We start from the raw sequence: 56939 nt of genomic DNA on the forward strand, positions 1-56939 counted from the left end.
CACCGGCTACCCGGTCGCCTTCGGTCACACGCCCGACGGCGGCCAGTACTGGAACATCATCGGCGGCACCAGCGGCGCCGCCCCGGTGTGGTCCGCGCTGATCGCGCAGGCCGACCAGGACCTCGCCTGCCAGGCCAACGGCACCGTCGGCTACGCGCACAACGCGCTGTACCGCCTGCCCGCCACCGCGTTCCGTGACGTCACCACCGGCAACAACAACCTGACGGCGTCCGGCAACTACAGCGGCCAGTACCAGGCGGGCGCGGGCTACGACCTCGCGACCGGCCTCGGCACGCCGAACGGCCGCGCGATCGTCCAGGGCCTGTGCGCCGCCGTGCCGCGCTCCCCGGCCGCCACGTTCAACGCGCTGACCCCGGCCCGCATCCTGGACACCCGCTACGCCATCGGCCGCTCCGGCACCTCCCCGGTCGCCGCGAACGGCACGGTCAAGCTGAAGGTGACGGGCGCCGGCGGCGTCCCGGCCACCGGTGTCACCTCCGTGGTCCTGAACGTCACGGCCGCCTCGCCCACCGCGACCGGCCACCTGATCGCCTACCCGAGCGGCACCACCCGCCCGGAGTCGTCCAACAGCAACTGGCTCAAGGGCGAGATCATCCCGAACCTGGTGACCGTCCCGGTCGGCCAGGACGGCTCGGTCAACCTGTTCAACGCCTCCAGCGGCACCGTCCACTTCATCGCGGACGTCGCCGGCTACTACTCCACGGAGGCCGGCGGCAGCACCTACCTGCCCATCGGCCCGTCGCGCATCCTCGACACCCGCGCCGCCAACGGCGTGACGACGAAGACGCCGGTCCCGGGCAAGGGCACCGTGTCCCTGCAGGTCGCCGGCCGGGGCGGCGTGCCCGCCACCGGCGCCACCGCCGTGGTCATGAACGTCACCGCGACCGCGCCGACCTCGACCGGTCACCTGATCGCCTACCCGAACGGCAAGCCGCAGCCGACCGCGTCGAACATCAACTGGCTCGCGGGCCAGACCCGTCCGAACATGGTCGTCCTGCCCCTCGGCACCGACGGCAAGGTCAACCTGTTCAACGCGGGCACCGGCACCGTCCACTTCATCGCGGACGTCGCCGGCTACTTCACCGCCGACACCACCGGCTCGTCGTTCCACACCGCGGGGCCGAGCCGGCTGCTCGACACCCGCTACGCCCTCGGCACCGCCCGCAACACCCCGGTGCCCGGCGGCGCCACGCTGGTGCTGAGCCTCAACGACGGTCACACGCTGGCCAAGGCCAAGGCCGTGGTCCTCAACGTCACCGTCACCGCCCCGACGTCCGGCGGCTTCCTGACCGTCTGGCCCGACGGAACGACCCTGCCCAACGCCTCCAGCGTCAACTGGGTCAAGGGCCAGACCGTGGCCAACCTGGTGACCGTGCCGGTCGTCAACGGAAAGATCGACTTCCGTCCGAACGCCGGCAGCGTGCACGTGATCGCCGACCTGTTCGGCTACTACATGTGACGCGACGCGCGGAGCGCCACTGAAGAACGGGCCCTGCCCCCACCGCCGTACCGTGCGGTGGGGGCAGGGCCCTTTCGCGTCCCGGCGGCCGCCCCCTGCCGGGGTGGTGCACCCCGGCCGGCCGGTCCGTGGTGCCGGACCCGGATCCCTCCCCCGGGCCTCCCTCGGCGTTCGCCCGGGTGACTAACCTTCGGGGGTGACCACCGAGTTGACCCTGCTGACCCGTGTCGCCTGCCGGGGCCGGGAGATCACCGCGCCCCGGCTGCGCGGCCTGCTGGCCCTGCTCGCCGACGACCTGCGCACCGGGTGCGGCACCGGCCGGCTGGCGGAGGGACTGTGGCCCGACGAGCAGCCCGAGCGGCCCGCCAAGGCCGTCCAGGTGCTGGTGTCCCGGCTGCGGACGCAGCTCGGCGCCGACCTGGTGGAGAGCACCCCGGCCGGCTACCGGCTGACGCTCCCGGAGACCCACGTCGACAGCTCCGCGCTGCTGCTGCACGAGGCGGCCGCCACCGCCCGCGCCCGGGCCGGGGACCACCAGGGCGCCCTGGAGGAGGCCGAGGCCGGGCTCGCCCTGTGGGACGGCACCGTGGACGCCGCCGCCGGGGACGACCTCCACGACCCGGTGGCGGCCCTGCGCGCCGCCCGGGCCCCCGCACACCGCTCGCTGGCCCGCACCCGGGCGCTCGCGCTGGCCCGGCTGGGACGGCGGGAGGAGGCCGCCACGCCCCTGGCCGAGCTGGCCCGGGAACTGCCGCAGGACGAGGAGGTGCTGGCGGAGCTGCTGCGCTGCGAGGCCGCCACCGCCGGCCGGGCCGCCGCCCTCACCCGCTACGACGCCTACCGCCGCCGGCTGCGCGACACCCTCGGCACCGATCCCGGGCCCGCCCTCAAGGCCGTCCACCTGGAGCTGCTGAGCGCGGACGCGGCGCCGGTGCGCCACGGCGTGCCGCACGACGCGAATCCGCTGCTGGGCCGGGACGCCGACATCGCCGCCGTGACCGGGCTGCTGCGCGAGGCCCGCGTGGTCACCGTCGTCGGCCCCGGCGGGCTGGGCAAGACCCGGCTGTCGCACGCGGTGAGCCGGGCCGCTGAGCAGCCCGTGGTGCACTTCGTGCCGCTCGCCGGTGTCACCGCCGACGACGACGTTCCCGGCGAAGTGGCCTCGGCGGTCGGCGCCGCGGAGGGACGGCAGTTCGCCGGCGGCACGGACGTGGTCAGCGGCATCGCCGCGGCGCTCGGCGCCGGGCCTGTGCTGCTCGTCCTGGACAACTGCGAGCAGGTCGTCGCCGGTGCGGCCGCCCTCGTCCAGGCACTGGTCTCCCGCGCGCCCCGGCTGCGAGTGCTGGCCACCAGCCGCGCCCCACTCGGGCTCAGCTCGGAGTCGGTGTACGCCCTGCCGGAGCTGTCCCAGGAGACCTCGGTGGAGCTGTTCGTCCAGCGGGCCCGCGCCGCCCGGCCCGGCGTGGAGCTGCCGCCGGGGCCGGTCGCCGAGATCTGCCGGCACCTGGACGGGCTGCCGCTCGCCGTGGAACTCGCCGCGGCCCGGGTGCGGGTGCTGTCCGTGGCCGACATCTCCGCCCGCCTGAGGGACCGCTTCGCGCTGCTGCGCGGCGGCGCCCGCGACGCGCCCGAACGGCACCGCACCCTGCGCGCCGTGGTCGACTGGAGCTGGAACCTCCTGGAGAGCGACGGCCGGGCCGCGCTGCGCGCCCTGTCCGTGTTCCCCGGCGGCTTCACCGAGGACGCGGCGCAGTACGTCCTCGGCGAGCGCGCGGACGCGCTGACCCTGCTGGAGCAGCTGGCCGGACAGTCCCTGATCAAGGTCGACGACAGCCCCTCCGGGGTGCGCTTCCGGATGCTGGAGACACTGCGGGAGTTCGGCGCCGCCCAGCGCGCCGAGGCCGGCGAGGAGGAGACGGTCACCGGCCGGTTCCTCGCCTGGGCGCGGGATTTCGGACGCGCCCACCACGACCAGCTGTTCGGCTCCGACCCGGTGCCCGCCTGGTCGGGCATCCGCGCGGAGCAGGACAACCTGGTCCTCGCCCTGCGGCACGCGCTGGCCCGCGGCGACGGGCCCACCACCGCGGCCGTCACCGCCGTGCTGTCCTCCCTGTGGTCCACCGGCTCCAGCTACGCGCGGCTCGCCGCGCTGGCCGCCGACACCGCGGCCCCCCTCTCCCACTTCCGGCCCGAGGACCCCGCGGACGTGGAACCGGCCCGCAGCGCGGCCGCGGTGTGCGCGGCGAGCCTCTTCATGGGCCACGGCCCTCATGCCGTACGCCAGTTGGTGACCCTGCGGCGGCTGCCGCCCGCCCCGCCGGACACCGTGCTGCGCGCCCTGTCCGTGGTGCTGTGCGCCGTACCGGAGATGCGGCCGCCCGGCTACGACCGGCTCCAGCAGCTGTGCGAGGCGGACGAGCCGCTGCTCGCGGGCATCGCCGCGGGGGTCGCCAGCTACGTCTGGGAGGCGGGGCACGACGTGGAGCGGGCGCTGGCGAGCGCCCGCTCGATGGTCGGCGCGCTCACCCCGCTGAACAACCCGGCGATGCACCTGCTCAGCCACGGCCGGGTCGGCGAGCTGTGCCTGCAGACCGAGCGGGGCACGGAGGCGTACGAGCATCTGCGGGCCGCCCTCGGCGCGCTGGACGCGTTCGGCGACCGGTCGGACTCGCTCGGCGTGCGCTGGGGGCTCGTGCTGGCCTGTCTGCACCGGGGCGAGATCGAGGAGGCCGAGTACTGGCTGGACCACGCCGTCGTGGACCAGCCGCCGGACGCCGACGGGACGTACAGCCCCGAACTGGCGGCCCGCGCGGAGATCGCGCTGGCCCGCGGGCTGAGCGAGCTGGGGCTCGGGCTGTGGCGCCGGGCGGCGGAGCGGGTGCGGCAGGTCGGCGCCCGGTACGCCGAGGGCGATCCGTTCGTCGACCCGTGGGTGCTGCAGCTGCAGGCGGCGGCCGTCGCCGCGCACGCGCTGCACGGCCGGCCCGAGCCGGTCGCCGGGCTCACCGAGGAGCTGCGGGAGCGGCTGCTCGGGCTGCTGTCCGCCACCCTGCCCGACGGCTCGCCGGCCGACGGGGCGCCGGTGGAGCTGCCGGTGTACGGCACGCTGCTGCTGGCCCTCGGACACGCCCGGCTGGCACGCGGCGAGCCGAACGCCGTACGGCTGCTGGCGCTGGCCGAGGGCATGCCGGTGGTCCGGGAGTTCCCCACCCTGTCGCTGAACCGGGCCCGCGAGGCGGCCCGGAACGCCGACAGGGCGGCGTACACCGACGCGAGGTCGAGGTACGCCGCCCTGGGGCGGGAGGAGCTGCGGGTGGAGGCCCTGAGGGAACTGGCGGGGTGACGGGGATCCCGTCGGGGTGGTGGGTGTCCCCGACCGGGCGGTGGCGGTGCCCCGACGGGGCGGTGGGTGGCCCCGAGGGGGCGGTGGCGGTGTCCCGACGGGGGCGGTGGGTGTCCACGACCGGGGTGGCGGCGGGTCCCCCGCCGGCCGGTGTCCCGTCGGCCGGGCGGTGGGACTCACCTGCGGGGCTCGCGGGTGAACTGCGCCTTGGACCACAGGTAGCCCAGCACGGTCAGCGCCACGAACCAGGCGACGGTCAGCACGGCGTTCTTGGTGCCGATCCCGTCGCCGAGCAGCAGCCCCCGCAGGGTCTCGATGGCCGGCGAGAAGGGCTGGTACTCGGCGAACCAGCGGAACCAGCCCGGCATGGCGTCCACCGGCACGAACGCGCTGGACAGGAACGGCAGCATGACCAGCGGGTAGCCCATGTTGCTGGCGCCCTCGGGGTTGGGGCTCACCAGGCCGAGGCCCACCGCGATCCAGGTGAGCGCGAGGCTGACCAGCGCCATCAGCCCGATCGCCGCGATCCACTCCAGCGGGCTCGCGTCCGGCCGGAAGCCGATGGCCAGTCCGATGGCCAGGACGAGCACCAGGGACATCAGCGTCTGGATCACACTGCCGACCACGTGCCCGATCAGCACGGAGGTGCGGGAGATCGCCATGGTGCGGAACCGGGCCATGATGCCCTCGGTCATGTCGGTGCACACCGACACCGCGGTGCCGAGCGAGGTCATGGCCACCGTCAGGAAGAGGATGCCGGGGACCAGGTAGGCGACGTAGTCGGCCCGGTCCGCGTGGCCGCCGTTGATGCCGGCGCTCATCACGTTGCCGAAGACGTAGACGAACAGCAGCAGCAGGACGACCGGGGTGAGCAGCAGGTTCAGGGTCAGGGAGGGGTAGCGGCGCGCGTGCAGGAGGTTGCGCCGCAGCATGGTCAGGTTGTCGCGGAGGGCGTGGCCGGCGGTGCTCATCGGGTGGTCTCCTTGTCGGCGGAACGGGTGCCGCTGCTCGTGGTGGGCTGTGCGGGGACGGAGCTGCCGGTCAGGGCGAAGAACACGTCGTCCAGGTCCGGGGTGTGCACGGACAGTTCGTCGGCCTCGATGCCGGCGGCGTCGAGCCAGTCGAGGACGGCGCGCAGCTCGCGCTGGCTGCCGTCGCTGGGGATCTGCAGGCTGAGCGCCTCGTCGTCGCGGGTGGTCTCGCGCAGCGCGGTCGCCGCCCGCTCGTAGGTCGCCGGGTCGGAGAAGCGCAGCCGCACATGGCCGCCGGGCACGAGCCGCTTGAGCTCGGCGGCGCTGCCCTCGGCGACGATCCGGCCGCCGTTGAGCACCGCGATGCGGTCGGCGAGCTGGTCGGCCTCCTCCAGGTACTGGGTGGTGAGGAAGACGGTCGTGCCGCCGGCGACCAGTTCGCGGATGATCTGCCACATGGTGTGCCGGGAGCGCGGGTCGAGGCCGGTGGTCGGCTCGTCGAGGAAGATGATCCGCGGGCTGCCGACCAGGGTCATGGCGATGTCCAGGCGGCGCTTCATGCCGCCGGAGTAGGTGGAGGCGGGCTTCTTCGCGGCGTCCACCAGGTCGAAGCGCTCCAGCAGACCGGCGACGACCTGCCGTCCCTCGCTGCGGGAGAGGTGGTGCAGGTCCGCCATGAGGAGCATGTTCTCCTCGCCGGTGATCAGGCCGTCCACGGCGGAGAACTGCCCGGTGACCCCGATCGCGGCCCGGACCGCCTGGGCCCCGGCGGTGAGGTCGTGCCCGGCGATCCGGGCGGTGCCGGCGTCGGCGGAGATCAGCGTGGACAGGATGTTGACCATCGTGGTCTTGCCCGCGCCGTTCGGCCCCAGCAGGGAGAAGATCGTGCCGGCGGGCACCTGGAGGTCGATGCCGTCGAGGACGGTCTTGTCCCCGTAGGCCTTGCGCAGCCCGGTGGCCGCGATAGCGAGATCGTGCTCGGTCGTCGTCATGTCCCGTAGCCTGCGACCCGGCGCATTCAGCGCGGCTTCAGCGCGGTTTCAACGGCCCGTGCCGGCCACCGGGGGCTGAAACCGGCAGGCCGGCGGGGCGGCGTGGGCCACGAAGGGTGGTGGCCTCCGCCCGACGCCGGTGCCCACGCCCCGGCGAGCCCGCGACTTCTCGCCGTCGAGGACGGCGGCCCGCCCAGCCCTCCCGGCACCCACCGGAGTGCCCACGCCCGGCGAGTGCGCGGCCTGTCACCGTCGGGGGACGGCGGCCTGCCCAGCCTCCCGGCACCCGCCGGAGTGCCCACGCCCCGCGGGTTCGCGGCCTGTCACCGTCGGGGGGCCGCGGCCTGCCCGGCCTCCAGGGTGGCGGCCCGACCAGCCTCCCGGCACCCGCGGGCGTGCCGCGCCCGGCGGGTGCGCGACCTTTCGCCGCCCAGGACGGCGGCCTGCCGAACCTCCCGGACGGCAGCCTGCCGGCCTCCCGGCATCCGCCCGAGGTTCCGCGCCCGGCGGGTGCGCGGCCTGCCGCCGTCGGGGGCGGCGGCCTGCCGGGCCTCCCGGGTGGCGGCCTGCCCGGGTGGCCGGGAGGCCGGCCTCCCGGCGGATGCCGGCCGGGACTCGCGGGGGGCAGCTCGTACCCGTTCGCCCGGCGTCACCGGGTGAGGTGGGCAGGGGAGTTGAGCGGGGAAGATCCGTCCGCCAGTACGCTGTGCTCGCTGCGGCCCTCCCCCCACCGTCACCGCCGGCCTCGGCGGTGCGCACGGTCTGCGGCGGTCAGGTTGGCGTGCGAGGCGAGGTTGAGTCACAGGTGCTGATAGCGGGCCGGTACCGGCTGCTCGAACCGATCGGGCGAGGCGCGATGGGTGAGGTCTGGCGCGGGCACGACGAGCTGCTCGGCAGACCCGTGGCGGTCAAACTCCTGCTGGAGCAGGCCAGTACGGACGCCACCGCCGCCGCCCGGTTCCGGCTGGAGGCGCAGACGGCGGGAGCGCTGAACCACCCGCACGTGGTCGGCGTACTCGACTTCGGGCAGCACGAGGAACGGCTGTACCTCGTCATGGAACTGGTCGAGGGCCACAGTCTCGCGCGCCTCTCCCGGCAGCCCGCCGACCGGGTGGCGCACATCGCCGCGCAGGCCGCCGCCGGTCTGGCCGCCGCCCACCAGCAGGGCATCGTGCACCGCGACATCAAGCCCGCCAACCTCCTCCTCGACGCCGACGGCACCGTGAAGATCGGCGACTTCGGCATCGCCCGCTTCCTCGACGACCCCGGCGCCGCGCTCACCGCGACCGGGCAGATCGTCGGCACGGGTCTCTACCTCGCCCCGGAACGCGCCCTCGGCCGCCCCGCCGGACCGGCCTCCGACGTGTACGCGCTGGGCTGCGTGCTCTTCCAACTCCTCACCGGGCGGCCCCCCTTCCACGCCGACACCGCCCTCGGCGTGCTGCACCAGCACCTGGACGCCTCCCCGCCGCTGCCCCGCGACCTCGGCGTGGACCTGCCGCCCGCCTACGAGACCTTCCTGCTCGACCTGCTCGCCAAGGAGCCGGACGACCGCCCCACCGCGCAGCAGATCGCCGACTGGTTCAACAGCGGCGCCTGGCGGAGCCGGGCCGAACCGCTACCGCCGAGCCAGGTGCCGGTGGCCCCGCTGCCGCCGCCCCCGGCACCGGCCGCCGTGACCACCTACCGCCTCCCCGAACGCGACCAGCGCCACCGCGGCCCGTCCCGCGCCTCCCACCAGCGCCGCCCCGGCGCCACCGGCAGGACCGCCGCCGTGGCACGGCCCGGCGGCACCGCAAGACCGGGCGCCACCGCGAGACTCGGCGGTACGGGCAGGCTCGGCGGTACGGGCAGGCTCGGCGGTACGGGCAGGCTCGGCGGTACGGGCGGGAAGGTGGCCGCCGCGCTCGCCTGCGCGCTGCTGTTCGTCGGCGCCCTGCTGGCCGGCATGACCTGGTTCGCCCCCGACCGCAGCTCCGCCGAGACCCCGAAGGTCCCCGCGACCGGCGCGCCCGCGCCCACCGACGGCACCGATCCGGCGGCCGTCACGGCCGACGAGTCCGCGGCGGTCCCGCAGAACGACGCCCCGGCGGCCCCGCAGCCCGACCCCACGGCCACGAAGAAGAAGAAGAAACACCACGACGACGAGGAGTGACGCAAGGACGAGGGCCCCGGCCGGTGCGTGCGGCGGGGCCCTCGTCGGTTCAGCGGCAGGTCACCTCAGGGGGTCACTTGAGGTAGACCAGCCCGTCGGTGGTGACGGTCGGCCGGCCCGTCGTGCCGACGACCACGATCTTGACGGTGTGCTTGGCGCTGCCGGACCAGTTCTTCGTCCAGATCGCCTGCCGGTACAGCGTCGTGGCGGACTTCAGGTCGACCGTCGCCACCTTGACGCCGTCCACGTACACGTACGCCTGCCCCGAGCTGGAGGCCCGGGAGACCACCCAGGCGGCGGACCGCCCGGTGAAGGTCCAGGTCAGGCTCGCCCCCTTGGTACCGCTGGAGTACGAGGCGCCACCGAGGTAGCTGCTGGAGGAGCGGCTGCTCCAGCTGCCGGACCGCACGGCCGCCGACTCCTGGAGGATCACCGGGGTGTAGGCGGCGGAGACGGTGCGGGTGTTGCCGGCGTAGTCGGCGGCGCGCAGCGACCAGGTGGCGGCGGTGCCGGACGCGGCGGTGCGGGCGGCGCTGTAGGTGGTGGCGCCGTAGGTGGCGGTGCCCGGCGAGAGCAGGCTCACCGAGCGCAGGGCGGCGTTGTCGGTGGCCTTCCAGCCGAGGGTGACCGGGACGGCGGTGGTGTTGACGGTGCCGGTGCGCAGGGACAGCGCCGGGTTGCCGGTGAAGGCGGGCGCGGTCGTCTCGGCGACGGCGTTGAGCGTGGCGGTGGTGGCGGTGCGGCCGGACTGGTGGACGGCGCGGACGGCGAGGGTGTGGCTGCCGAGGGCGAGCGTGGTGCTCGCGGAGGAGGCGGTGCCGGCGGTCGTGGCCGCGACCTTGCCGTCGACGAGCAGCTCGAACCGCTTGACCAGCGAACGGGGCGTGGTGGCCGACCAGTTCACCGTGACGGCGCCCTTGGTGTAGTACGTCGAGCCGGACAGGCTCGCGCCGCCGGCCACGGAGGTGACCTTCAGGCCCTGCACGGGTCCGGCCGCCCAGGCCCGGATGGTGGGCAGCTGCGCGTACAGCGAGCTGCCGGGGCACTGGGTGTTGTAGCCGTCGCGGTGACCGGAGACGCGCTGGAAGGTGTACTTGGTGCCGGCCGTGTAGGCGGTGCCGAAGTAGTTGGTCTGCGTGGCGCCGGCGTTGAGCTGCACGGTGGACGCCGGGTCGGCGCCGTACTGGCCGAGCTTCCAGGCGGCGACGCGGGCGACGGCCTCCAGCGCGGCGTTGCTCGCGCCGGTGGTGCTGTACTCGCCGAGTACCGCGATGCCCGCGGACTCACGGTTCCAGCCGTAGGTGTGCGCGCCGAGCACCGGCAGGTCGACGCCGCCCTTGCGGCCTTCGAAGACGGTGCCGCACTTGTCGACGAGGAAGTTGTAGCCGATGTCGTTCCAGCCGTTGACCTGCGTGTGGTACGCGTAGATGCCGCGCACGACGGATGCCGAGTCGGTGCAGGCGTAGGTGTTGTCGCCGTCGGTGTGGTGCACGAACACGGCCTTGACGTCCGCGTTGTACTCCGACGGGTCGGGGCTGAGCGACTCGTCGGCGCCCCAGCCGGCCCGGGAGGTGATCGGCGGACGCGGCACCGTGGACTGCGGGGCGGTGGGGGTCGCGGACGCGGTGGGGGTGGTCGCCGTGGGCGAGGGGGACGCCGTGGCGGTCGGGGCCGGGGAGACGGTGTCGGTCGGGGCCGGGGAGACCGTGTCGGTCGGCGTGGAGGACACGGAGTCCGTGGGCGAGGGGGAGGCCGTGCCGGTGGCCGTGTCCGTGGCCGTGTCGGTGGGCGTGGCCGTGTCGGTCGGGGACGTCTCGGCGGCGAACGCGGCGGGCGCGGGGTCGCTCACGCGGGTCTCGGCGTCGGTGACCACGCCCGGGTCGACCAGGTTGACCTGCAGGCCCTTCGGCAGGGCGGCCGAGGTGCCGTTCTTGCGCAGCACGCGGGCCTCGACGCCGTCGGAGGGGCCCACCCAGCGCGGCTCGGACGCGCCGCGGTCGCCCTGCTCCGGGTGCTCGACCGGGTCGGCGTCCACGTCCAGGTCCTGCCAGTCGCTCCAGGCGCCGGTCACGCTGCTGTGGGTGCGCACCTGGGCGGTGCCGCGCAGGCGTACGGCGGGGCCGGACCAGGAGACGCCGACCAGCGAGAACGGGTGGGTGTCCGTGCGGGGCAGCTCGCGCTTGTCGCTCGCGGTGCCGTTCAGCGCCAGGTCGTAGACCCGCACCGGGCGCTTCGCGCGGACGCCCGGGCCGTCGTGGGCGGGGCTCGCGACGGCGTACGTCACGATGCCTCCCCCTCCCAGCACGACGGCGCCGAGCGTCAGCCACGCGCGTCGTTTCAAGCTCAGCGGTTTGTACGCATGCGACGCACGCGTCGTACGACGGATCACGACGTGTCCCACCCCGAAGAAGGCCGCGACGGTGGCGGCGGCGAAGTCACAGGAGGCACACCGGTTACGGGGGTGTGCTGCTCCCTTCAGCGCGGGGGGCTCCGCCGGTATCACGGGTTACGGGGGTGGGGTGACGTAGATCACCTGTCCTCTCGGGTTTGGTGAACGCCGTGGGGTGGGCGGGCGACGTTGCGATGTCACCCGGGGGTGCGATCACCGCCGTCGGCTGCGCAACCCGGCGCTACGGGGCGCCGCCGCGCCCACCCGTGCCGCCCCAGGCGGCACGCATGCCCGCGGCTGGGGCGGACGAAGAACCGAGGCGCCCGCAGGGCACGCGGGGCGCGGACGGTGACCGCAACTCCCCAGGGGCGCGGGGAACTGCGCGACCAGCCACCCACGCACCCGCGGACGAAGACGCACCGCACCCGCAGACGAACGAACCGCCAAGCCGCCGGCAGGCGCTACGTGCGGATGGAGAGGATCTTGCCCAGGACCCGCCGCAGCTCGCGTTCCGCGTCCTGGACCGCGTGGGCCGTGCGCCAGGCCGTGAAGCCGTCGGGGCGGACCAGGACCGCGCCGCCGGGGGCCACGCCGTGGCGCGCGGACCAGGTGGGGGTGTCCTCCTCGGGCACGAGGTCGCCGCCGGGACCCACCCGGTGCGGCCGCAGCGGCAGGCGCAGTTCGTCGGCGAGCCGCAGCGCCGCGTCGTACCAGGCGTGCCCGGCCTGCGCGTCGCACAGCAGGACCAGGGACGTCTCGTACAGGTCGAGGGTGGAGACCCGGCTGCCGTCGGCCCGCCGCACCCACAGGTGCGGGGCGCGGCTGCCGGGCGCGCCGGACAGTTCCAGCCGGTCGGGGACGACGGGCCCGGACGGGTCGGCGCCGTCGATCGCGCCGGCCGGGTAGCGGTAGCCGAGCGCGACGTCGAGGATCCCACCCGGCCTGCGCCCCCCAGGCCCGCCGGGACCGCCGGGACCACCGGGCCCGCCGGAGCCACCGGGACCGCCCGAGGCACCCGGACCACCGGGCCCGCCGGAGGCGCCCGGACCACCAGGCCCGCCCGGACCGCCGGGACCACCGGGACCACCGGAGCCACCCGGACCGCCGGAGGCACCCCCGCCGGAGGCGCCCAGGTCGCCGCCCGGTGCGAAGCCGGGGTGGCTGTGCTCCACCGACCGCACCGCCGCCCGCGCGCTGGTCGCCTCGGCCACCGGGCGCCGTTCCGCGTCGTAGCTGTCGAGCAGCCCGTCCCCGGCCCAGCCGCCGAGCACCGCCGCGAGTTTCCACGCGAGGTTGTGGGCGTCCTGGATGCCGGTGTTGGACCCGAACGCGCCCGTCGGCGACATCTCGTGCGCGGAGTCCCCGGCGAGGAAGACCCGCCCGGAGCGGTAGGCCGTCGCGACCCGCTGGGCGGCGTGCCAGGGGGCCCGCCCGGTGATCTCGACGTCGAGGTCGTCCACGCCGACCGCGCGGCGGATGTGCGCGATGCACCGCTCGTCGGTGAACTCCTCGACGGTCTCGCCGTGTTCGGGGTGCCAAGGGGCGTGGAAGACCCAGTTCTCGCGGTTGTCGACGGGCAGCAGCGCCCCGTCGGCGTCGGGCCGGGTCAGGTAGCAGACGATGAACCGCCGGTCCCCCACCACGTCGGCCAGGCCGCGCGAGCGGAAGGTGATGCTGACGTTGTGGAACAGGTCGCCGGGGCCGCTCTGCCCGATGCCGAGCTGTTCCCGGATGGGGCTGCGCGGCCCGTCGGCGGCGACGAGGTAGTCCGCCCGCACGTGCAGGTGCTCGCCGGTCTCGCGGCTCTTGGCGACGGCGCTCACCCCGTCGCCGTCCACCTCGAAGGACATCAGCTCGGTGGAGAAGCGCAGGTCGCCGCCGAGGGTCACGGCGTGGTCCAGCAGCACCGGCTCCAGGTCGTTCTGGCTGCACAGGCACCAGGAGGTGGGGCTGAAGCGGGCCAGCCCGCCGCCCGGGTCGATCTCCCGGAACAGCCACTCCCCGGCGTCCCCGACCAGCGTCGGCGTCTGCAGGATGCCGTGGTTGTCGGCCAGCGTGGCCGCGGCCCGGTGGATGTCGCCCTCGACGCCCGCGACCCGGAACAGTTCCATCGTCCGGACGTTGTTGCCGCGCCCACGCGGGTGAATGGACGTCCCTGCGTGCCGCTCCACCAGGGTGTGCCGTACCCCCAGACGGCCCAGGAACACGGATGTCGACAGGCCCACGAGGGACCCTCCGACGATCAGGACAGGAACCCGGTGCACGGCCTCCTGACCGGCCTGTTGCTTCATCGCTTCGCCTCCAGCGCGTCGATCCCACGGGTTCACATCCATGCCCCGCACCGCCGCCGGCGGCTCACGCTTCACCCGCTCACCCCGCCCGGATCGCGCGCCGCTGCACCTCGGCTCAGGATCGTCCCTACGTGGCCGCGGTGGCCGCTCAGCGCGACCCCCTCCACAAACCCCGCCGGAAGAAACACAGGCTCCCCGCCCGAAGAAGAGGTGTGCAGGATGACGGTCTCCCCCGCCGTGTCGACGGTCCCGGACCGCGTCGCCACGGACGCGTTCGACGGGTCCCGGGTGCGGGTCGTGCTCATGGTGGACATCCACGACGGAACCCAGAAGGAGTTCCTGACCGCCTACGAGCACATGTGCGCGCAGGTGGCCGCCGTACCGGGGCACATCAGCGACCAGCTGTGCCAGTCCCTGGAGAACCCCACACAGTGGCTCATCACCAGCGAGTGGGAGAGCGCCGAGCCCTTCCTCGCCTGGGTCAACAGCGACCAGCATCTGCAGATGGTCGAGCCGATGAGCGGCTGCGTGCGCGACACCCGCTCGCTGCGCTACACCGTGCTGCGCGAGACGGGCGGCACCGGTGAGCCCACTCCCGTGGGCGCGCTGCAGCCGGCCCCCCGCACCGGCGGCAACGTCGTGCGGCACGCCCTGACCTTCACGGTCCGGCCCGGCAGCGAGGCGGTCGTCGCCGAGCTGCTGTCGAACTACGCCTCGCCGCAGGCCCGGGTGGACGACACCACCCGGCTGCTGCGGACCTCGCTGTTCCTGCACGGCAACCGGGTGGTGCGCGCCGTGGAGGTGCGCGGCGACCTGCAGGCCGCGCTGCGGCATGTGGCGCGCCAGCCGGAGGTGCGGGCCGTGGAGGAGGCGATCAACCCCTATCTGGAGCAGGACCGCGACCTGGACGACCCGAAGTCGGCGCGGGCCTTCTTCACCCGGGCCGCGCTGCCGGCCGTGCACCACGTCGACGCCGTCCACCCGGCCGGCGGCACGGAGCGGCTCGCGCTGTTCTACCCGGCCCGTCCGGGCGAGGGCCCGGCGCTGGCCCGGCTGCTGGCGCGGCAGGACGCGGCCGCCGCCGGCGACCCCGACAGCCCGGTCACGTCCTGCACGGTCTTCCACCGCGACGATCTCGTGGTGCGTCTGGTGGACGTGGCCGGCGACCCGCAGGACACGCCGGGGCGGGTGCTGGGCCTGTCCGGCTCCGAGGCCCGCGCGGCGGCCGCGCCGCTGCTGGACGGTGACGCGCTCGGCCTCGACGTCCCGCTGGCGGACGAGCGGGCGCTGCCCCGCCTCCTGACCCGGGCCCGGATGCGGCCCCTGACCGACCGCACGGCCCCGACCGCCTGACCGGGCGGCCGGCACCCCGATGTCCCGGGCCCCGACCGTCCGCTCGCGGCGGCCGGCACCCCGAATCCCTTTTCCCCTTCCGGAGTGAACCGCCATGACGCAACAGCAGGCACGAATCGTCGACCTCGGCTCGATCGCCCCCAACCGCCGCCGCGGCGGTGACGTCCGCGCGCTTCTGACGCCGACGACCGCGGGCTCGACCAGCGGTTTCATGGGCGTGGCCATCGTGCAGCCCGGGGAGCGCATCGCCGAGCACTACCACCCGTACTCCGAGGAGTTCGTCTTCGTCACGCAGGGCGTGTTCGAGGTGGACCTGGACGGTGAGCCGCAGCACCTGCGCACCGAGCAGGGGCTGCTGATCCCGCCGCACGTGCGGCACCGGTTCCGCAACGTCGGCGACACCGAGGCGCGGATCGTCTTCCACCTCGGCCCGCTGGCGCCGCGCCCCGACATGGGGCACGTCGACACCGAGGAGGGCGAACCCGCCGAGGTGCTCTCATGAGCCGGCGGGTCGCGGTCACCGGCATAGGCGTCGTCGCGCCCGGCGGCATCGGCGTCCCCGCCTTCTGGGACCTGCTGTCCCACGGCCGTACGGCCACGCGCAGGATCTCCCTGTTCGACCCGGAGGGCCTGCGCTCGCAGATGGCCGCCGAGTGCGACTTCGACCCCGAGGCGCACGGGCTGGACCTCGCCACGGTCCAGCGCTGCGACCGGTACATACAGTTCGCCCTGGTCGCGGCGGCCGAGGCGGTGCGCGACGCGGGACTGGACACGGCCCGCGAGGACCCGTGGCGCCTGGGCGCCTTCCTCGGCACCGCCGTCGGCGGCACCACCCGGCTGGAGCACGACTACGTCCTCGTCAGCGAGCGCGGTGCGCGCTGGGACGTGGACCACACCCAGGCGGGCCCGGATCTGCACCGGGCGTACTCGCCGAGCACCCTCGCCTCGGCCGTCGCCGAGGAGTTCGGGGCGCGCGGGGTGGTGCAGACGGTGTCCACCGGCTGCACCTCGGGCCTGGACGCGGTCGGCTACGCCGCGCAGGCGGTCGCCGACGGCCGGGCCGACGTGGTGATCGCCGGCGCGTCGGACTCGCCGATATCCCCGATCACCATGGCGTGCTTCGACGCGATCAAGGCGACCTCGCCCAGCAACGACGACCCGGAGCACGCCTCCCGGCCCTTCGACGCCCGCCGCAACGGGTTCGTGATGGGCGAGGGCGGCGCGGTCCTGGTCCTGGAGGAGCTGGAGCACGCCCGGGCGCGCGGCGCGCAGATCTACTGCGAGCTGGCCGGCTACGCCACGTACGGCAACGCGTACCACATGACCGGCCTGACCAAGGAGGGCCTGGAGATGGCACGGGCCATCGACGACGCCCTGGACCAGGCCCGGCTCGACCCGAGCACCGTGGACTACGTCAACGCGCACGGCTCGGGCACCCTGCAGAACGACCGGCACGAGACGGCCGCGGTCAAACGCGCCCTGGGCGCGCACGCCTTCGACACCCCGATGAGCTCCATCAAGTCGATGGTGGGCCACTCGCTCGGCGCGATCGGCTCCATCGAACTGGTGGCGTGCGTGCTGGCGCTGGCCCACCAGGTGGTGCCGCCCACCGCGAACTACGAGGTGCCGGACCCCGAGTGCGACCTGGACTACGTGCCGCGCACCGCGCGGGAGCGGGAGCTGTCCACGGTGCTGTCGGTGGGCAGCGGGTTCGGCGGGTTCCAGTCGGCGGTCGTGCTGACCGGACCGGAGAGGAGGCTGCGATGAGCGGACCGAGGGTCCGGAGGTGGCTGCGATGAGCGGACCGGACACCCGGCGGGCCGTCGTCACCGGAGTGGGTGTGGTGGCACCGCAGGGCATCGGCGCGGAGGGCTACTGGAAGGCGGTCGCCGACGGCCGCGCCTTCCTCGGCCCGATCACCCGGGAGGGCTGTGCGCACCTGCCGCTGAAGGTGGCCGGCGAGGTGCAGGGCTTCGACCCGGCCGCGCTGATCGAGACGACGTACCTCGTGCAGACGGACCGGTTCACGCACCACGCGATGGCCGCGGCCCAGCTGGCGCTGGACGACGCCAGGCTGGCGCCCGCCGACGTCGCCTCGCCGTACGCGGTGGGTGTGGTGACGGCGGCCGGTTCCGGCGGCGGCGAGTTCGGCCAGCGGGAGCTGCAGAAGCTGTGGGGCGACGGTCCCAAGCACGTCGGGCCGTACCAGTCGATCGCCTGGTTCTACGCGGCGAGCACCGGCCAGACCTCCATCCGCGGCGGGTTCAAGGGCCCGTGCGGGGTGGTGTGCGCGGACGAGCCCGGCGGCCTGGACGCGCTGGCGCACGCCGCCCGCGCGATCGGCCGGGGCACCGACGCGGTGGTGGTCGGCGCCACGGAGGCGCCGCTCGCGCCGTACTCGATGGTGTGCCAGCTCGGTTATCCGGAGCTGAGCACGAGTGACGACCCCGAGCGGGCGTACCGCCCCTTCACCTCCGGCGCGTGCGGTTTCGTGCCCGGCGAGGGCGGCGCCATGTTCGTCCTGGAGGACGAGCGGGCGGCGCGCGAGCGGGGCGCCCAGGCACGGGCGACGGTGGCCGGTCACGCGGCGACCTTCACCGGGGCCTCCCGCTGGGCCGACTCCCGTGAGGGGCTGGCCCGCGCGATCACCGGGGCGCTGGAGCAGGCGGGCTGCCGGCCCGAGGACGTGGACGTCGTCTTCGCCGACGCGCTCGGCGTGCCCGAGGCGGACGCGGCGGAGGTCCTCGCCCTCGCCGACGCGCTCGGGCCGCACGCCCGGGGCGTGCCGGTGACCGCGCCGAAGACCGGCGGGGGCCGGGCGCACTGCGCGGCGGCGGTGCTGGACGTGGCGACGGCGGTCCTCGCGATGGAGAACGGCCTGATCCCGCCCACGCCGAACGTCTTCGACCCCTGCCACGAACTGGACCTGGTGACCGGCCGGGCGCGGACCGCGGACGTCCGCACCGCCCTGGTCGTCAGCCGGGGCCTGATGGGCAACAACGCGGCGCTCGTCCTGCGCAAGGGCGCGCCGTGACCCCCACCCCCTCACCCAAGGAGCACCTCATGACGGATCAACTGGACCACCAGCTGACCTCCCGCGTCACCTACGCCGACCTGTCCGACCTGATGAAGCGCACGGCCGGGGTCCAGGTCGAGCCGCAGGAGCTGGAGCGGCAGTCCGCGTCCGGCTTCGACAGCCTCGGGCTGGACTCGCTGGGCCTGCTCGGCATCGTCGCCGAGCTGGAGAAGCGGTACGGCGCCGGCCTGCCGGAGAACGCGGAGAAGTGCAAGACGCCGGCCGAGTTCCTCGCGCTGGTCAACGACGCCCTCACGAGTGGAGCCTGACATGGCCGACGGCCACACCGAGAACGAGATCACCATCGCCGCCCCGTTCGACCTGGTCTGGGAGATGACCAACGACCTGGACAACTGGCCGAAGCTGTTCAGCGAGTACGCCTCGGTCGACGTCCTGGACCGCAAGGGCGACACCGTCACCTTCCGGCTCACCATGCACCCCGACGAGCAGGGCAAGGTGTGGAGCTGGGTCTCCGAGCGCACCGCCGACCGGGCGAGCCGCACGGTGCGCGCGCACCGCGTGGAGACCGGGCCCTTCCAGTACATGAACATCCGCTGGGAGTACCGCGAGACGCCCGAGGGCGTGCGCATGCGCTGGATCCAGGACTTCGCGATGAAGCCGGAGGCGCCGGTCGACGACGCGGGCATGACCGCGATGATCAACCGCAACTCCAAGACGCAGATGGCGCTGATCCGCGACCGCATCGAGCAGGCGGCCGGCGACGGGCGCCGTGAGCCCGCGCTGGCCACGGACTGAAGGGCGCACCCGATGCACCACACGCTGATCGTCGCCCGGATGAAGCCGGGCTCGGAGGACGACATCGCGCAGGTCTTCGCCGACTCCGACCGGGGCGAACTGCCGCACCTGGTGGGTGTCAGCCGGCGCAGCCTGTTCCAGTTCAACGACATCTACCTGCACCTCATCGAGGCGGAGCAGGACCCGGGTCCCGCGATCGCGCGGCTGGTCGACCACCCGGAGTTCCGTGACGTGAGCGAGCGTCTGACGCCGTTCGTCTCCGCGTACGACCCGGCGACCTGGCGCAGCCCGAAGGACGCGATGGCCCGCCGCTTCTACCACTGGGACGCGGCCACGGTCCGCTGACCACCGCCCGGGCCCGGCCACACCCTGGCCGGGCCCGCGGGCGTGCCCGCGCGGGCCCGCGGCCGGCTCACCCCGCCGCGCGGCTCACGCGGATCTTCGACTGGCCGTGCGGGCGGGACTCCCAGTCCTCCATGAAGCGGGCGTCCAGGCCGTGCCGGCGGGCCAGCGTCAGCAGGGTCTCCGTGCGGTAGTAGAAGTCCTCCCGCAGCACCTGGTGTTCGGTGCCCTCCGTGCGGTCGAAGGTGAAGTCGAAGAATCCGGTCGGCTTCAGCACCCGGCCGACGTGGGACAGGCACTCCTCGATGACGTCGAGCGGCGAGTGCGAGAACACGCTGTGGGCGTGGACGACGTCGAAGTGGCCGTCGGGCAGGAAGTCCAGCGTGAGGTCGCCGGTGATGGTCAGGTGCGGCACCTTCTCCTGCAGGCCCCGTTCGACGAGGGTCTTCTTCGCGGCGACCAGGATGTCCGGCGAGATGTCGATGCCGTAGTAGTGGCCGGGTTCGAGGTGCCGGATGAAGCGCCAGCCGCCGCGCAGGTTGCCGCAGCCTATGTCGAGCATCCGGTGCTCGGGCCGCAGCCCGTGCTCGATCAGGTAGTCGTACTGCATCTGCCCCAGCGCCAGCCAGCGGTCGTGCGTCCGGCTGCCGACCGCCGCCTCGGGGTTGCGCCGCGTGTCGGACGCCATCACGGCCCGGTAGTAGCCCACGTGGTCCGGGTGCTTGAGCCGCAGCCAGGCGTCCCGCCCGGCCCGCTTCAGATACGGCGCGACGCGCTCCGGGTGGCGCAGCGCGTACCCCACCTTGTGGGTCAGCGCGGCGCGGTTGCTGCGCAGTTTCCTCGGCGACTTGGCGTCTGCGGGCATGGCGGATCGACCTCCGTACGAGACAGCAACAGGTGAAGGGGGGAGGGGTGTTCAGACGCGGCGGCGCAGCAGCAGCACCGTGGCGAGGGTGAGCAGGACCGCGAGGCCGCCGAGCAGGGCGGTGTCGGTCCACTGGAACGCCCAGTAGTCACCGGCCGGGTTGGCCTCGTAGAAACGGGCCACGAAGTGGTGCTGCGCCATGCACTGCCGCAGCTCGCTCCCGGACGGGAACGGGCAGACGTCGACGTCCGAGCGCTGCCCGCCGGCGGTGATCAGGCCGTAGTGCCCGGTCGACCACTTGTCGCCCATCTCCGGCTTGGGCGCGCTGCCGGCGCTGGTGTAGGTGTGCGGGGCGACCAGCGCGCGCGTCTTGTGCAGCAGCTCCAGCAGCAGCGTGACGGCCCCGGTGACCAGCAGCGTCCACCCCATCGCCGCCAGCACCCGGCGGCACAGCAGTCCCAGCAGGGTGCCCGCCGCCAGCCCGAACAGCGCGGCCGCGACGACCCGCGGCCCGGAACCGCTGAGCGCGGACGTCTCGTACCAGAACAGCCCGTAGCTCCGGTCCTCGGCGGGCCGCCACCACCAGGTGAACAGCCAGGCCGTCAGCCCGGACAGGGCCGCCGCGCTCACCGCGGCGAGCGCGAACCGCGAGGTGAACCACTGCGCCCGGCTCACGCCCTGGGCCAGCACGGTGCGGTGCGTGCCCAGCTCGCGGTCCCGGCCCAGCAGCGGCGCGCCCCAGAAGACGCCGATCAGCACGGGCAGCGCGATGTTCAGCGCGCCCAGGTAGCGCAGCGGGTCGATGTCGAGGAAGAGGATCCGGCCGTCCGGGCCGGTGCAGTACAGCGGTCCCGGCTCGCACCGGTCGAACAGCCCGCTGCGCAGGTCGTCGAGCATCCCGGCCCGGGAGTACGCCGCGAGGGCGGCGACCGCGAGCAGGACGGCGACGCCCGCCACGACCGCGGTGCGCTGCTGGCGCCAGGCCAGCCACAGGGAACCCTTCATCACGCCGCCGCCTCCGTCCCGGCCGCGCCGGCCTGCAAGTAGCCGAGCAGGACGTCCTCCAGGCCGGCCCGCTCCACGTGCCAGTCCCCGGGCAGCGGCCCGCGGCGCCGCACCAGCGCGGTCACCTGCCGGCCGGCGGTGCGCCGGTGCACGACGGTGTGCCCGGCGAGTTCGCCCGCCCGGTCGGCATGCCCGGTGACCAGCGCGTGCGCCTCGCGCAGCGCGTCCGCGTCCTCGCTGAGCCGCACCTGCCCGTCCTGCAGGGCGACCACCCAGTCGCAGGTCTGCTCCAGCTCGGGCAGCACGTGCGAGGACAGCAGGATGCTGGTGCCGCGCTCGGCGGCCTCCGTCATCAGCACGGCCATGATCTCGCCGCGCACCACTGGGTCGAGGTCGGCCATCGGCTCGTCCAGCAGCAGCAGTCCGGGCCGCTTGCCGAGCGCGAGGGCGAGCGCGACGCGGGTGCGCTGGCCCGGGGACAGCTCGCCGACCCGCGCGGTGAGCGCGATACCCCCGGCGGTCACGACCGCCTCGGCGGCCGCGCGGTCCCACGTGGTGTTCAGCTTGTCGCCCATCAGCAGCGTGTCGGCGACCGTGAACCGCGGGTACAGCGGCTTGTCCTGGGTCAGCAGGGCGACCCGGGTCCGCGCCTCGGGTGTGCCCGGTACGGCGCCGAGCACCCGTATCTCCCCGGTACGGGGGCGCAGCAGGCCCCCGGCCAGGTGCAGCAGGGTGCTCTTGCCGGCGCCGTTGCGGCCGACGAGCGCGGTGATCCGGCCCTCGGGCACGGTGAACTCGCAGTCCCGCAGAGCCCAGCCGCCGCGCGCCCGGTACCGGAATCCGAGTCCGGTGGCGCGCAGTGCGGCCGGCGCGTCAGGCCGGGTCATGCGTCCTCCTGGTGGTGCTGTCGTTCGTGATGGTCCAGGGCGGCCGTGACCAGGGCGAGGATGTCCGCCCGCCCGAGTCCGGCGGCCCGCGCGCGGGCCGTCCAGTCGGACAGGTCCGCGCGCAGCGTGTCGTCCTCGGCGGCGGGCTGCGCCAGCGACCGGGTCACGAACGTGCCCAGCCCGCGGCGCAGTTCGACGAGTCCGGCCTGCTCCATGTCCCGGTACGCGCGCAGCACGGTGTTGGGGTTGATGGCACAGGCCGCGACGACCTCCTTGGCCGTCGGCAGCCGGTCCCCGACCTTCAACGTGCCCATGCGCAGGGCGCGTTCGGTCTGCTGGACGATCTGCACGTAGGCGGGAACGCCGCTGCTCCGGTCGATCCGGTACTCGACCACGTCACCTTCCATGGTTCCATTAATGAATTAGCACAAGCATGGAAGGCCCACGACGGGATGTCAAACGCCGAGGGCGGGCGGGAACGGCGGAAGGGGCAGGACGGGGCACGACGCGAGCACATGCGCTGAGGGGCCGCCCGGGGGCGTGCGGGCGCCGGCGCGGCGCGGGAATCGGGGGCGGGGGGCGACGCGGTGTGGGCGGGTGCCGCCCGCCGGAAGGCAGGGCCGTGCGCACGCCCGGCGTGTGCTGGAAGCGGTCCGCTCGGCGTGTGCGGGAAGCGGGTCGGTCAGGGGCGTACGCCCGTGAGTTTGTCCGGGTTGACCTGGAGGCGGAGGTTCTGGATGCGGCCGTCGGACACGTCGTACGTGAGGGCGCCCACCGGGGTGCCGCCGAGGGTCATCAACAGGCCCAGCTCGCCGTTGATCAGGGCGCGTTCGGCGACCACGCCACGGGTCTGCGGCTTGGCCAGGACGCCCAGGATCCAGCGGGCCACGTGGTCCGCGCCGTGCACCGGGCGCCGGGCCGCGGTGACCTTGCCGCCGCCGTCGGACCAGCAGGTGACGTCCGGCGCGAGGAGTTCCATCACCGCCGCCAGGTCACCGCCGGCGCACGCCTCGATGAAGCGGCTGGTGACCTCCTCGCGCCGGCCGGCGTCGGTGTCGTGGCGCGGGCGGCGGGCGCGGACGTGCTCGCGGGCGCGGTGCGCGATCTGCCGGACCGCCGGCTCGGGCCGCTCGAGCACCCCGGCGATCTCGGCGTGGCTGTAGCCGAAGACCTCGCGCAGCACGAACACCGCCCGCTCCACCGGGGTCAGGGTCTCCAGGACCACCAGCATGGCCGTCGACACGCTGTCCGCCATCTCCGTCTCCTCGGCGGCGTCGGGGGAGGTCAGCAGCGGCTCCGGCAGCCACGGGCCGACGTACTTCTCACGCTGCGCGCGGGCCGAGGTGAGACGGTTCAGCGCGAGGTTGGTGACCGTGCGGACCAGGTACGCCCGCGGGTCGCGGACGTGCGAGCGGTCCGCCCGGTGCCAGGTCAGCCAGGCGTCCTGCAGGACGTCCTCGGCGTCGGCGACGCTGCCGAGCATCCGGTAGGCCGTGGCGAACAGCAGCCGCCGGTGCCGCAGATAGGGGTCCTGGCCGGCCGCCGCGGCCTCGGGCGGCTCCTCGGGCCCGGTCGTGCGTTCCGTCATCGTCTCCGCTTCCCTCACCGGGTCGCCCGGCCGCCCTTGGACAGCGACACGCTCACGTCGGCCCGCTTGATCAGCCGGTACGCGGGCACCGGGCTGCTGCTGACCGTCTCCTTGTACAGCACCGCGGCCCGGCCCTTCAGATACGCCCGCCGCGGGGTGTCGTCCGGGTGGGTGAACTGGATGACGGCGTCGTGCCGGCCGAGGCTCACCGGCTGGTGGACGTACCCGAACCGGAACGGCCCGACCGGCTTGCCGCGCAGCCGCCGGGCGACGGTGTCGGCCACGTACTGGGCCGTCGGCATCCCGCTCTGGCAGGTGCCGTGCAGCGGCCCCCACGGCATGCGCACGGCGGCCGCGTCACCGACGGCGTACAACTCCGGGTGGGACACGGACCGCAGGGTGCGGTCGGTGACGATCCGGCCGCGGTCGTCGACCTCGATCCCGGCGTCGGCGGCGAGCCGCGGCGCGCGCACCCCGGCCGTCCACAGGCAGACGCCGGCCGGGACCACCTCACCCGTCGCCAGCTCGACGCCGTCGGGCAGCACCTTGGTGACCGCGGCGCCGGTGCGCACCCGCACCCCGAGCCGGTCCAGCGCCCGGCGCAGATGCGCGCGGGCCCGCTCCCCCATCACGGCGCCCGGCTCGCCGGTGCCGATCAGGGTCACCGTGAGCGCGGGATACGTCTCCGCGATCTCCGTGGCCGCCTCCACACCGGTCAGCCCCGCGCCGCACACCGCCACCGTGCCCGCGCCGGCCGCCGCGAGCGCGCGCAGCCGCCCGGCGAGGGCGAGGGCGGAGTCCCGGCCGCCGAGGGTGTGGGCGTGGGCGTCCGCACCGGGCACCCGGCTCGTGTCGGGGCCGCTGCCGAGGGCGTACACGAGCGTGTCGTACGGCAGCACCGCCGCGCCCCCGTCCACGGTGACCGTGCGGGCGGCGGTGTCCAGCGCGGTGGCGGTGCCCCGGACGAAGGCGACGCCGGTGCCGGCGAGCAGATCGGGGATGCGGTGGTCGGCGAGTTCCTGCCCGGCGGCCAGCTGGTGCAGGCGCAGGCGCTCGGTGAAGCGGTCGGAGGGGTTGACGAGGGTGACGCGCACGTCGGCGCGGCGGGTGCGGCGGGCCAGTCGGAGGGCCGCCAGCATGCCGGTGTAGCCGGCGCCGAGGACGACGATGCGGTGCTCTGCGAACTGATCCTGGTGCGACATGGTCCCTCCCGGGTCCGGGCCACGGATGCGGTGACGCCCAGGGGACAGGACAGAGCCTACGGATGTGACACCCGCCGGATGTGACCGGCGCCACAGATGTCAGGGCGCTGACGCCAGGCCACCGATTCCGGGACCACGGTGTGGGCCGAAGGAGTGCCGCCATGTATGTCGGGGCTGCCCCGCCGACCAGGGGCAGCCCCGCTGCAGCCGCCGGGGGGAGGCCTGCGCCGGATGCCTGCCATGACAGCCGTGGGGGATCCGACCACTGTCGGCACCCGCGCGCTCCGTCCCCTCGGCGGCTTCCTCCAGGCTGCCGTGCCGGGCGGGCACCGCGCACCGCGGACCGGGCAAGATCCGTATACCTACTCCCGCCAGGCCCGGCCGCGCGCAGGCCCGCCCCCTACCTAGGTAGCCGTCCCGGTCACCGCCGGGATCTCCGTGCGCGAGCCGATCCGCAGCTTGGCGAGGATGTGCTCGACGTGCGCGTCGACCGTCCGCTTGGAGATGACCAGCCGCTCGGCGATCTCCCGGTTGGACAGCCCCCGCGCGACCAGCGCGGCGACCTCCCGCTCCCGCCGGGTCAGGACGGCGTCCGCGGCCTGCCCGTCCGCCGGCTCCCGGGGCCGGGGCGGCCGCCGCGGCTGCGCGCCCGCCTCCGGTTCGTCGGCGTCGGCGCGCACCGCCCGCAGCACCTGCCGGCCCGACATCCGCGCACCGGCGTCCCGCAGCCGGCCGAAGTCGTCCTCGCCCAGCGTCGCCCGCACCGCCTTCTGCACCCGCTCCTGCTCCTCCAGCAGCCGCGGCAGCATCGCCACCGGGTCCCCGCCCAGCCGGCGCGCGTGCTCGGCGTACCCGAGGAGCCAGCACGCGCGCGCGTGCCGCCCGCGCCGCGCTTCGTACCAGGCGAGACCCAGACAGGCCAGCGCCGCGACCAGCACCTCCCCTATCTCGCTGGCCGCGTCCAGGGACCGCTCGAACAGCGCCGCGCTGTCGTCGTGCTCCCCGGCGAGCGAGAGGATCAGCCCCTGCACCGCCAGCGTGGAGGCGTAGATCTGCCGCTCGCCGGTGCCCTCCAGATGCGCCAGCCCCGTCGCGCACAGCTCCAGCGCGCCCACCATGTCGCCGAGCACGGCCCGCAGCAGGGCGCCCTCGTAGTGCACGACCCCGATGCCGAGCGCGTCGCCGGCGGCGAGGATGCGCTGCCGGGCCCGCTCCAGCTCCGCCAGGCCCTCCTCGACCGAGCCGCCCAGCGCGGTCAGCGCGCCCAGGTACGCCTCGGCGAACAGCTCCACCCGCCGCTCCCCGGCCCGCCGCGCCACCGCGTGAGCCTGCGGGAACCGCTCCAGCGCGGTGTCCAGGTCGGCCGTCCACACCCCGAAGACCCCGGTCATGAACAGCCCCCAGGCCCGCTCGGGGCAGTCCTGCGGGGTCAGCTCCAGCGCCTTGTCGATCCAGTACCGCCCCTCCGACAGCGTTCCCGCGGCCCGCCAGTACGGCCCGAGCCGCGCCGCCAGCAGCAGCGCCCGCGGCGCCCGGGCGGCCGTGGCGCACCCGTACTCCAGGGCGGCCCGCACATCGGCGACCTCCCGCCGCACCGCGCGGTGCAGGGCGACCTGGGAGGGGCCGACGAACTCGTCCCAGAACCGGGTCACCAGCCGCTCGTAGCGGTGGAAGTGCCGCTCTGCCACGGCGCTCTGGTCGTCCGTCAGGGACAGCCGTCCGCGCCCGTACTCGCGCAGGGTGTCCAGCAGCCGGTAGCGGGCGCCGTCCTCGTCGTCGTCGAGCCGCTGCACGACCGACTTGTCCACCAGCCCGACCAGCGCCTCCACGACCCGCTCGGCGGGCAGCCCGCTGCCGGCGCAGACCTGCTCGGCCGCCGCCAGGTCGAACGGCCCGGCGAAGACGGACAGCCGGGCCCACAGCAGCCGCTCGCGCGGGGTGCACAGCTCGTGCGACCAGTCGATGGCGGTGCGCAGCGTCTGGTGCCGGGTCAGCGCGGTGCGGCGGCCGCCGGTGAGCACCTCGAAGCGGCGGTCGAGACGGGCCACCAGGTCCGCCAGCGGCAGCGCGCGCAGCCGTACCGCCGCCAGCTCCAGGGCGAGCGGGATGCCGTCCAGGCGGTCGACCAGCGCGAGCGTGCGTTCGCGGTCCGCGTCGGTGACGCCCTGCCCGGCGGTGACGGCGGCGGCCCGCTGCAGGAAGAGGTCCACCGCGTCCTCGCGGGGCAGCGGGGCGAGCGCGAGGCAGTGCTCACCGGGCACGTCCAGCGGCTGCCGGCTGGTGGCGAGCACGCTCAGCCCGGGCACCTCGCGCAGCAGGATGTCGCAGAGCGTCGCGCACGCGTCGACCAGGTGCTCGCAGGTGTCGAGCACGACGAGCATCCGGCGGCCGCGCAGATGCTCCACGACGGCGTCGAGCGGGCTCATCCCGGACTGCTCGGGCAGCTCCAGCACCCCGGCGAGCGTCGCCGGCACCAGTTCGGCGTCGTGCACCGCCGACAGCTCCACCAGCCGCACCCCGTCCGGGAAGCGGGCAGCCGCCTCCCCGGCCGCCCGCAGCGCCGTACGGCTCTTGCCGACGCCGCCCGGACCGACCACGGTGACCAGTCGCGTCTGCCCCAACGCCTCCTGAAGGGCCGCCAGTTCGCGGGCCCGTCCCACGAAACTGGTCACCTCGGCGGGGAGTTGACCACCGCGCCGCTGACCGAATCCGAAACCCATACGACTCCCGTGCGGTACCGCTGCCGGACTGGTCACAGCGTAGGCACACGGACGCGCACGGTGAACGCCGCACGTAGGCACACCGCCCGGTCGGAGGACGTACGGCCCCTAGGTATCGCCCGAAGCGGTGGCGGCGCCGTACAGCCGTCCGAGGGGTGAGCCGGCGCCCGGAGTGGACGTCAGGCCATCCAGAAGAAGACGGCCGTCATGCGCTTCTCCTCCAGCGACCGGCCGTGGTAACCGGTCGCGCTGTGCACGAGGTTGGCGTGGTACACGAGCAGTCGGTTGTACCGGTGCGGGACGCGGACGTCCTCCTCGAAGTGGTCCGGGGGCACGAACCGTGTGCCGAGGGCCTCGACGAGGTTGGCGTGCGGCGCCTGGACGATGTTCCCGCCGAGCCGGCCGCCGGGCAGGGACTGCCGGTAGAAGGCGGTACCGCACCCCTTGGGCACGGCCGGGTTGAGGTACAGGACGGCGGCGTACCGGCACAGCGCGCGGGAGTCGGTGTGCGGCCGGGGCTCGCTCTCGCCCTCGCCGACGACCTGCACACAGTTGTGGTTCAGGGTGCCGCCGCCCGGCGCCCGCTGCACCCACAGCTCCTTCGCCCCGGTCGCCTGCCGCACCCGCCTCTCGACCACGGCGAGCTCGTCGGGCGCGAGACCGGGCATGGTGCGCAGGCCCGGCCAGGTCTCGGAGGTGTACGGGTACCCCTTGACCCAGTCGTCCCGCCCGAGGACCCGTTCGCGCACGGCGTCGGGATCGGGCAGGACGTCGTCGAAGACCCAGTAGTCGCGGCCTTTCGTGGGCTTGCGGTACGGCAGGACGGGCAGCGGGACGGACATGCGGCCGAATGTAGGGGCGGCCCCGCTCTGGACTCTCCCGAGGAAGAGTCAACGTTTCGCCAACGTACGGCCGCCCGCCCGGCGTTACCTCCGCTTACGTCACGGTGATGCGGATCTGCTCACTCGCCGCGCTCACCCCGTTGAACGTGGCGGTGGCCTGCAGCCGCCCGGCACCGGCGGGCAGATCGGTCCCCGGGACGCACGACCAGGTGCCGCCGGGTGCCGTCGCCGTCGTCGAGCACACCTCGTCCTCGTTCTGGTCGCGGACGGTGACCTGGGCGCCCGGGTAGGCGGTCCCGGCGATCGTGGGCCGCCGGCCCAGCGGGACACCGGCCAGGGGCTGCGTCAGCGCCGGGTCGGGCAGCCCCACGGTCACCGTGCAGGCACCCTGGTCGCGGCGGGCGCCGGCGGCGTCCGTGACGACCATCGCGCAGCCGCTGAGCCGGGTGCCGGGGACGGCGGTGGCCGGCACGGAGAGGACGAACGGGAAGGTGCGGCCGAGCCAGGGTCCGGGTTCGGCGGCGGTACCGGTGGCACTGCCCGCGCCGGTTCCGGTTCCGGCTCCGGTTTCGGTTTCGGTTCCGGTTTCGGTTCCGGCTCCGGTTGCCGTTCCGGTGAAGGTGTAGCTGCCGGTGCCGCCGTCGGCCGCGACCGCCCCGCGGTAGACGCCGTCGACCAGGGGCGTGGCGGTCACCTCGGCCGGCTGCGGTGCCGTCAGCGTCAGCCGGGAGCCGGCGCCGAGGGCCGGGCCGCCGTATCCGGCGACCTCCAGCAGGCCCTGGTGGCCGGGGACGATGGTCACCGAACCCCACAGTTCCCGGCCCTCGGCGGGGGCGGGGGAGGTGGCGAGGACGGTCAGCAGCAGGGCCGCGGAGCAGGCGAGGGCGGCGGGCAGCGGGCGGGGGCGTCTCATGGTGGCGCGGGCTCCCTGTACGAGTGGTCGGGTCGGTCCCCCGCGACGCATTCTTCCGCCTTGCCGCTCCGCTGCCCCGCGATGTACGCCCGTCCGCGTGACGGCGACGTGCCACACCGGCGCGCAGCTACGTAAGGGGTGGCTGCAACCCCCTAGGGGCGCGGGGAACTGCGCGATCAGCCCACCACTCACCCGCACCCGGCAGTGAAGGCGTAGCCCCTTACTCCTTCCCCCGCTTTTCGTCGTCCACGATCTCCGCGTCGACCACGTCGTCCTCCCCCTTCGCCCCGGCGGAACCGGACCCGGAGCCGGACTCTCCGGAAGCGGACTCGCCGGCGGTGCCACCCTCCCCCTGACCGCCGGAGGCCCGCGCGTACATCGCCGTACCGATCTTCTGCGCCGCCTGGGCCGCCTTGTCGATCGCCTGGCGGATCTCCCCCGTGTCCTCGCCCTTCAGCTTCTCCTTCAGCTCCGCCAGCGCCTCCTCCGTCTCCCGCCGGGCGTCCGCCGGGATGTTGTCGGGGTTGTCGCGGATGAGCTTCTCCGTCTGGTAGACGAGCTGCTCCCCCTGGTTGCGGGTCTCCGCCGCCTCGCGCCGGCGCCGGTCCTCCTCGGCGTGCTGCTCGGCCTCCCGCACCATGCGGTCGATGTCGTTGCGCGGCAGCGCCGACCCACCGGTGACGGTCATCTTCTGTTCCTTGCCGGTGCCGAGGTCCTTCGCGAAGACGTGCATGATCCCGTTGGCGTCGATGTCGAACGCCACCTCGATCTGCGGCACGCCCCGCGGCGCCGGCGGCAGCCCCGTCAGCTCGAACATCCCGAGCTTCTTGTTGTACGAGGCGATCTCCCGCTCCCCCTGGTAGACCTGGATCGTCACCGACGGCTGGTTGTCCTCCGCCGTCGTGAAGATCTCCGAACGCCGCGTGGGGATCGTCGTGTTGCGTTCGATGAGCTTGGTCATGATGCCGCCCTTGGTCTCGATCCCGAGGGACAGCGGGGTGACGTCCAGCAGCAGGACGTCCTTGACCTCGCCCTTCATCACTCCGGCCTGCAGCGACGCGCCGACCGCGACGACCTCGTCCGGGTTGACGCCCTTGTGCGGCTCCTTGCCGGTGAGTTCCTTCACCAGCTCCGTGACGGCCGGCATCCGGGTCGATCCGCCGACCAGCACCACGTGGTCGATGTCCTTGACGGAGATCCCCGCGTCCCGCACCGCGTTCTGGAACGGCCTCCGGCAGCGCTCCAGCAGATCCGCCGTCAGCTGCTGGAACTGCGCCCGCGTCAGCTTCTCGTCCAGATGCAGCGGCCCCTCGGCGGAGGCGGTGACGTAGGGCAGGTTGATGGTGGTCTCGGTCGACGACGACAGCTCCATCTTCGCCTTCTCCGCGGCCTCCCTCAGCCGCTGCACGGCCATCTTGTCCTTGCCGAGGTCCACGCCGTAGTGGTTCTTGAAGGTGGTGACGAGATGGTCGACGATCCGCTGGTCCCAGTCGTCACCGCCGAGGTGCGTGTCCCCGTTGGTGGCCTTGACCTCGATGACGCCGTCGCCCATCTCCAGCAGCGACACGTCGAAGGTGCCGCCGCCGAGGTCGAAGACGAGCACCGTCTGGTCGTTCTCCTTGTCCAGCCCGTACGCGAGCGCGGCGGCCGTCGGCTCGTTGATGATCCTGAGGACGTTCAGGCCGGCGATCTCCCCGGCCTCCTTGGTCGCCTGGCGCTGGGAGTCGTCGAAGTACGCCGGCACGGTGATCACGGCGTCGGTGACGTCCTCCCCGAGGTAGGCCTCCGCGTCCCGCTTGAGCTTCTGCAGCACCCGCGCGGAGATCTCCTGCGCGGTGTACCGCTTGCCGTCGACGTCCCCCTGTTCCGGGAACCGCCAGCCGTGATCGCCCACGTGCCGCTTGACGGACCGCGCCGTGCGCTCCACGTTGGTCACGGCCTGCCGTTTGGCCACCTCGCCGACCAGCACCTCGCCGTTCTTGGCGAAGGCGACGACGGACGGGGTGGTGCGGGCGCCCTCCGTGTTGGTGATGACGGTGGGCTCACCGCCCTCCAGGACCGAGACCACCGAGTTCGTGGTGCCGAGATCGATTCCCACCGGACGCGCCATCGGGCTCTCCCTCCTCGGGTGCCGCAGCTGCGGGGATACGCCTGGTTCACCTGGTTCACCCCATTTTCCTGCATCCGTCGTGAGCAGGTCGCGGTCGGGGAAGATTTTTCCGGCCGCTCCGAACACAACCCGCCGTCCCTGCGTACTCCTGTCCGTACGTCCCTGCGACCGGACACCGACAGGAGGCATGGTGCGACTCTCGCGGAACGCGACGGGAACCCTCTTCGTGGGCGGCGCCCTCGGCCTGACCCTCGTGGCGCTCGCCTATCCCGCCATGCTGGGCGTGCAGACGGTGTCCAGCGACACCTCGCGGGTGATCGCGAACACCCAGTGGGGGCCGCTCACCGAGGGCGACCGCGACTTCGTGGTGAAGGTGCGCGCGGCCGGCCTGTGGGAGTATCCCGTGGGCCAGATGGCGTTGAAGAAGAGCACCGACAAGGCGGTCCTCACCGCCGGGCGGCACCTGATCGACGGGCACGCGGCGCTGGACATCACGTGCCGCCGTATCGCGCCGATGCTGAACATCACACTGCCCAACCTGGCCAGCCCCCAGCAGCAGGGCTTCATCGCCACCCTCAACGCGGACACCGGCCGGCAGTTCGACTCCGACTTCGCCAACATCCTGCGCATCACCCACGGCTCGATCTTCAACACGATCGCGAAGGTCCGCTCCACGACGAAGAACACGCTGGTGCGCGCGCTCGCCGACCAGGCGAACGACACCGTGCTGGACCACATCACGGTCATGGAGAAGACCGGTCTGGTCAACTTCGACCAGGCCCTCTTCCAGCAGACCGCCCCGCCGAAGCTGCCCTCGACCGACGTCACGCCGCCACCCCCGGCCGCGGGCCAGCCGCAGGTGGTGCTGCCCCCGCCGCCGAACGCGACGTCCACACCCGTCGCCCTGCCCGGCGACCCGGCGCCGAGCCCGACGGTGCGCTAGCGCGCCGACCTCCGGCGGCCCGGCCGACGCCGCCGCCGACCGGGCCGCCGGAGGCCGTCAGCTCGTGTCGGCGGCACACTGCGCGAGCAGCGCCCGTACGTCCTCGTCGACCACCCGGTAGCGGACGATCCGGCCCTCCTTCTCCCCCGCCACGGTGCCGGCCGCCCGCAGCAGCCGCAGGGCCTGCGAGACGGCCGGGTCGTTCATCCCGGTCGCGATCGCCAGGTCGGACACGGCGAGCGGGCCGGTGCGGTGCAGGGCGAGCAGGAGGGCGAGCCGGTTGGGGTCGGCCAGCAGGGAGAAGCGGTCGGCCCAGGCACGCACGTGAGCGGCGTCGCCGATGGCGGCGATGGCGTCACAGACGCGGTGGCCGTCGATGGTCCGGCGGTCGGCGCGGTCGGGGGGCACGAGGTGCATGCCGGCATTCTCCCGCCCCGACCCCGACCCCCGGCGCGCGGGCCCGGCGCGCGGCCCCCACCTCGTCCGCCCCGCCCGTAGGCACCGGAAGGCGGACCGGGCCCCGGGAGGCGACCCGGACCCGGGCAGCAGGCCTCAGGAGATGACCCGGACCCGGGCAGGAGGCCCGGTCGCAAACCCCCAGGGGCACCCCCGAAGGTGCCCCGCCCCCCTCCCCCAGGGGTACTCCCACAACCACCCCGGACGTGACCCGCGCCCCCTCTCCTCTGTGATCTTGGATACCTGCTCAGCTGTGCAGCTATGCAGAAGAGGTCCCGGACCCCTACCGTGGGCGGGCCGTGGTGTTCGGGAAGTCGGTGTGGAACCGACGCGGCCCTCGCCACTGTGATCGGGGAGTTCACGTCCCGTCCGGCCGTGTGCCGGGCCACTGGTCGTACGACCGGGAAGGCAGGGACGACGGACGCACGACCCGTCAGCCAGGAGACCGGCCACGGCAGCTCACGAAGTGATCCACGAGGTGCTGGAGCGTGACCGGATGACCCTGCCCGACCCTGCCCCGACGACCGCCAAGGCCCAGTTCGCCTGGCGCCGCGAGGACACCCTGAAAACGGCCGGCCTGATGGCCGTCATCGCGGCACTGCACGTCGTCGCGTTCGGGATCCTCTTCCTGCTCGTCGTACCCGGCCACTACGAGGTCGGCTCCAAGGCCTTCGGCATCGGACTCGGCGTCACCGCCTACACCCTCGGGGTGCGGCACGCCTTCGACGCCGACCACATCGCCGCCATCGACAACACCACCCGCAAGCTCATGGCCGACGGCAAGCGGCCGGTGTCCGTGGGCTTCTGGTTCGCGCTCGGGCACTCCAGCGTGGTCGTCGCCCTCGCCGTGATGATCGCGGCGGGCACCCAGCTCGCCGACCGGGTCACCAATGAGGGGTCCACCACCCACCAGGTGCTCGGCTTCCTCGGCACGACCATCGCCGGCGGCTTCCTCTACCTCATCGCCGCGCTCAACCTGGTCGCCCTGGCCGGCATCCTGAAGGTGTTCCGTTCGATGCGGGCCGGCACGTACGACGAGACCGAGCTCGAACGCCACCTGGACTCGCGCGGTTTCATGAACCGCTTCCTCGGCCGGCTCACCCGCTCCATCTCCCGGCCGGGCCAGATGTACCCGCTGGGCTTCCTGTTCGGCCTCGGCTTCGAGACCGCCACCGAGGTCACGCTGATGGTGATGGCCGGCTCGGGCGCGGCGGCCGGACTGCCCTGGTACGCGATCCTGTGCCTGCCGCTGCTGTTCACGGCGGGCATGTGCCTGTTCGACACCCTGGACGGCACGTTCATGAACTTCGCCTACCAGTGGGCGTTCTCCAACCCGGTGCGCAAGGTGTTCTACAACCTCGCCATCACCGGCCTGTCCATCGCCGTCGCGTTCGTCATCGGCACGATCGAGCTGGTCGGCGTGCTGCACGACAAGTTCGACCTGCACGACGACGTCACCGGCTGGATCGCCGGGATCGAACTGGACAGCGTCGGCTACCTCATCGTCGCCCTGTTCGTGCTGGTGTGGGCGGTGGCGATCGGCTACTGGCGGATCGCCAAGGTGGAGGAGCGCTGGTCCCCGCCCTCCGCCACCACCGCCGCCGACTAGGGGGTGTCGGGAGAGTCCCTCAGCGCTCCACCGTGTCCAGGTACAGCTTCACGTAGCGGTCGACGTCGACCTCCAACGCGACGTCGACCAGCGGCTGTTCACGGGCGCCCTCGTGGATCTCGGACTCGCCCGGCCGGGGGCGCCGGTCGACGATGGTCTGTCCGCGGCCCGGCCCGGGGGCCAGCGACACCTCCACCGGCAGGGGACGGGTCGTCAGCCCGGCCGGGTCGGCGACCGCGCACACCGCGCCCGCGTCGCCGAGCCCGCCGGCCTCCTCGGCCTCCGGGGCGCCGCCCTGCGTGGTCGGCCGGTGGGCCAGCAGCTCTCCGGCCAGCCGGGTGCCGGGCTCGCCGCTCCCGCGCATCCGGTGCACGTCCGTGGCCGGCACCACGACCCGCATGAACACGTCCAGGCCGTACATGGTGATCGGCACGCCGGCGCTCAGCAGGATCGCCGCGGCCTCCGGGTCGTGCCAGACGTTGAACTCGGCGACGGGAGTGGCGTTGCCGGTGGTGACCGCGCCGCCCATGAAGACGATCCGCTCGATGTTGCGGGTCACCTCCGGGTGGGTGCGCAGCAGCAGCGCGATGTTCGTCAGCGGCGCGGTCGGCACGAGGGTGACCGGGCGGGGGCTGGCGAGGATCTCGCGGCGCAGCAGCGTCACGGCGTCCACGTCGGCGGGACGGCGGGTGGGTGCGGGCAGCCCCAGGTCGCCCATGCCGTCGCTGCCGTGCACGTGCCGCGCGGATCGCGCCGGCTCGATCAGCGGCCGCTCGGCGCCCCGCGCCACGGGGATGTCCGGCGCCCCCGCCTGCTCCAGCACGGTCAGCGTGTTGCGGACGACCCCGTCCACGTCGGTGTTCCCCGCGACACAGGTCACCGCGCGCAGGTCCAGGCCGGGATGGCGTACGGCGAACAGCAGGGCGAGCGCGTCGTCGACGCCGGTGTCGCAGTCGATGATCACAGGAATGGGCTGACCGTCCACCAGAACTCCTTCCGTCCCCTCCGACGATAGGCGCCCGCCCCCACGAACCCGGCTCCGCCACCCGCACGGGCCCTCTCGGCCCGGCACGCCACCCCCGCCCGGCCGCCGAGCCCGCCGTACCCCCGGCCGCCCAGCGCGCCGTACCCTCCCGGCCGCCGGGCGCCGCCGCACGACCGGCCGCCCAGCCCGCCGTACCCCCGGCCGCCGGGCTCGCCGTGCCTCAGGCGACCGGGCTCGCCGCCCGCGTCCTCAGTCCCACAGGGCCGCGCCGCGGGACCGGGTCGCCGCGAGGGCCTGGTCCAGGAGGACCGGCAAGGGCACGGGGGACGGGCGGCGGCCGTCGCGGAGGCGGACCGAGAGGTGGCCGCCGACGGCCTCACGGGGGCCGATCACCGCCTGGTACGGCACGAGACGGGCCGCCCTGATCCGCGCCCCCAGGGTGCCCTCCTCGACGGCGGCGACCTCGGCCCGCACCCCGGCCGCCCGCGCCTGGGCCAGCACCTCCCAGGCCCGCTCCTCCTGCGCCGCCGCCACCGGCAGCACGACGAGCTGCACGGGCGCCAGCCAGACCGGGAAGGCGCCGCCGTGCTGCTCCAGCAGGTGCGCCACCACGCGTTCCACGCTGCCGATGACACTGCGGTGCACCATCACCGGCCGGTGCCTCGCCCCGTCCGCGCCGACGTAGGACAGGGCGAACCGCTCCGGCTGGTGGAGGTCGATCTGCACGGTGGACAGGGTGGACTCGCGCCCGGCCCCGTCCGCCACCTGCACATCGATCTTCGGGCCGTAGAACGCGGCCTCGCCCGGCGCCTCCTCGTACGCGATGCCCGCCTCCGCCAGCACCCGGCGCAGCATGGCGGTCGCCCGCCGCCACAGCCCGGGGTCGGCGACGTACTTGCCGCCCTCGCCGGGCAGCGACAGCCGGTACCGGGCGGCCCGGATGCCGAGGTCGGCGTGGGCGCGGGCGATCAGCTCCAGCGCGCCGCGGGCCTCTGCGACGGCCTGGTCGAGGGTGCAGAAGATGTGCGCGTCGTTCAGCTGGATGGCCCGCACCCGGGTGAGCCCGCCCAGCACCCCGGACGGCTCGGACCGGTACATGCCGCCCAGTTCGGCGACCCGGTACGGCAGTTCCCGGTAACTTCGGCCGCGGGAGCGGAAGATGAGCGCGTGGTGCGGGCACAGGCTGGGCCGCAGCACCACCTCCTCCGCGCCCAGGCGCATCGGCGGGAACATGTCGTCGCTGTACAGGTCCCAGTGCCCGGAGATCTCGTACAGCTCCCGTTTGCCGAGGACCGGCGAGTACACGTGCCGGTAGCCGGCGGCGCGCTCCACCTCGCGGACGTACTCCTCCAGGGTGTGCCGCACGACGGCCCCGTCGGGCAGCCAGTACGGCAGGCCGGCGCCCATCAGCGGATCGGTGCCGAACAGGTCCAGTTCACGGCCGAGGCGGCGGTGGTCGTGCTCGTGCATGGCGGGCTCCTCCTGGAATCGGACGGGACGAGCCCCCGTACGCGAAAGCCCCGGGGCACCCGCCCCGGGGCTTCGCGACTTCTGCGGTCGGCTGTCAGCGCGCCGGGACACTCTCCGGCGTCGTCGTCTCCACTGCCTGCGCGCGCTGCATACGGCGACCGTAGCCAAGCCGCGGTCCCGGCGCGAACGGTTTTGCCGCCCGGACGGTCGCGGACGTTCGTGTCACCGGGAAGGTCGCGAACGTTTTCGTCGCCCGCCGGTCGCGGACGTCTTTGTCGCCCGGACGGTCCTGTGCGCTGGTCGCCCGGCGATCACGGTGCTGACCTGGAGCCACGCAGCACCGCCCGCCCCCAGGAGCCCCGATGCGCCGACCGCCGCTGACCGCCGTCCTCGCCCTGACGCTCGCCGCCGGTGCCCTGCCGGCCGTCACCGCCTGCTCGGGCCGCTACCTCGACATGGACGAGGAGGGCGCCCGCACCCCCGCCGCGTCCTCCGCCGCCCCGGGCCGCAGCACCCCGGCGGCCCCCGGCACCACGCCCGCGCTCACCGCCGCTCAGGCGCAGGCGGTCCTGGTCACCGAGGCCGACCTCGGCCCGGCGTGGACGCCCACGCGGGGCGCGGCGACCTGGCGGGACGGCATGCTGAAGACGACCGGCGCGCCCGCCGACTGCGCCCGCTTCCTGAACGCCCTGTACGCCGACGAACTCCTCGGCTCGCCGGTCCGTGCCGTCACCGGCCTCGACAACACCGACACCGGGGCCCAGTTGCGCTACCAGGTCGCCGCCGAGCCGCGCGCCGACGTGGACCGCACGCTCGCCTGGCTGGCGACGCTGCCGGGTACGTGCGCGCGGTTCACGGCCACGACGGGACGCGGCGTCGCGCAGGACGTCCAGGTGTCGGAGGCCGCGCTGCCGGTGGTGGGGGACGCGCGGCAGGGGCTGCGGGTGACGGTGACGGCGCCTCCGGCGGACGGGGCGGAGGAGCCGGTGGTGCTCACCCTCGACGTCGCGGTCGTCCGGCAGGGGGACGACGCGTTCACCCTGACCAACGGCGGACTGGCCGACGTACCGTCCGACGCGACCCAGGTCGCGGTGCAACTGGGCGCCCTGCGGCTGGCGGAAGTACGGAAACAGGGACGCGCGCAGGTGTGAACGCCGTGGGGGTCGGAGTGGGGTGACCGCACGCCCCTCAGGGGCGCGGGGAACTGCGCGACCGGCCCACCACCCGCCCGCCCCCGCCCGCACCCGCCCGTGATCAGGGACCCACCTGTTCAGACGCCGAGGGTCAAAGAGGGGGATGGGCCGGCGCAGGCCCCAGCGTGGTGGTGCCGGGAGCCGTCCGGTGCCCGAGCCCCGTCCGGTACGCGTCGAGCGCCGCCTCCACCCGCCCGGTACGCCGCAGCAGATCCCCCAGCAGCCGGCACAGATCCGCGAGGTCGCCCGCCGCGCCGGCCCGCTCCAGCAGGCTCAGCGCCCGCACATAGTGCTCCTCCGCCGCCTCCGTGTCCCGCCCGTCCTCGGCGATGATGCCCAGCAGCCGGTGCGCCGCCGCCGCGTGCACCGCGCCCCGCTCGCTCGACAGGTCGCCCAGCACGTCCCGCAGCAGCGCCGCCGCCTCCTGCGAGCGCCCCCGCCGGTGCAGGACGTCGGCCAGCTCGACGGCGACCTGGCTGCTGTACAGCCCGGCCCGCCCCGCCGTCAGCATGGCCTGCGCCTCCCGCAGCTTCGCCTCCGCCTGCTCCAGCCGGCCGTTCTGCGCGTACACATAGCCGCGCATCCAGTGGCAGTTGGCCAGCTCGGTACGGATCTGCAGCTGCCGGTACAGCTCGGCCGCCTTGCCCAGCGAGGCGTCGGCCTCGGCGAGCCGCCCCTCGGCGAGCAGGGTGCGCGCGACGGACCGGTGCATCCGCGCCACCAGCGCGGGGTCCTCCACCCGCGGCGCCAGCGCCAGCGCGAACTCCGCGGCCTGCGCGGCCCGTGCCTGCGCGCCCAGGTCCATGTACGGCCCGATCACCGACGCGTACAGCAGCAGCAAGGCGTCCGGATCGTGCAGTCCGGCGCGGTTGAGCTCGTCGAGGGTGGACTCCAGCAGGTAGACGGCGTACCGCAGTTCACCGGCGAGGTAGTGGGTCACCGCCCGGCCGCGCACGGCCGGCGCCCGCGCGGGCAGCGGCGCGTCCGCGAGCCGCGCCTCGGCCCGCTCGAAGAACCCGCGCGCCGCGGCGAGGTCGCCGGTGTCGATCCCGCACTCGCCGAGCCCGAGCAGCGCCTCGGCGGCCATCTCGTCGAGCCCCTGCGCCTCGGCCTCCTCCAGCAGCGCCGCGTACTGCCCGGCCGCCGGCTCCGCGTCCCCGCCGGCGAGGGTGCGCTGCGCCTCGGTGAGCCGCAGCCGCAGATCGGTGACGAGGCGGGCGGACCGCCCGGTCGCCAGTTCCTCGAAGGTGACACCGAGCCGTTCGGCGATGTGCCGCAGGGCCGCGTCGGAGGGCCGGACCCGGCCGGCCTCCAGCGTGGAGATGTAGGCCGGCGTGTACGTCGGCTCGGCCAGCTGCCGCTGGGTCAGCCCCCGCCGGCCGCGCAGCCGCTGCACGCGGCGCCCGATGACGTCGGGCGCGTCGCGTTCCCGTGCCCCGCCGCCGCGCCCGTCCCCGGTCCCCACCGACCCCATCGCCGCCCCAACTCCCCCGAGTCCTCTTGCCGTTGGCCTGCCGCGCCCCTAGGTTAAACGGCGGATTAAACGTGCTTAACACGCCGCTGTCATCGCCCGCCTGCGAGGTTGCCGTGCACGTCCGCCCCTCCGCACGCCACGACCAGCATTCCGCGCTCCCCGAGCCCCGCCCGGGCGGTGCCGCGCCCGTGACGCGGGGCGTCGCCGCCGCCGTACTGGCCGTCGCGACCCTGATCACGGCGGCCAACGTGTGCCCGGCCCGCGCGGCGACCCACGCGCCCGCGTCGATCGTGCAACAGCAGCCGGGCCACCCCTGACCCCTGCGTTTGCGACCGGGGTGACCGCACCCCGCTCAGGGGCGGGGGGAACTGCGCGACCAGCCACCCGGCGTCCCGCACCCGGCATCGACCCCGCACCCACCCCTACAGGCGCCGTACGGCTCACGGCAGCTCGCGCGTGAGCGCACGGTTCAGCGACTCCGCCAGTTCCTGGTCCGTAGGCGACGACGAGGTCCCGCCCCCGGGACCGACGTCGTACAACGGCCCCAACACGGTGATCAGCGAACGCGACACCGCCCCGTACAGCGGCGTCCGCGGCCGCTGGACCGCCGCGGACAGGGCCGGCAGCAGGATCTGGCGGTGGTAGCTGAGCCCGCCGAGCCGGTCCGGCGGCGTGCGGCCGGCGCTCTCACCGGTCGGGGACGCCGACGGCGACTCCGCGTACACCGGGGCGTGCGTGCACACCGCCGTGTCCTCGTACGCCGACGTCCGCGTCGCCGCGAATCCCGCGCGCAGCAGGCACCGCTCGCTGTCCGGGTCGGTCAGGAAGCGGATCAGGTCGTAGGCGCGGGCGGCCCGCTCCCCGTTCGTCGACGAGGTGACCGCCAGGTCCTGCCCGCCCAGCACCGCCTTCCCCGGCAGCCGCGTCACCCCGAGGTCGCCCTTGAACGTCTCGTACAGCGTCGGGTACACGTACGGCCAGTGCCGCAGGAACGCCGTGCGACCCCGCGCGAAGTCGTCGAGGGAGCGGGACTCGTCGGACGTGTAGGCGTCCCGGAGCGTGTACGCCGTGCCGGTGCGCCGGCGCAGTTCGCCGATGCCGGCGGCGAGCTGCTCCTCGGTGCCCCGGTAGCGCCCCCGGTCGTCGGTGATCCGGAAGTCGCCGACGGCCGACGCGAACGCCTCGATCGCGTTGACGGTGCGCCCCTCGTAGCCGTCCAGCTGCGTGGTCCAGCCGGCCTCGTACCCGGCGGGCCGCTTGCGGTTGAGCGCCTCGATGAGCGCCCGCAGCTCGTCCCAGCTGACGCTGGTGCCGAGGTCGCTGCGCCCGCTGACCTGGGCGAGCTGGTCGCGCCGGTAGTACAGCAGTCCGACGTCGCTGTTGAACGGCACCGCGTACCGCTCACCGCCCCAGAAGGCCGTGGCGTCCACCGACGACACCAGGTCGTTCCCGCCGGCCACGGCCGTGCCGGGCAGCGGGCGGATCAGCCGGGCCGCGGCGAACTCCGGCACCCATGTCACGTCCAGGTTGACCACGTCGTACGACGCGCTGCCCGACTGCAGGGCGCCGAGCAACTGGCTGCGCTGGGCGTCCGCGGAGCCGGGCAGCTCCACCAGGCGGGCCTGGTAGCCGTCGGCGGGCTGGGCGCGGTTCCATGCGTCGATCAGCTGCTGCCGTATGCCGCCCTTGCCGGTGACGTCCCGCCCGCTGGCGACCACGATCCAGCGGGACGACGAACCGGCGGGCGGCGCGTCCTCCTGCGTACGGCCACCGCCCGTGCAGGCCGCGACGGCGAGCAGGGCGAGCACCGCGGCCACCCAGCGCAGCGGACCGAGTCGTCGCAGCGGCCGGGGCTGTCGGCGCAGCGGCCGGGGCTGTCGTCGGAGCGGTCCGAGTCGTCGGAGCGGCCGGAGTCGTCGGAGCGTCCGGCTTCGTCGGCGTCTCATTCCTCCCCCGTCCCGGTGCGCGCGACCTCGTCGTGCAGGGCCGCCCCGAGGTCGTCCCCGGGGTCCAGGCAGCGGCCCGAACTCGCCGCGGAGATCCGCGCGTCGGGCCGGCCGCCGTCGCAGCCGCCGGTGGCCAGCGACACCATGGCGACCGGGACGCCCGCGGTCCGGGCCCGCTGGAGGACGTCGTCGAGGGCGCGCCCCGTCAGCCGGGTGTTGTCCTCGTCGTCGGTGAGATAGACGATCAGCTGCGGCCGCTGGTCGTCGGTGCCGCGCCCGTGCAGGAACGCCAGCGCGTCCAGCAGCGCCGCGTGCGGATCGGCCTCGGCGTCCCGCACCCGGGCGCTCCCGCCCGGGTCGAGGGCGCGTACGGCGTCGGCGCGGCGGTGGGTGCCGAACGGCAGCAGGTCGGTGTGGGTGCGGCCGGAGGTGCCGGCCACCGCCCACACGCCGTACTCGTCCTGGTCGCCGAGCCCGCCCAGGGACTGCTTGAGCAGGCCGGGGCCGCCGCTGGGTCCCTCCCAGGTCCGGGCCATGGAGCCGGAGCTGTCGAGCAGGAACAGCACCCGGCCGGGGCCGCCGACGCTGCGGTAGCGCTCCAGGGCCGCGTTCATCGCGGTGGCCTCCGCCGTTTCGTGCGGCATCGCGGGGTCGGTGCGGACGCCGGGCGCCGCCGGGCCCGGGCCGAGCAGGCGGTGCGGGGCGTCGGCGGAGCGGAATCCGTAGGCGCCGAGGACCCGGCGGCCGCCGTCGCCGCTCAGCCACTCGTGGAACCGCTTCACCGCCGCGTCGCGCGCCTGCGCGTCCTGGTCGCCGTCCTCCCAGCGCACCCGGACGAACGTCGGCTGCAGGGCGGGCACGTCGTCGGGGTACTCGGCGACCCGCCGCGCACGCACCATCTCCGACGCGCAGCCCACGCCGCTCTTGAGCAGGAACTCCGGGGCGAGCACGGCGCTGCGGGCGTCCTGCGCGGGGTCGTAGGGCAGCGTGCACAGCAGCTCGCCGGCGGTCGGCGAGGGAGGACCGGCCTGCCCGACGGACCGCTCGGCGGACCGGGCGTCGGCGCCCTGCGCGTACATGCCCATCGTCGCCAGCAACCCGGTGTCGGTGAACTCGGGGTCGGGCCGCAGCACCTGCGGCCGCCCACCCCGCGCCTCGAACGCGGCGACGAGCCGCGCGAGCGAGCCCTCGCCTCCGGCGCTGGCGGTGACGGTCTCGTCGGTGGACGTGGCCCCAACCCAAGCGGCTGGCGTACGACGGACGTTCGCGCTCCCCGCCCGGATCGCCCCGGCCGCCCCGGCCACTCCGGCCGCACGGGCGGACGCCCTCCGGGTTCCTTCGGTCCCTGCGGACGGCCTCCCGGTCCCGGCGACCCCCGCGCCCCCGGCACCGCTCCCCGCCCCCGTGACCTGCGCCCCGGCACCGCTCCCCGCCCCCGTGACCTGCGCCCCGGTGACCTCCGCCCCCGTGGCTCTCGTTCTCGCCCCCGTGACGCCCGTCCCGGCTCCCGGCGCCCCCGTCGCCGTCGTGCCGCCCCCGGTGGGCACCGCGAGGACCACCGGTGAGTAGGCGAGCGGGGCGCCCATCGGCTGCAGGTGGGCGAAGACCCGGGGCTCCTGACCGGCCGTCACCCGTGTGACGTCGGCGGAGGATGCCGGGATCCACACGTCGGGCTGCGGTCCGATGTCGCGCTGCGGATCGTCGTCGTCGCGCGGCTGCTGCCAGGCGTCCGTGCGGTCCCGCAGCCCGGCGACCGCGTCGGCCGCGCCCGCGCTGAAGACGGTGATGCCGGTGCGGCGGCAGCCGTCGCCGTCCGTGTCGGCGTCCGAGACGAGGTAGGCGTCGGCGGCCGCGGACAGCGCCGGTTCCAGGTCGGGATCGGTCAGCACGCGTAGTTCCAGCGGCGGGGCGCAGGGCGCGTCGTCGATGATCAGGACGGCGACGGCGTAGCCCCCGGCGGCCATGGCGGCGAGCGCGAGCACCAGGACGAGCAGGAGCCGCAGCCTGCGCCGCAGCCGGTCCATCGTGTCGTGCAGGAACGCCACGGCCGTCCGTAACACTCCCCGCCAGCCGGTGCGGGGCACGGGCCCGGGGCCGACCGCGCGCAGCAGGACGTCCTCGCCGGGCTCCCAGACCGCCTGCGGGTCCTGCGGCTCGTCGCTCGCGGTGGGGACGCGCGCCTTGCGCATCCGCTCCTTCAGCGCGGGATACAGCTCGGACAGCCACAGCTCACCGCCCCCGCCCGCGTCGCCGTCACCGCCGTCCCCCTCGCCGCCCCCGTCGCCGGACTCCTGGAGCAGCCGTACGAGGTGCCGGGTGAAGGGGGTGGCCCGGCGGCCGTCGCCGCGGTGGATGAGCCGGTTGGACTGCACGCTCATCAGCAGCAGGATCTTCTGCCGGTCGCGCGGCTCGAAGCGGTGCCAGACGCCGGCGGCGTTGCCGGCGTAGCAGCAGTCGAGGATCACCACAATCCGCTCGGCGTTGCCGGCGGCGAGTTCGGCGAGCACCGCGGTCATCTGGACGGCGCCCGGGAACGCCTCCTGCTTGCCGCGCGCCACACGGGCGTTGCGCATCTGGAGGAAGAGTTCGTCGCCGTAGCTGGTGACGATGCCGTGCCCGGCGAAGTAGAGCAGCAGCAGCCCCCGCGCGTCCTGCGCGGCCCGCCGTACGGCCGCGACGAAACCGTCCTGCGTCGGCGAGGCGCACTCGACGATCTCGCCCTCGCGGAAGACGCCGCCGCGGTGCAGGGCCTCGGTGAGGGTGGTGCGGTTGTAGCGGACGCCGGGCAGCTGTCCGGGCACGCCGTCCGGCGTGTCGGCCTTGGTGTGGTCGTACTCGGACACGCCGACGATCAGCGCCCGGTTGGCCTTCCCCCGCGGGTCGAAGCGCACGGGCCTAGTCCTCGTCGGGATCCAGCGGTTCCACCAGGGTGCGTGGGGGTTCGCCGTCCTCGACCCGGCGGCGGTTGTCCTGCCAGGCCCGGACGGCGCGCTGGGTGTACTCGGCCAGCGTGGCGACGGTGGTCACGTCCCCGAGGATCTGGAGCACGACCTCCCAGGCGGAGCCCATGTGCTCGCCGCCCGCGTCCCCGGGCCGCACCTCGATGCGTAACGTCCCGCCGCGCACCATGGCCTGCAGCGGCTGTTCGTGTTCCAGCCACGCCTGCAGCGCCCCGGCGTCGGTTCTGCTCGCGCTCGCGTCCAAACTGACGCGCACGCCTGCCCCGGCCCCTGCGTCCCCCTCAGCCATGTGCCACATCATGACACCGGCTCAGGTGCGGAAGGGAGACCTCGGACGAACCTCGCACACCACCGCGTACGGCTCGCACAACGTCGCGAACGACTCGCTCACCGCCGCGAACGACTCGCTCACCGCAGGCTCACACCCGGGACGGGAGCTCGCTGCGGCCGTCCAACTGCCGCAGCTGGCCCAGGATGTGATTGAGGGCCCCCTCGCGCCGGCCGGGCACACGGCCCCGTACTTCGGCGAGCGCGGCACCGAGGTCGCGGGCCTGGTGCGGGTCGCGGATCGACGCCCACTGGTGATGGGCGCGGTCCACCGCGGCCTCCACGGCGGGCGCGTCGGGCGCCTGCCCGGCGGCGAGCCGCGCGGAGGCCACCGCGAGCCAGGTGCGGCAACTGCGCACCGGGTCCCCGGCGAACATCGCCAGGTCGGCGCGGACCTCCGTCCAGTGCAGCGCCTCGTCCGAGCCGGGGCCGTGCGCGCGCTGCGCCGCCTGCTCCCACTGTGCGGCGAGCAGGTCGGCATCGGCGTGCCGTCCCTCGCGCACGGCGGCACTGACCGCGGCGTGCGGGTCCCCGGCGCCTGGCCCCGGGGTGCTCAGCACCAGGTCCGGCAGCGGCCCGTCGGCGGCGATCCGGGCGAGCGCCAGCTGGTGCAGCTGCTCCAGCGGCGGCCGCCGCCCGCTGCGCAGGATCGTCGCCACGGCCTTCATGTACGCCGGTGCCGCCACGCTGCGCCGGCCGGGAGGCGGGGCGATGCGACCGTAAACGGCGGTGCCGCGCCCGGAGTCGAGCGGCGAGGTGTGCAGCCACTGCCAGGACTCGGCGTCGGCGTGCAGGTCGACCACGAGGGTGGTGCTGCCGCCGGCCCGCAGCCGCAGTTCCTCGCGGAACCAGTGCCAGGGGAAGGCGGTGTAGCGCACGCTGGCCGCGGTGGTGCGGGCGAGCGCGAGGTGGGGCAGGCGCTGGCGCCGGTCCAGCTGGAGCTGCCCGGTGACGAACACGGTGAGCGGCCCCGGCGCCGCCGCGGCGGCCCGCAGCCGGGTCAGCACGGCCTGCGGGTCCAGCGGGTCGGCGAGTTCGACGACGTTCGCGGTGTCGGTGCCGGCGAGCACGGCGGGCGGCACGGCCGCCAGGACGGGGAGCACGGACGCCGCGTCCACCAGACATCCCCGCCCCATCGGTGAGGCCGCGAGCAGCAGCACGGTTCCGGCCATGGGCCGCTCCCCCCTGACGACGGTCGTGGATCACGTACGGCAGCACGGTAACGGCTGCGGCTGCAAAGGGGGACCGCGGGACGGCGAAGACCGGCCGGTCGGCGTGGGGCGGTGGCGGCGCGCACGGCGCCGGTGACGGTCCCGGGTGCCGGCGCCGTAGGGCGGGCGCGGGGCGGGTCGGACGGGGCGGTCGGCGCGGGTCGGGCGGGACGGTCGGGAGCCCGGCCAGGGCCGTGACGGTGGGCAACCTGGCCAGTACCAGGCAGGTGGGCAACCCGGCCAGGGTCAGGACGGCGCCCTGAGTCGGAGCGGTGCGCGCAGCCCCCGGCCTTCGAGCGGTGCACGCAGCCCCCGGCCGACGAGCGGGCGGGCTGCCCGCGGTCTACGAGCCGGGCGCGCAGCCCCCGCCCGTCGATGGCGGCCCCGGGTCCCCACCGCCCCGCTCGTCGCCGCAGGCGTCAGCGGTGCCGGCGGACCGCGAACACCGTCGTGTCGTCGGCCAGGTGGCCGCCGCAGTGCCGCAGGGTCGCGTCACGGACGTGGGCGACCAGGCGGTGCGGGTCGGTGGTGCGCGGGTCGGCGACGACGACGCGGGCCAGGTCGTCGCTCAGCGGATAGAAGCAGCCCGTGTCGTCGCGGGCCTCGGTCACCCCGTCGGTGACCAGCAGCAGCGTCTCGTCGGCGGCCAGCGGCACCCGCCGCACCTGCGGCGGCGCACTGGTGAGGTCGCCCAGGCCGAGCGGCAGGCCGTCGCCCGCGGGCAGCGAGCGCACCCCCGCCCGGCCCACCACCAGGGGCGGTTCGTGACCGAAGAGCACCAGGTCGACGGCGTCCGGCGCGTCCGGCGGGAAGGCCAGCAGGACGGCCGTGGCGAAGCGGTCGCCGTCCCCCCGGCCCAGGGCGGCGGTGTGGCCCCGGTGCCGCACCATGCGGGTCTCCAGGCGCCGGGCGACCGTCACCAGGTCCGGCTCGTGGAAGCCGGCCTCCCGGAACGTCCCCAGCAGCGCGGCCGCCGCCTCCACCGCGCCGAGCCCTTTGCCCTGCACGTCGCCGAGCAGCACGCGCGTGCCGTGCGGGCCGGGCTGGATGTCGTAGAAGTCGCCGCCGACCCGGGCCTCGGTGTCCGCGGCGAGATAGACGGCGGCATGGTCGAGGCCGCCCCAGGACGGCGGCAGCGGCCGCAGCACGGTACGCCGGGTGGTGTCGGCGATGTGCCGCATGTGCAGCATCCGCCGCTCGTCGCGCACCCGGACCGCGCAGGCCAGCGTGGCGAGCACCCCGCCGACGGCGACCAGCACGAAGTCCGACAGCCCGGCCTGGAACTGATTCGGCCACGCGCTGTCCACCAGGACGTAGGTGATGAGCGCGAGCACCGCGAACACGGCCGTCCCCCACACCCCGCAGATCGCCGCGGCGATGCCGGGCACCAGCACGATCCAGGAGACGATGCGGAACTCGCCGGGCGTGTTGACGTCCACGACGGCGATCGCCACGAGCAGCAGCAGCGGCGGCACCCAGGCCACGCTGCGGCCCCGCACCTGCAGCAGCTGGTGCCGGTGCACGACGCCCCGCCGCCCCGCCCGCGGATAGCGGACACGCAGCCCGGGCCCCTCACCGCCGCCGTCCGGGCCGCGCCCCGCAGAACCGCCGTCCGGGCCGCGCCCCTCACCGCTGCTGTCCGGGCCACCGCTCACGTGCCCCAGCGAAACACGGGCCCGCGCGGCTCGCATCAGCGTCGCCGGCGGGGGCACACGTCGACTTGCCGGTGGCCCCCGCCAGGTGTGCTCTGGAAGGCGGGGGCGAGGAGAGAGAGGAGCGCTCTCATGGCTCATGCGGCACCCGCGCCCGGCAGCGGCCGTTCGCGCGGCCTGGTCAGCACCCGATTCGGCGCGGTCCGGCCCGGCCGGGCCCCGAACATGCTGCCCGACGTGTTCAGCGAGAGGGTCCACACCCTGGTCCGGTACGGCTTCCCCGTCGTCCTCGGACTCGTCTACGGCTACTGGGCCGCGGCCAACCGGCGGGAGGGCGGGCCCATCACGGGGTGGAACGTGCTGTTCGGCTTCGTGACCGCGCTGGTGTTCATCGTGCTGTGCATCGCCGTGGCCCTCTACGCCCCGCGGCTGCCGCGCGAACTGCACTCGGCCGTGAAGTCCGGCTTCGCCGGCGCGGCCATCGGCTTCCTCTACAGCCAGAGCGAGCAGAGCGTCCTGCGCTCGATCGCCCTCGGCCTGGTGACCGGAGCGGCCATCTACGCGGTCTTCTTCTACCGCTTCTACACACGAGAGGACGCAGAAGGCAACCGCATCCGCTGACCGACAACTGCCGCAGCTACGGCCCAGCCGCGGCCCGTAGCTGCGGACAGTCGTGCCGCCGGGGCTGCGCCCACCCGGTCATGCGTAGCTGCGGGCAATCGTGCCGCCGAGGCGGCGCCCACCAGGTCATGCGTAGCTGCGGGCAGTCGTGCCGCTGGGGCGGCACGGGTGGGCGCTGGGGGTACCCCCTGCACGTAGTGCTTGGGGGAGGCACCCCGCACCGCCGGGCAGCGCAACACCGGCGCTCACCACGACGCCGAGCACAGCGCACCCCAGGGCACCGCACCCCACGGCGTCCACCCACCCAGGGACACCAACGCACCGCACAGCCGCAGCACGCAAAACGTGGACCCCGGCGGGGTACACCGGGGCCCACTTCCCTCATCCCTCCACTCACCGGCCGACCGAGACGCACCCGCCCGACCGGAGAGGCCTACGACGACCCGGCGCCCCGCACCGCACAACGGCCGGCGCCGGGTTCCGCGGAGCCGGAGCAGTGCACACGGCCCCACCTCCTTCTCCCCAGCACCAGGAAACACCCGTTCGGACGAACCCTCCACCGGAGAGAACCCCCGACCGGCCACCCAACCCCCCCCCCGCAGCCCGCAGCCCGCGACCGGCGGCCACTCGAACGGCCCACACCACTGGCGCCCCACCGCCCGCCCCCGTTGTCTGGAAGCGTGTCGTCCCGACGCCTCAGGACCGCCCTCTCGGCCGTCCTCATCACCCTGTCCTGCCTGCTGGTACCGCTCGGCGCACTGGCGGCCTGGGCGGCGTACGGCCTGACCGACACCGGACGGTACGTCACCACGATGGGGCCGCTGGCCGCCGACCCGGCCGTGCAGGGCCAGATCGCCGACACCGTCGGCGAGGGCATCCTGCGCCAGGTCGACACCGGCCCGGCGCACGGCGCGATGGGCCCGTTCGTGCACGACGCGGTGCGCTCCTTCACTCAGACCGAGGCGTTCCGGGCCGCCTGGGACACGGCGAACCGGTCCGCCCACGACGCCGTCCTGCGGGCCCTGCGCGAGAGCGACGACCGCCCGGTCACCGTCGACCTCGCGCCGGTCACCGAACAGCTCAAACGCCGACTCGCCCGCGACCACGTGCCGCTGGCCGCGCACATCCCCGTCCGGCACACCGAGGTCGCGCTGCTGCCGGCGAAGGACCTGGCCCGCCTGAGAAAGGGATACGACGTGCTCGAAGTCGCCGGGTTCTGGCTGCCCGTCACGGCGGTCACCCTCGCCGTCGCCGGCATCGCGCTGGCCGTCTGTCGCCGCCGCGCCCTGACGGCGACGGCCCTCGGCACGGCCGTCGGCGGCGCCCTGCTCGGCCTCGCGGTGGCGGTGGGCCGCAGCCTGACCCTGCGGGACCTGCCGCAGGAGGTCTCCACACAGGCCGCCGGCGCGGTCTACGACGCCCTCACGCACACCCTGCGCACGACGTCCTGGCTCCTGTGCGCGCTAGGCCTGACGACGGCGGCCCTCACCTGGCTGGCCACCCGCCACCTCCCCCGCCCCGCTCCCCAACCCCCCACCCCACCCCTGGACCCCACCCCACCCCCCAAACTCCCAGCCTGACCCCACCCCACAGGCACCGCCGCAGCCACGGTCAGTCACACCGCTGGACCGACGCCCACCCCGCATAGCTGCAGGCAGTCAGCCGCTGGGCGGGCGCCCACCCACCCCACGCAGCTGCAGGCAGACGTGCCACCGTGCCGGCACCCACCCCACGCAGCTGCGGGCAGACGGCGCCGCCGGGCCGGCACGGGTAGGCGCAGCAGCACCCCCCTCACGCAGCTGCGGGCAGACGCGCCGCCGGGCCGGCACGGGTAGGCGCAGCGGCACCCCCTCACGTAGCTGCGGGCAGTCGTGCCGCTGGGGCGGCACGGGTGGGCGCAGCGGCACCCCGCAACGCCGGGCAGCGCACCCCACGGCGTTCACCCCGGCGCCGGGCGCCTCGCACCGCCGGGCACCGCACCGCACGGCGGTCACCGCACCCCCGGGCACAATCGCACCGCAGACCACCGCCCCGCAGACCACCGCCCCGCAGGCCACCGCACCCCACGGCGTTCACCCCACCGCAGGGCCAGCAGAACCCCGGCGTTCACCCACCCCCCACCCCCCGAGCCACCGCGACCAGCACCCGCAGCGCGCCCCGCAGCTCCGCCACCGACACCGACCCCACCCCCACCCGCACCGCCCCCGGCGACCTCCGCGGATCCACCGCGAACGCGGAACCCGGCGTCACCGCCACCCCCCGCTCCCGCGCCGCCGCCGCGAACGCGTCCGCGCGCCACGGCGCCGGCAGCTCCCACCAGGCGTAACAGGCCCGAGGATCGGCCCTCACCGCGAACCCGTCCAGCTCCGCCCGCACCAGCGCCTGCCGCCGCACCGCGTCCGCCCGCTTCGCCGCCACCAGCCGCGCCACCGTCCCGTCCTCCACCCACCGCACGGCCGCCTCCAGCGCGAACCGCCCCGCGCTCCAGCCGCCCGAGCGCACCGCGTCGGCCACGGCGGCGCCCCGGCCGGGCGGGACCACCAGGAAGCCGGCCGTCAGGCCGGGCGCGACCCGCTTGGACAGCCCGTCCACCACGTGCACCAGCTCGGGTGCGTGCGCGGCCAGCGGTAGCGCGGGCCGCAGGAAGGACCAGATCCGGTCCTCGACGACCGGCAGCCGCAGCTGCCGGATCAGCTCGGCGATCTGTTCCCGCCGCTCGCCGCTCATGCTGACGGACGTCGGGTTGTGCAGCGTCGGCTGCAGGTAGAGCGCGGCGAGCGGCGCGGAGCGGTGCGCGGCGGCGACCGCGTCCGGCCGTACTCCGAAGGCATCGGTGGCGAGCGGGACCAGCGTCCGGCCGAGCCGCACGGCAATGTCCTTGACCAGCGGATAGGTGAGTTCCTCGACGCCGACGCGCCCACCCGCCGGCACCAGCGACACCAGCGCCGCGGCGATGGCCTGGCGGGCGCTGCCCGTGAACAGGACCTGCCCGGGGTCGGGCCGCCACCCGGGCACGGCGAGCAGCCCGGCGACGGCCGCGCGGGCCTCGGCGCTGCCGTCGGCCGCGGCCGGGCGCAGCGCCTCGGCAAGGGCGCCCGCTCGCAGCAGCGGCGCGAGGGCGGGCGCGAGCAGGTCCTCCTGCCCCGGGGCGACGGGGTAGTTGAGCTCCAGGTTGACGGGCGCGGCACCGGCCTCCTCGGTGAGCGCGCGGCCGCCGGGCGGCGCCGGAGCGGCCCGCACGAACGTGCCCCGCCCGACCTCGCCCACCACGAGCCCGCGCCGCGCGAGTTCGCCGTACACCCGCTCCGCGGTGGACGCGGCGATCCGGCGGCGCCGCGCGAACACCCGCTGCGGCGGCAGCTGTTGCCCGGGCCGCAGCCGGCCTGCGGCGATGTCGGCGGCGATCCGGTCGGCGATCCGCCGGTAATCCTCCACGCGCCCCACCTCTCATTGCACCGAGGGCAATGTTTTCATTGCCCTGAGCAGCGGGCCGCTCCTAGGGTCGCTGTCATGTCGCCCTTCCCCGCCTTCCTCGCCTTCGAGGACCGTGGCCCGGACGCGGACTCCTCGCGTCTGCCCCTGGTCCTGATCCACGGCCATCCCTTCGACCGCACGATGTGGGCACCGCAGCTCGCGGCCTTCGCCCCGTCCCGCCGGGTGATCGCCCCCGATCTGCGCGGCTACGGCGCCTCCCCGGTTGTGCCGGGCAGCACGCCGCTGGACGTCTTCGCGCGGGACGTCGAGGAGCTGCTGGACGAGCTGAAGGTGGAGCGTTGCGTCCTGGGGGGCCTGTCGATGGGCGGCCAGATCGCGATGGCCTGCTACGACCGGTTCGGCGACCGGGTGCGCGGCCTGGTCCTCGCCGACACCTTCCCGGCGGCGGAGACACCCGAGGGCAAGGTGGGGCGCAACGCGATGGCCGACCGGCTGCTGCGCGAGGGACTGCGCGGATACGCCGACGAGGTCCTGGAGAAGATGGTCGCCCCGTACGCGGACGACGCGGTCAAGGCGCATGTGCACCGCATGATGACCGCGACGTCCCCGGAGGGCGCGGCTGCGGCCCTGCGCGGCCGGGCCGAACGCCCCGACTACCGCGACCTGCTGACCCGGGTGCGCGTCCCGGCCCTGGTGGTGGTCGGCGAGGACGACACGTACACCCCGGTCGCCGATGCGGAGGCGATGCACGCGGCCCTCCCCGACTCCACCCTGACGGTGATCGCCCGGGCGGCCCACCTGCCCAACCTGGAGCGCCCGGCCGAGTTCAACGCCGCGCTGGAGGCGTTCCTGACCCGCGTCGACGCGGGGGCATAACGCCTCGCGCCTCCTCCGCCCCGCCCGCTACCGTCACCCCATGACCGCAACGACGACCCTCTACCGCCCGACCGGTCCCGAGGAGCTCGCCCTGGTCGAGGCGTCCGGGTGGACCGCGTGGCCCCCGCGCCTCCCCGAGCAGCCGATCTTCTACCCGGTGCTGAACGAGGACTACGCCGTCCGCATCGCCCGCGACTGGAACGTGCCCGCGTCCGGCTCCGGCTACGTCACCCGTTTCGAGGTCGACTCGGAGTTCCTGGCCCGCTACCCGGTGCGGCAGGCCGGCGGTCGGACGATCCTGGAGCTGTGGGTACCGGCGGAGGAGCTCGCGGAGTTCAACGCGCACATCGTGGGCCGTATCGAGGTCGTGCGCGCCTTCCACGCCGCGGACACGCCCTGACGGCATGCGCACCGGCCCCGGTGACCCGTCCGCCCGGGCGGACCTGCCCGCTCACGGCGGTCGCCGCCCGGGCCGGCGCATGACGGCCTGGGTCGCGGGCCTGCTGCTGGCCGGGGTGAGCGCGGTGCTGGCCTGCCGCATCGCCGACACCGACGCCGTCACCCCGGTGCCGCAGCTGCTCGCGTTCCTGCCGTGGCTGCTGGCCCCGGCGGGCCTCGCGCTGCTGCTGGCCCTGCTGGGCCGGTGGTGGACCGGCGTCGTGTGGGGCGTGCTGGTGATGGCGCTGCTCGCCTGGTTCACCGGGCCGTACGGCAAGGACGGCGAGCCCACGGGCCCGCCCGTCGCCTCCTTCCGCGTCCTCACCTCGAACGTGGAGTTCGGCCGCGGCACCGACGCCCTGGTCGCCGCCGTGCGCGAGGAGCGGCCGGACCTGGTGTTCGTGCAGGAATGCGACGCCGTCCGCTGCGACCGGGTCCTGCGGCGGGAGCTGTCCGCCGCCTACCCCTACCGGCAGGGCGTGGAGGGATTCGGTGCCGCGGGGTCCGTCGTCCTCAGCCGCTTCCCGCTCACCCCGGGCCCCGGTGTGCCGGCGCGCATGGGCATGCCCGCGGCGACCGCCCATGTGCACGGTCACGCCGTACGGCTGCAGCTCGCGCACCCCGCGCCGCCGGTGCCCGGCCAGGTCGCGGTGTGGCGCCAGGAGCTGGGCCGGCTGCGCGACGTGGCCGCCGCCGACGGGGGCGCGCCGCTGATCCTCGCCGGGGACTTCAACGCGTCCCAGGACCATGCCGCGTTCCGCCGCATCCTCGACACCGGCCTGCACGACGCCGCCCGGCTCGCCGGGCACGACCGCGCCCCCAGCTGGCCGTCGCGGACCACGCCCGCCTTCGGCGCGCAGATCGACCACGTGCTGCTCTCGAAGGACTTCTCCGTCACCCGGGCCCGCTTCCTGACCCTGGCCGGCACCGACCACCGTGCGCTCGTCACCGACGTCACCCTGCACGGCCGGTGACAATGGCGGCATGTCCGTAGGCCTCTCCCCTCCGCCCTGGCTGGTGGAGACCCTGCGCCCGCAGCGCGCCCCGGTCAACAAGGCCGCCGTCCTGCGCGCCTCCGTCGCCATGGCCCTTCCGCTGGCCCTCGGCCTCGCCGCCGGCCGGCCCGAGTACGGCGCCCTCGCCTCCATGGGCGCCCTGTCCGGGGTCATCGGCGACACCGCCGACGCCTACCGGATGCGGGTCCTCACCATCGCCGTCCCGCAGCTCTTCGGCGCCGTCGGCATCACCGTGGGCGCGGCGGTCTACGGGCACGGCTGGCCGGCGGTCGCCGCCGTCACCGGCGTCGCGCTGGTCTCCGGGATGATCTCGACGATCGGCGCGGTGGCCTCCGTGTCGGGGCTGCTCCTGCTGCTGAACGCCGTCGTCGGGGCCGGGCTGCCCATGCCCGGTCCGTGGTGGCTGGCGCCGCTGCTGATGACCGGCGGCGGGCTGCTCGTGCTGCTGCTCGCCCTGCTCGGCTGGCCGCTGCGGTCCGGGGTGCCCGAGCGGACGGCGGTCGCGGCCGCCTATCGCGCGGTCGCCGACCTGCTCGCCGCCTGCGGCGACCCCACGGCGTACGGGCCGGCCCGGCAGGCCGTCACCCGCGCCCTCGACCACGCCTACGACCTCGTCCTGGCCCGGCGGACCCGCCACCACGGCCGCAGCCGCGACCTGACCCGGCTGATCGCCCAGCTCAACGCGGTCACCCCGGTCGTGGAGGCCGCCCCCGCCGTCCATCTGACGGGCGTCCCGCTGCCCGACCGCATCCCGCGGGCGGTGCGCCGCATCGCGGACGCCGTCGCGGCCGGCCGCACCGGCCCCGTCGCCCTGGACCTGCCCGAACCCGCGGGGGAGACCGGGCGGGCCGTCGACCACGCCCTGCGGCACACCGCCGAGGTCGTCGCCGCGCCCGAGGTCGACCCGCGCGGCATCGACGACCGGCTGGGCCGGCCCGCCGCCCTCGGCATCCGCGCCGCCCGCTCCGCCCGCACGGTCGTCGTGTCCGCCCACTCGTGGCGCTACGGCCTGCGGCTGGCCCTGTGCATCGGGCTGGCCCAGGTGCTGGTCTCGATCGTGCCGGTGCCGCGGTCCTACTGGATCGCGCTGACCATCACCTTCGTGATGAAGCCGGACTTCGGTTCGGTCTTCTCCCGCGCCCTGCTGCGCGCCCTCGGCACCGTCGCCGGCCTGGTGGTCGCCGCCGCCGTGCTCGCGGAGGTGCCCCACGGCGGGTGGGACGTGGTGGTGATGGCGGTGCTGGCGCCGCTGATCCCGGCGCTCACCCCGCGCGGCTACGGCTATCAGACCGCCGCGATCACCCCGGTGATCCTGCTGTTGTCCGACATCCTCAACCACCAGGGCACCGCCCTGCTCCTGCCCCGTCTCGTGGACTCCCTGATCGGCTGCGGCATCGCCCTCGTCGTCGGCTATCTGCTGTGGCCGGAGAGCTGGCACACCCGTGTCGGCGACCGCCTCGCCGACGCCGTCGCGGACACCGCCCGCTATGTGGAGTGCGCCTTCGGCACCGACGGCGACCCGTCCGCCCGCGCCCGTATGCGCCGCCGCCTCTACCGCGACCTGTCCCTCATCCGTACGGAGTTCCAGCGCGCCCTGACCGAACCGCCGCCCACCGGGCGCCGCGCCGCCGCCTGGTGGCCCGTGGTCGTCGCCGTCGAGCGCATCGTGGATGCCACCACCGCGGCCCGGGTCCGCGTCCGGCACGGCGCGCCCTCGCCCCACCCGGCCGAGATCGGCCAGGTCGCCCTGCAACTGCGCGAACTGGCCGCAGGGCTGCGGGAGGCCGAGGTGCTGTATCCGGTCCGCACCGACCTGACCGGCCCCGCCGACAGCGTGCTGGAACCGGTGCGCCAGGAGGTGGCGGCGGCCCGCGCGATCGCCGGCCCACACTGACTAGCGCACGGGAAGCCCCGCAGACCCCCGACAGGGAACCCTGACCGTTTCACGTGAAACACCCGCATGGACCGTTTCACGTGAAACCGCCCCTGCCGGATGTTTCACGTGAAACGGCGATGCGGGCCGCCCTGTGCAGGAGGGCGGCCCGCATCCCGGTGGGGGGTGGGGATCAGGCGTTACCGGGCGCTCTTCTGCAGCGCCTTGTCGAGGGCGGCCGCGAAGCCGTACGCCCACAGCTGGTTCACCCGCGAACGCTCGGTCGCGTTCGGGTAGGGGTTGGTGCAGGAGGGGCCGGGGCCACCGCCCGACATCAGCTCACTGCACGGCCCGGTGTAGTGGTCCGGCAGCCCCAGGACGTGACCGGTCTCGTGCGCGGTCACCCGCGTGGAGTCGTACTGCTGGTTCTGCCGGTAGTCGAGGAAGATGTAGCCGCTGCCGTGGCCGTCGGTGGAGGCGTACGAACCGCGCGAGTCGTTGCCCTCGTAGTAGGCGAAGTCGGCGTTCGAGCCCGCCGCGAGCTTGACGTTGGACACCGAGCTGTTCCATATCTGGGCGGCCCGGGATATCTGCGTTCTGAACGACGGCGCACGGGAGGCGTCGTAGACGACCGTGACGGCGGCGGTGCTGCTCGGGTGGGCGGCCCGCTTGGCGGCGACGGACTTCACCACCGCGTCGAAGAACGCCTGGTTCGCCTTGGCTTCGGCCGCCGAGCCGGTGTAGCCCTGGTACGGCTGCGGGGCCGGCGCCGCAGAGGCGGTGGCCGACCCGGGCGCGGCGATCCCGAGGGCGATCGCGGTGGCCGCCGTGACGGCGGACAGGGGCAGACGCATGCGCATCGATGACTCCTAGGGTGGGGGATGAGCCACTTGCCATCCGTGAGTCTCGGTGCCGCTGCGCCGCCTGTGATGATGGCAACCCCCGATAGCCCCGCCCTATCGCCCCACAACCGGCCTGCCTCAGGCGATAGTTGAACCCCTGGTGAAACCCTGGCGTCCGCTTTACTCTCCGGAGACATGGAGCTCGAGGTGAGGCACCTCCGCGCGGTGTGCGCCATCGCGGACACCGGCAGCCTGCACCGGGCCGCACGGCACCTCGGCGTGTCCCAGCCCTCGCTCAGCGCCCAACTGCGCCGCATCGAACAGGAGCTGGG

Annotated in this window: 46 protein-coding genes and 1 riboswitch (2 of these 47 only partly in view); of the genes, 21 read left to right on the top strand and 25 right to left on the bottom strand. The window is 74.7% G+C overall.

Going from position 1 to position 56939, the window contains the following annotated elements:
* Both ACF1AL_RS23170 and ACF1AL_RS23175 read left to right on the top strand, forming a co-directional pair.
* Positions 1-1480, top strand: partial view of a protease pro-enzyme activation domain-containing protein gene (locus tag ACF1AL_RS23170; protein ID WP_391827181.1) — the end only. It extends 1517 nt beyond the left edge of the window; the window shows 1480 of its 2997 coding nt (coding positions 1518-2997); the start codon falls outside the window, past its left edge; its stop codon occupies positions 1478-1480.
* Positions 1481-1676: 196 nt separating this feature from the next.
* A complete protein-coding gene (locus ACF1AL_RS23175; RefSeq protein ID WP_391827183.1) occupies positions 1677-4823 on the top strand; it encodes an ATP-binding protein in 3147 nt (1048 codons plus the stop codon).
* Positions 4824-4999: 176 nt separating this feature from the next.
* Here the strand turns inward: ACF1AL_RS23175 and ACF1AL_RS23180 are convergent, their stop codons facing one another.
* Together ACF1AL_RS23180 and ACF1AL_RS23185 are read right to left on the bottom strand one after the other, a co-directional pair.
* Positions 5000-5794: an ABC transporter permease gene (locus tag ACF1AL_RS23180; protein ID WP_366835359.1), complete on the bottom strand. Its 795-nt coding sequence runs from the start codon at positions 5792-5794 to the stop codon at positions 5000-5002.
* On the bottom strand, positions 5791-6786 hold the full coding sequence (locus tag ACF1AL_RS23185) for an ATP-binding cassette domain-containing protein (RefSeq protein ID WP_391778086.1): 996 nt from the start codon (positions 6784-6786) through the stop codon (positions 5791-5793). Before ACF1AL_RS23185 ends, ACF1AL_RS23180 begins: the two co-directional genes overlap by 4 nt.
* A gap of 805 nt (positions 6787-7591) precedes the next feature.
* On the opposite strand from ACF1AL_RS23185, the gene ACF1AL_RS23190 reads away from it, so the two are divergent.
* A complete protein-coding gene (locus tag ACF1AL_RS23190; RefSeq protein WP_391827185.1) occupies positions 7592-8941 on the top strand; it encodes a serine/threonine-protein kinase in 1350 nt (449 codons plus the stop codon).
* 73 nt (positions 8942-9014) lie between these two features.
* Here ACF1AL_RS23190 and ACF1AL_RS23195 read toward each other — a convergent pair whose 3' ends face one another.
* Both ACF1AL_RS23195 and ACF1AL_RS23200 read right to left on the bottom strand, forming a co-directional pair.
* Entirely contained in the window at positions 9015-11282 is a 2268-nt protein-coding gene (locus ACF1AL_RS23195; protein ID WP_391820707.1) for an N-acetylmuramoyl-L-alanine amidase, read from the bottom strand.
* 509 nt (positions 11283-11791) lie between these two features.
* Positions 11792-13621, bottom strand: coding sequence for an FAD-dependent oxidoreductase (locus ACF1AL_RS23200; protein WP_391827187.1), 1830 nt, complete (start codon positions 13619-13621; stop codon positions 11792-11794).
* Positions 13622-13840: 219 nt separating this feature from the next.
* Between ACF1AL_RS23200 and ACF1AL_RS23205 the strand changes: the two genes are divergently transcribed.
* The 7 genes from ACF1AL_RS23205 to ACF1AL_RS23235 all read left to right on the top strand — a co-directional run bounded on the left by ACF1AL_RS23205 (position 13841) and on the right by ACF1AL_RS23235 (position 19151).
* A complete protein-coding gene (locus ACF1AL_RS23205; protein ID WP_391778089.1) occupies positions 13841-14974 on the top strand; it encodes a SchA/CurD-like domain-containing protein in 1134 nt (377 codons plus the stop codon).
* A gap of 94 nt (positions 14975-15068) precedes the next feature.
* A complete protein-coding gene (locus ACF1AL_RS23210; RefSeq protein ID WP_366835353.1) occupies positions 15069-15476 on the top strand; it encodes a cupin domain-containing protein in 408 nt (135 codons plus the stop codon).
* A complete protein-coding gene (locus ACF1AL_RS23215; RefSeq protein ID WP_366835352.1) occupies positions 15473-16741 on the top strand; it encodes a beta-ketoacyl-[acyl-carrier-protein] synthase family protein in 1269 nt (422 codons plus the stop codon). Before ACF1AL_RS23210 ends, ACF1AL_RS23215 begins: the two co-directional genes overlap by 4 nt.
* 28 nt (positions 16742-16769) lie before the next feature.
* On the top strand, positions 16770-18008 hold the full coding sequence (locus ACF1AL_RS23220) for a beta-ketoacyl synthase N-terminal-like domain-containing protein (RefSeq protein ID WP_391820706.1): 1239 nt from the start codon (positions 16770-16772) through the stop codon (positions 18006-18008).
* A gap of 29 nt (positions 18009-18037) precedes the next feature.
* Complete coding sequence (locus ACF1AL_RS23225) at positions 18038-18319, top strand: phosphopantetheine-binding protein (RefSeq protein ID WP_386911374.1); 282 nt, start codon at positions 18038-18040, stop codon at positions 18317-18319.
* Between the two features lies 1 nt (position 18320).
* On the top strand, positions 18321-18806 hold the full coding sequence (locus ACF1AL_RS23230) for an SRPBCC family protein (RefSeq protein WP_366835349.1): 486 nt from the start codon (positions 18321-18323) through the stop codon (positions 18804-18806).
* A 12-nt stretch (positions 18807-18818) separates the two neighbouring features.
* Complete coding sequence (locus ACF1AL_RS23235; RefSeq protein ID WP_366835348.1) at positions 18819-19151, top strand: TcmI family type II polyketide cyclase; 333 nt, start codon at positions 18819-18821, stop codon at positions 19149-19151.
* A gap of 67 nt (positions 19152-19218) precedes the next feature.
* Here the strand turns inward: ACF1AL_RS23235 and ACF1AL_RS23240 are convergent, their stop codons facing one another.
* From ACF1AL_RS23240 to dnaK, 10 genes are all read right to left on the bottom strand, one after another.
* Positions 19219-20013, bottom strand: coding sequence for a class I SAM-dependent methyltransferase (locus ACF1AL_RS23240; RefSeq protein ID WP_366835347.1), 795 nt, complete (start codon positions 20011-20013; stop codon positions 19219-19221).
* Positions 20014-20064: 51 nt separating this feature from the next.
* Positions 20065-21018, bottom strand: a complete 954-nt coding sequence (locus ACF1AL_RS23245; RefSeq protein ID WP_384201604.1) for a transporter — start codon at positions 21016-21018, stop codon at positions 20065-20067.
* Positions 21018-21905 (bottom strand): ABC transporter ATP-binding protein, encoded by an 888-nt coding sequence (locus tag ACF1AL_RS23250; RefSeq protein ID WP_391658846.1) that lies wholly within the window; start codon positions 21903-21905, stop codon positions 21018-21020. The genes ACF1AL_RS23245 and ACF1AL_RS23250 overlap by 1 nt, the downstream gene beginning before the upstream one ends.
* Entirely contained in the window at positions 21902-22312 is a 411-nt protein-coding gene (locus tag ACF1AL_RS23255) for a GntR family transcriptional regulator (RefSeq protein ID WP_366835345.1), read from the bottom strand. The genes ACF1AL_RS23250 and ACF1AL_RS23255 overlap by 4 nt, the downstream gene beginning before the upstream one ends.
* A 275-nt stretch (positions 22313-22587) precedes the next feature.
* On the bottom strand, positions 22588-23493 hold the full coding sequence (locus tag ACF1AL_RS23260) for an RNA polymerase sigma-70 factor (RefSeq protein ID WP_386415241.1): 906 nt from the start codon (positions 23491-23493) through the stop codon (positions 22588-22590).
* 14 nt (positions 23494-23507) lie between these two features.
* Complete coding sequence (locus tag ACF1AL_RS23265; RefSeq protein ID WP_391827190.1) at positions 23508-24695, bottom strand: NAD(P)/FAD-dependent oxidoreductase; 1188 nt, start codon at positions 24693-24695, stop codon at positions 23508-23510.
* A 404-nt stretch (positions 24696-25099) separates the two neighbouring features.
* Positions 25100-27415, bottom strand: a complete 2316-nt coding sequence (locus ACF1AL_RS23270) for an ATP-binding protein (protein WP_391827192.1) — start codon at positions 27413-27415, stop codon at positions 25100-25102.
* Positions 27416-27594: 179 nt separating this feature from the next.
* Positions 27595-28257, bottom strand: a complete 663-nt coding sequence (locus ACF1AL_RS23275; RefSeq protein ID WP_384201588.1) for a DUF6445 family protein — start codon at positions 28255-28257, stop codon at positions 27595-27597.
* A gap of 94 nt (positions 28258-28351) precedes the next feature.
* Positions 28352-29170, bottom strand: a complete 819-nt coding sequence (locus ACF1AL_RS23280; protein WP_391827194.1) for a carboxypeptidase regulatory-like domain-containing protein — start codon at positions 29168-29170, stop codon at positions 28352-28354.
* A gap of 220 nt (positions 29171-29390) precedes the next feature.
* Positions 29391-31280 (bottom strand): molecular chaperone DnaK, encoded by a 1890-nt coding sequence (dnaK, locus tag ACF1AL_RS23285; protein ID WP_391778094.1) that lies wholly within the window; start codon positions 31278-31280, stop codon positions 29391-29393.
* Positions 31281-31506: 226 nt separating this feature from the next.
* Between dnaK and ACF1AL_RS23290 the strand changes: the two genes are divergently transcribed.
* Positions 31507-32223, top strand: coding sequence for a DUF4142 domain-containing protein (locus ACF1AL_RS23290; protein WP_366835436.1), 717 nt, complete (start codon positions 31507-31509; stop codon positions 32221-32223).
* Positions 32224-32280: 57 nt separating this feature from the next.
* On the opposite strand, the gene ACF1AL_RS23295 is transcribed toward ACF1AL_RS23290, so the two are convergent.
* Entirely contained in the window at positions 32281-32640 is a 360-nt protein-coding gene (locus ACF1AL_RS23295) for an ArsR/SmtB family transcription factor (RefSeq protein WP_391701216.1), read from the bottom strand.
* Positions 32641-32962: 322 nt separating this feature from the next.
* A riboswitch (cobalamin riboswitch) is annotated at positions 32963-33148 on the top strand.
* Between the two features lie 27 nt (positions 33149-33175).
* On the opposite strand from ACF1AL_RS23295, the gene ACF1AL_RS23300 reads away from it, so the two are divergent.
* Positions 33176-34288, top strand: a complete 1113-nt coding sequence (locus tag ACF1AL_RS23300; protein WP_384201576.1) for a HoxN/HupN/NixA family nickel/cobalt transporter — start codon at positions 33176-33178, stop codon at positions 34286-34288.
* 19 nt (positions 34289-34307) lie between these two features.
* Here ACF1AL_RS23300 and ACF1AL_RS23305 read toward each other — a convergent pair whose 3' ends face one another.
* Both ACF1AL_RS23305 and thrS read right to left on the bottom strand, forming a co-directional pair.
* Positions 34308-35273, bottom strand: coding sequence for a nucleoside hydrolase (locus ACF1AL_RS23305; protein ID WP_391658837.1), 966 nt, complete (start codon positions 35271-35273; stop codon positions 34308-34310).
* Between the two features lie 249 nt (positions 35274-35522).
* Positions 35523-36743 (bottom strand): threonine--tRNA ligase, encoded by a 1221-nt coding sequence (thrS, locus tag ACF1AL_RS23310; protein WP_391827196.1) that lies wholly within the window; start codon positions 36741-36743, stop codon positions 35523-35525.
* A 362-nt stretch (positions 36744-37105) separates the two neighbouring features.
* On the opposite strand from thrS, the gene ACF1AL_RS23315 reads away from it, so the two are divergent.
* Positions 37106-37894: a hypothetical protein gene (locus tag ACF1AL_RS23315; RefSeq protein ID WP_391827198.1), complete on the top strand. Its 789-nt coding sequence runs from the start codon at positions 37106-37108 to the stop codon at positions 37892-37894.
* A 133-nt stretch (positions 37895-38027) separates the two neighbouring features.
* Here the strand turns inward: ACF1AL_RS23315 and ACF1AL_RS23320 are convergent, their stop codons facing one another.
* Positions 38028-39410: a helix-turn-helix domain-containing protein gene (locus ACF1AL_RS23320; RefSeq protein WP_391827200.1), complete on the bottom strand. Its 1383-nt coding sequence runs from the start codon at positions 39408-39410 to the stop codon at positions 38028-38030.
* Positions 39411-39598: 188 nt separating this feature from the next.
* Here ACF1AL_RS23320 and ACF1AL_RS23325 point away from each other — a divergent pair, with 188 nt between their 5' ends.
* Entirely contained in the window at positions 39599-39727 is a 129-nt protein-coding gene (locus ACF1AL_RS23325) for a hypothetical protein (RefSeq protein WP_391701207.1), read from the top strand.
* Positions 39728-39850: 123 nt separating this feature from the next.
* On the opposite strand, the gene ACF1AL_RS23330 is transcribed toward ACF1AL_RS23325, so the two are convergent.
* The 5 genes from ACF1AL_RS23330 to ACF1AL_RS23350 form a co-directional block, all read right to left on the bottom strand.
* Complete coding sequence (locus ACF1AL_RS23330) at positions 39851-41227, bottom strand: extracellular solute-binding protein (RefSeq protein WP_391827202.1); 1377 nt, start codon at positions 41225-41227, stop codon at positions 39851-39853.
* A gap of 125 nt (positions 41228-41352) precedes the next feature.
* Positions 41353-44247 carry a caspase family protein gene (locus ACF1AL_RS23335; RefSeq protein WP_391827204.1) on the bottom strand — a complete coding sequence of 965 codons (2895 nt, stop codon included), beginning with the start codon at positions 44245-44247 and terminating at the stop codon, positions 41353-41355.
* Positions 44248-44251: 4 nt separating this feature from the next.
* Positions 44252-44605: a hypothetical protein gene (locus tag ACF1AL_RS23340; protein ID WP_386415269.1), complete on the bottom strand. Its 354-nt coding sequence runs from the start codon at positions 44603-44605 to the stop codon at positions 44252-44254.
* A 130-nt stretch (positions 44606-44735) separates the two neighbouring features.
* Positions 44736-45815 (bottom strand): hypothetical protein, encoded by a 1080-nt coding sequence (locus tag ACF1AL_RS23345; RefSeq protein ID WP_391827206.1) that lies wholly within the window; start codon positions 45813-45815, stop codon positions 44736-44738.
* Positions 45816-46273: 458 nt separating this feature from the next.
* Positions 46274-47377 carry a PP2C family protein-serine/threonine phosphatase gene (locus ACF1AL_RS23350; protein ID WP_391827279.1) on the bottom strand — a complete coding sequence of 368 codons (1104 nt, stop codon included), beginning with the start codon at positions 47375-47377 and terminating at the stop codon, positions 46274-46276.
* 261 nt (positions 47378-47638) lie between these two features.
* Between ACF1AL_RS23350 and ACF1AL_RS23355 the strand changes: the two genes are divergently transcribed.
* A complete protein-coding gene (locus tag ACF1AL_RS23355; protein WP_366835326.1) occupies positions 47639-48127 on the top strand; it encodes a hypothetical protein in 489 nt (162 codons plus the stop codon).
* A gap of 680 nt (positions 48128-48807) precedes the next feature.
* Positions 48808-49707 carry a hypothetical protein gene (locus ACF1AL_RS23360; RefSeq protein WP_391820696.1) on the top strand — a complete coding sequence of 300 codons (900 nt, stop codon included), beginning with the start codon at positions 48808-48810 and terminating at the stop codon, positions 49705-49707.
* Positions 49708-50233: 526 nt separating this feature from the next.
* On the opposite strand, the gene ACF1AL_RS23365 is transcribed toward ACF1AL_RS23360, so the two are convergent.
* Positions 50234-51562 (bottom strand): PLP-dependent aminotransferase family protein, encoded by a 1329-nt coding sequence (locus ACF1AL_RS23365; RefSeq protein WP_391827208.1) that lies wholly within the window; start codon positions 51560-51562, stop codon positions 50234-50236.
* Between the two features lie 75 nt (positions 51563-51637).
* On the opposite strand from ACF1AL_RS23365, the gene ACF1AL_RS23370 reads away from it, so the two are divergent.
* From ACF1AL_RS23370 to ACF1AL_RS23385, 4 genes are all read left to right on the top strand, one after another.
* Positions 51638-52438 (top strand): alpha/beta fold hydrolase, encoded by an 801-nt coding sequence (locus ACF1AL_RS23370; protein ID WP_386584549.1) that lies wholly within the window; start codon positions 51638-51640, stop codon positions 52436-52438.
* 40 nt (positions 52439-52478) lie between these two features.
* Positions 52479-52838, top strand: a complete 360-nt coding sequence (locus ACF1AL_RS23375; RefSeq protein WP_384201545.1) for an ADP-ribosylation/crystallin J1 — start codon at positions 52479-52481, stop codon at positions 52836-52838.
* 79 nt (positions 52839-52917) lie between these two features.
* The gene (locus ACF1AL_RS23380; protein WP_391827210.1) at positions 52918-53850 is read left to right on the top strand and encodes an endonuclease/exonuclease/phosphatase family protein; all 933 of its coding nucleotides are present in this window, start codon (positions 52918-52920) and stop codon (positions 53848-53850) included.
* 10 nt (positions 53851-53860) lie between these two features.
* Complete coding sequence (locus ACF1AL_RS23385) at positions 53861-55786, top strand: FUSC family protein (protein WP_391827212.1); 1926 nt, start codon at positions 53861-53863, stop codon at positions 55784-55786.
* Between the two features lie 179 nt (positions 55787-55965).
* Here the strand turns inward: ACF1AL_RS23385 and snpA are convergent, their stop codons facing one another.
* Positions 55966-56625 (bottom strand): snapalysin, encoded by a 660-nt coding sequence (snpA, locus tag ACF1AL_RS23390; protein WP_366835319.1) that lies wholly within the window; start codon positions 56623-56625, stop codon positions 55966-55968.
* 177 nt (positions 56626-56802) lie between these two features.
* Between snpA and ACF1AL_RS23395 the strand changes: the two genes are divergently transcribed.
* Positions 56803-56939, top strand: the 5' portion of a protein-coding gene (locus ACF1AL_RS23395; protein ID WP_384201533.1) for a LysR substrate-binding domain-containing protein. The gene runs 802 nt beyond the window's last position; only the first 137 of its 939 coding nucleotides appear in the window; its start codon is at positions 56803-56805; its stop codon lies beyond the right edge, outside the window.

Source organism: Streptomyces sp. NPDC014801 (genome assembly GCF_043082085.1).
Taxonomy (GTDB): Bacteria; Actinomycetota; Actinomycetes; order Streptomycetales; family Streptomycetaceae; genus Streptomyces.

Excerpts from the sequence above, each read along its gene's own strand:
- ACF1AL_RS23180 (WP_366835359.1), bottom strand. The coding sequence starts at position 5,794 with ATGAGCACCGCCGGCCACGCCCTCCGCGACAACCTGACCATGCTGCGG.
- ACF1AL_RS23185 (WP_391778086.1), bottom strand. The coding sequence starts at position 6,786 with ATGACGACGACCGAGCACGATCTCGCTATCGCGGCCACCGGGCTGCGC.
- ACF1AL_RS23200 (WP_391827187.1), bottom strand. The coding sequence starts at position 13,621 with ATGAAGCAACAGGCCGGTCAGGAGGCCGTGCACCGGGTTCCTGTCCTG.
- ACF1AL_RS23205 (WP_391778089.1), top strand. The coding sequence starts at position 13,841 with ATGACGGTCTCCCCCGCCGTGTCGACGGTCCCGGACCGCGTCGCCACG.
- ACF1AL_RS23210 (WP_366835353.1), top strand. The coding sequence starts at position 15,069 with ATGACGCAACAGCAGGCACGAATCGTCGACCTCGGCTCGATCGCCCCC.
- ACF1AL_RS23215 (WP_366835352.1), top strand. The coding sequence starts at position 15,473 with ATGAGCCGGCGGGTCGCGGTCACCGGCATAGGCGTCGTCGCGCCCGGC.
- ACF1AL_RS23220 (WP_391820706.1), top strand. The coding sequence starts at position 16,770 with ATGAGCGGACCGGACACCCGGCGGGCCGTCGTCACCGGAGTGGGTGTG.
- ACF1AL_RS23225 (WP_386911374.1), top strand. The coding sequence starts at position 18,038 with ATGACGGATCAACTGGACCACCAGCTGACCTCCCGCGTCACCTACGCC.
- ACF1AL_RS23230 (WP_366835349.1), top strand. The coding sequence starts at position 18,321 with ATGGCCGACGGCCACACCGAGAACGAGATCACCATCGCCGCCCCGTTC.
- ACF1AL_RS23235 (WP_366835348.1), top strand. The coding sequence starts at position 18,819 with ATGCACCACACGCTGATCGTCGCCCGGATGAAGCCGGGCTCGGAGGAC.
- ACF1AL_RS23240 (WP_366835347.1), bottom strand. The coding sequence starts at position 20,013 with ATGCCCGCAGACGCCAAGTCGCCGAGGAAACTGCGCAGCAACCGCGCC.
- ACF1AL_RS23245 (WP_384201604.1), bottom strand. The coding sequence starts at position 21,018 with ATGAAGGGTTCCCTGTGGCTGGCCTGGCGCCAGCAGCGCACCGCGGTC.
- ACF1AL_RS23250 (WP_391658846.1), bottom strand. The coding sequence starts at position 21,905 with ATGACCCGGCCTGACGCGCCGGCCGCACTGCGCGCCACCGGACTCGGA.
- ACF1AL_RS23255 (WP_366835345.1), bottom strand. The coding sequence starts at position 22,312 with ATGGAAGGTGACGTGGTCGAGTACCGGATCGACCGGAGCAGCGGCGTT.
- ACF1AL_RS23260 (WP_386415241.1), bottom strand. The coding sequence starts at position 23,493 with ATGACGGAACGCACGACCGGGCCCGAGGAGCCGCCCGAGGCCGCGGCG.
- ACF1AL_RS23265 (WP_391827190.1), bottom strand. The coding sequence starts at position 24,695 with ATGTCGCACCAGGATCAGTTCGCAGAGCACCGCATCGTCGTCCTCGGC.
- ACF1AL_RS23270 (WP_391827192.1), bottom strand. The coding sequence starts at position 27,415 with ATGGGTTTCGGATTCGGTCAGCGGCGCGGTGGTCAACTCCCCGCCGAG.
- ACF1AL_RS23275 (WP_384201588.1), bottom strand. The coding sequence starts at position 28,257 with ATGTCCGTCCCGCTGCCCGTCCTGCCGTACCGCAAGCCCACGAAAGGC.
- ACF1AL_RS23280 (WP_391827194.1), bottom strand. The coding sequence starts at position 29,170 with ATGAGACGCCCCCGCCCGCTGCCCGCCGCCCTCGCCTGCTCCGCGGCC.
- dnaK (WP_391778094.1), bottom strand. The coding sequence starts at position 31,280 with ATGGCGCGTCCGGTGGGAATCGATCTCGGCACCACGAACTCGGTGGTC.
- ACF1AL_RS23295 (WP_391701216.1), bottom strand. The coding sequence starts at position 32,640 with ATGCACCTCGTGCCCCCCGACCGCGCCGACCGCCGGACCATCGACGGC.
- ACF1AL_RS23300 (WP_384201576.1), top strand. The coding sequence starts at position 33,176 with ATGACCCTGCCCGACCCTGCCCCGACGACCGCCAAGGCCCAGTTCGCC.
- thrS (WP_391827196.1), bottom strand. The coding sequence starts at position 36,743 with ATGCACGAGCACGACCACCGCCGCCTCGGCCGTGAACTGGACCTGTTC.
- ACF1AL_RS23315 (WP_391827198.1), top strand. The coding sequence starts at position 37,106 with ATGCGCCGACCGCCGCTGACCGCCGTCCTCGCCCTGACGCTCGCCGCC.
- ACF1AL_RS23320 (WP_391827200.1), bottom strand. The coding sequence starts at position 39,410 with ATGGGGTCGGTGGGGACCGGGGACGGGCGCGGCGGCGGGGCACGGGAA.
- ACF1AL_RS23340 (WP_386415269.1), bottom strand. The coding sequence starts at position 44,605 with ATGGCTGAGGGGGACGCAGGGGCCGGGGCAGGCGTGCGCGTCAGTTTG.
- ACF1AL_RS23345 (WP_391827206.1), bottom strand. The coding sequence starts at position 45,815 with ATGGCCGGAACCGTGCTGCTGCTCGCGGCCTCACCGATGGGGCGGGGA.
- ACF1AL_RS23355 (WP_366835326.1), top strand. The coding sequence starts at position 47,639 with ATGGCTCATGCGGCACCCGCGCCCGGCAGCGGCCGTTCGCGCGGCCTG.
- ACF1AL_RS23370 (WP_386584549.1), top strand. The coding sequence starts at position 51,638 with ATGTCGCCCTTCCCCGCCTTCCTCGCCTTCGAGGACCGTGGCCCGGAC.
- ACF1AL_RS23375 (WP_384201545.1), top strand. The coding sequence starts at position 52,479 with ATGACCGCAACGACGACCCTCTACCGCCCGACCGGTCCCGAGGAGCTC.
- ACF1AL_RS23380 (WP_391827210.1), top strand. The coding sequence starts at position 52,918 with ATGACGGCCTGGGTCGCGGGCCTGCTGCTGGCCGGGGTGAGCGCGGTG.
- ACF1AL_RS23385 (WP_391827212.1), top strand. The coding sequence starts at position 53,861 with ATGTCCGTAGGCCTCTCCCCTCCGCCCTGGCTGGTGGAGACCCTGCGC.
- snpA (WP_366835319.1), bottom strand. The coding sequence starts at position 56,625 with ATGCGCATGCGTCTGCCCCTGTCCGCCGTCACGGCGGCCACCGCGATC.